Annotated in this window: 46 protein-coding genes and 1 riboswitch (2 of these 47 cut by a window edge); of the genes, 15 read left to right on the forward strand and 31 right to left on the reverse strand. The window is 56.3% G+C overall.

The window, feature by feature from the left end; translation table 11 throughout:
* The 3 genes in view from CRO08_RS07890 to CRO08_RS07900 are tightly spaced (at most 39 nt apart) and all read left to right on the forward strand, a layout consistent with a single transcriptional unit that may run on beyond the window.
* On the forward strand, window positions 1-55 hold the 3' portion of the coding sequence (locus CRO08_RS07890) for a TIGR02147 family protein (protein WP_097036311.1). 812 nt of this gene lie to the left of the window's left edge; 55 of the gene's 867 nt are visible here — the last part of the coding sequence; the start codon falls outside the window, past its left edge; its stop codon occupies window positions 53-55.
* 39 nt (window positions 56-94) lie between these two features.
* On the forward strand, window positions 95-1,303 hold the full coding sequence (locus CRO08_RS07895; protein ID WP_141398282.1) for a DUF4198 domain-containing protein: 1,209 nt from the start codon (window positions 95-97) through the stop codon (window positions 1,301-1,303).
* Window positions 1,303-2,019: a methyltransferase domain-containing protein gene (locus tag CRO08_RS07900; protein ID WP_097035807.1), complete on the forward strand. Its 717-nt coding sequence runs from the start codon at window positions 1,303-1,305 to the stop codon at window positions 2,017-2,019. The genes CRO08_RS07895 and CRO08_RS07900 overlap by 1 nt, the downstream gene beginning before the upstream one ends.
* A 6-nt stretch (window positions 2,020-2,025) precedes the next feature.
* On the opposite strand, the gene CRO08_RS07905 is transcribed toward CRO08_RS07900, so the two are convergent.
* A complete protein-coding gene (locus CRO08_RS07905; protein ID WP_097035808.1) occupies window positions 2,026-3,225 on the reverse strand; it encodes a hypothetical protein in 1,200 nt (399 codons plus the stop codon).
* 26 nt (window positions 3,226-3,251) lie between these two features.
* Entirely contained in the window at window positions 3,252-3,452 is a 201-nt protein-coding gene (locus tag CRO08_RS17000; RefSeq protein WP_176495100.1) for a hypothetical protein, read from the reverse strand.
* 22 nt (window positions 3,453-3,474) lie between these two features.
* Here CRO08_RS17000 and CRO08_RS07910 point away from each other — a divergent pair, with 22 nt between their 5' ends.
* Both CRO08_RS07910 and CRO08_RS07920 read left to right on the forward strand, forming a co-directional pair.
* Window positions 3,475-4,083, forward strand: coding sequence for a hypothetical protein (locus CRO08_RS07910; RefSeq protein WP_097035809.1), 609 nt, complete (start codon window positions 3,475-3,477; stop codon window positions 4,081-4,083).
* A gap of 510 nt (window positions 4,084-4,593) precedes the next feature.
* Window positions 4,594-5,196, forward strand: a complete 603-nt coding sequence (locus tag CRO08_RS07920; RefSeq protein ID WP_097035811.1) for a type III toxin-antitoxin system ToxN/AbiQ family toxin — start codon at window positions 4,594-4,596, stop codon at window positions 5,194-5,196.
* Window positions 5,197-5,329: 133 nt separating this feature from the next.
* Here the strand turns inward: CRO08_RS07920 and leuS are convergent, their stop codons facing one another.
* Window positions 5,330-8,017, reverse strand: a complete 2,688-nt coding sequence (leuS, locus tag CRO08_RS07925) for a leucine--tRNA ligase (protein ID WP_097035812.1) — start codon at window positions 8,015-8,017, stop codon at window positions 5,330-5,332.
* A gap of 172 nt (window positions 8,018-8,189) precedes the next feature.
* Window positions 8,190-9,506 carry a hypothetical protein gene (locus CRO08_RS07930; protein WP_141398283.1) on the reverse strand — a complete coding sequence of 439 codons (1,317 nt, stop codon included), beginning with the start codon at window positions 9,504-9,506 and terminating at the stop codon, window positions 8,190-8,192.
* 150 nt (window positions 9,507-9,656) lie between these two features.
* Between CRO08_RS07930 and CRO08_RS07935 the strand changes: the two genes are divergently transcribed.
* Both CRO08_RS07935 and CRO08_RS07940 read left to right on the forward strand, forming a co-directional pair.
* A complete protein-coding gene (locus tag CRO08_RS07935) occupies window positions 9,657-10,670 on the forward strand; it encodes an outer membrane beta-barrel protein (protein ID WP_097035814.1) in 1,014 nt (337 codons plus the stop codon).
* A 138-nt stretch (window positions 10,671-10,808) separates the two neighbouring features.
* Window positions 10,809-11,651, forward strand: coding sequence for an outer membrane beta-barrel protein (locus CRO08_RS07940; RefSeq protein WP_097035815.1), 843 nt, complete (start codon window positions 10,809-10,811; stop codon window positions 11,649-11,651).
* 202 nt (window positions 11,652-11,853) lie between these two features.
* Here CRO08_RS07940 and CRO08_RS07945 read toward each other — a convergent pair whose 3' ends face one another.
* The 7 genes from CRO08_RS07945 to CRO08_RS07975 all read right to left on the reverse strand — a co-directional run bounded on the left by CRO08_RS07945 (window position 11,854) and on the right by CRO08_RS07975 (window position 20,670).
* Window positions 11,854-14,856 carry a fused MFS/spermidine synthase gene (locus CRO08_RS07945; RefSeq protein WP_097035816.1) on the reverse strand — a complete coding sequence of 1,001 codons (3,003 nt, stop codon included), beginning with the start codon at window positions 14,854-14,856 and terminating at the stop codon, window positions 11,854-11,856.
* Between the two features lie 45 nt (window positions 14,857-14,901).
* Complete coding sequence (locus tag CRO08_RS07950; protein WP_097035817.1) at window positions 14,902-16,104, reverse strand: hypothetical protein; 1,203 nt, start codon at window positions 16,102-16,104, stop codon at window positions 14,902-14,904.
* A gap of 3 nt (window positions 16,105-16,107) precedes the next feature.
* Window positions 16,108-16,788, reverse strand: coding sequence for a serine protease (locus CRO08_RS07955; protein WP_097035818.1), 681 nt, complete (start codon window positions 16,786-16,788; stop codon window positions 16,108-16,110).
* Window positions 16,789-16,960: 172 nt separating this feature from the next.
* A complete protein-coding gene (locus CRO08_RS07960) occupies window positions 16,961-17,356 on the reverse strand; it encodes a P-II family nitrogen regulator (RefSeq protein ID WP_141398284.1) in 396 nt (131 codons plus the stop codon).
* Window positions 17,353-17,778 (reverse strand): hypothetical protein, encoded by a 426-nt coding sequence (locus CRO08_RS07965; RefSeq protein WP_097035819.1) that lies wholly within the window; start codon window positions 17,776-17,778, stop codon window positions 17,353-17,355. Before CRO08_RS07965 ends, CRO08_RS07960 begins: the two co-directional genes overlap by 4 nt.
* A gap of 7 nt (window positions 17,779-17,785) precedes the next feature.
* Window positions 17,786-19,318: a DUF1538 domain-containing protein gene (locus CRO08_RS07970; RefSeq protein WP_097035820.1), complete on the reverse strand. Its 1,533-nt coding sequence runs from the start codon at window positions 19,316-19,318 to the stop codon at window positions 17,786-17,788.
* Complete coding sequence (locus CRO08_RS07975) at window positions 19,318-20,670, reverse strand: FKBP-type peptidyl-prolyl cis-trans isomerase (RefSeq protein ID WP_255252294.1); 1,353 nt, start codon at window positions 20,668-20,670, stop codon at window positions 19,318-19,320. The genes CRO08_RS07970 and CRO08_RS07975 overlap by 1 nt, the downstream gene beginning before the upstream one ends.
* 77 nt (window positions 20,671-20,747) lie before the next feature.
* Between CRO08_RS07975 and CRO08_RS07980 the strand changes: the two genes are divergently transcribed.
* Window positions 20,748-21,314 carry a hypothetical protein gene (locus CRO08_RS07980; RefSeq protein ID WP_072809504.1) on the forward strand — a complete coding sequence of 189 codons (567 nt, stop codon included), beginning with the start codon at window positions 20,748-20,750 and terminating at the stop codon, window positions 21,312-21,314.
* Window positions 21,307-23,502 carry a PorV/PorQ family protein gene (locus CRO08_RS07985; RefSeq protein ID WP_097035821.1) on the forward strand — a complete coding sequence of 732 codons (2,196 nt, stop codon included), beginning with the start codon at window positions 21,307-21,309 and terminating at the stop codon, window positions 23,500-23,502. The genes CRO08_RS07980 and CRO08_RS07985 overlap by 8 nt, the downstream gene beginning before the upstream one ends.
* A 71-nt stretch (window positions 23,503-23,573) precedes the next feature.
* Here CRO08_RS07985 and CRO08_RS07990 read toward each other — a convergent pair whose 3' ends face one another.
* From CRO08_RS07990 to CRO08_RS08000, 3 genes are all read right to left on the reverse strand, one after another.
* Window positions 23,574-24,416, reverse strand: coding sequence for a 50S ribosomal protein L11 methyltransferase (locus CRO08_RS07990; protein WP_097035822.1), 843 nt, complete (start codon window positions 24,414-24,416; stop codon window positions 23,574-23,576).
* Between the two features lie 70 nt (window positions 24,417-24,486).
* Complete coding sequence (locus CRO08_RS07995; protein WP_141398285.1) at window positions 24,487-25,641, reverse strand: hypothetical protein; 1,155 nt, start codon at window positions 25,639-25,641, stop codon at window positions 24,487-24,489.
* Between the two features lie 40 nt (window positions 25,642-25,681).
* On the reverse strand, window positions 25,682-27,586 hold the full coding sequence (locus CRO08_RS08000; RefSeq protein WP_255252339.1) for a TonB-dependent receptor: 1,905 nt from the start codon (window positions 27,584-27,586) through the stop codon (window positions 25,682-25,684).
* Window positions 27,587-27,731: 145 nt separating this feature from the next.
* Window positions 27,732-27,927, reverse strand: a riboswitch (cobalamin riboswitch).
* A 70-nt stretch (window positions 27,928-27,997) separates the two neighbouring features.
* Between CRO08_RS08000 and CRO08_RS08005 the strand changes: the two genes are divergently transcribed.
* Window positions 27,998-29,014 carry a Fic family protein gene (locus CRO08_RS08005; protein WP_097035825.1) on the forward strand — a complete coding sequence of 339 codons (1,017 nt, stop codon included), beginning with the start codon at window positions 27,998-28,000 and terminating at the stop codon, window positions 29,012-29,014.
* A gap of 53 nt (window positions 29,015-29,067) precedes the next feature.
* Here the strand turns inward: CRO08_RS08005 and CRO08_RS08010 are convergent, their stop codons facing one another.
* The 5 genes from CRO08_RS08010 to CRO08_RS08030 form a co-directional block, all read right to left on the reverse strand.
* A complete protein-coding gene (locus CRO08_RS08010) occupies window positions 29,068-30,561 on the reverse strand; it encodes a DEAD/DEAH box helicase (RefSeq protein WP_097035826.1) in 1,494 nt (497 codons plus the stop codon).
* A gap of 43 nt (window positions 30,562-30,604) precedes the next feature.
* Window positions 30,605-31,585 (reverse strand): BatD family protein, encoded by a 981-nt coding sequence (locus tag CRO08_RS08015; protein WP_097035827.1) that lies wholly within the window; start codon window positions 31,583-31,585, stop codon window positions 30,605-30,607.
* A gap of 123 nt (window positions 31,586-31,708) precedes the next feature.
* Window positions 31,709-33,100 (reverse strand): glycosyl hydrolase family 8, encoded by a 1,392-nt coding sequence (locus tag CRO08_RS08020; protein WP_097035828.1) that lies wholly within the window; start codon window positions 33,098-33,100, stop codon window positions 31,709-31,711.
* A 180-nt stretch (window positions 33,101-33,280) separates the two neighbouring features.
* Window positions 33,281-34,189 (reverse strand): T9SS type A sorting domain-containing protein, encoded by a 909-nt coding sequence (locus tag CRO08_RS08025; RefSeq protein WP_141398286.1) that lies wholly within the window; start codon window positions 34,187-34,189, stop codon window positions 33,281-33,283.
* Window positions 34,190-34,448: 259 nt separating this feature from the next.
* On the reverse strand, window positions 34,449-35,363 hold the full coding sequence (locus CRO08_RS08030; RefSeq protein ID WP_097035830.1) for a T9SS type A sorting domain-containing protein: 915 nt from the start codon (window positions 35,361-35,363) through the stop codon (window positions 34,449-34,451).
* Between the two features lie 374 nt (window positions 35,364-35,737).
* Here CRO08_RS08030 and CRO08_RS08035 point away from each other — a divergent pair, with 374 nt between their 5' ends.
* A complete protein-coding gene (locus tag CRO08_RS08035; RefSeq protein ID WP_176495102.1) occupies window positions 35,738-37,954 on the forward strand; it encodes a glycoside hydrolase family 5 protein in 2,217 nt (738 codons plus the stop codon).
* Window positions 37,955-38,410: 456 nt separating this feature from the next.
* Here CRO08_RS08035 and CRO08_RS08040 read toward each other — a convergent pair whose 3' ends face one another.
* The 7 genes from CRO08_RS08040 to CRO08_RS08070 all read right to left on the reverse strand — a co-directional run bounded on the left by CRO08_RS08040 (window position 38,411) and on the right by CRO08_RS08070 (window position 48,592).
* Entirely contained in the window at window positions 38,411-38,863 is a 453-nt protein-coding gene (locus CRO08_RS08040; RefSeq protein WP_097035832.1) for a hypothetical protein, read from the reverse strand.
* 68 nt (window positions 38,864-38,931) lie between these two features.
* Window positions 38,932-39,990: a glycoside hydrolase family 18 protein gene (locus CRO08_RS08045; RefSeq protein WP_097035833.1), complete on the reverse strand. Its 1,059-nt coding sequence runs from the start codon at window positions 39,988-39,990 to the stop codon at window positions 38,932-38,934.
* Window positions 39,991-40,004: 14 nt separating this feature from the next.
* On the reverse strand, window positions 40,005-40,793 hold the full coding sequence (locus CRO08_RS08050; protein WP_097035834.1) for a hypothetical protein: 789 nt from the start codon (window positions 40,791-40,793) through the stop codon (window positions 40,005-40,007).
* Between the two features lie 11 nt (window positions 40,794-40,804).
* Window positions 40,805-42,934, reverse strand: a complete 2,130-nt coding sequence (locus tag CRO08_RS08055; protein ID WP_097035835.1) for a hypothetical protein — start codon at window positions 42,932-42,934, stop codon at window positions 40,805-40,807.
* Window positions 42,935-42,949: 15 nt separating this feature from the next.
* On the reverse strand, window positions 42,950-45,265 hold the full coding sequence (locus CRO08_RS08060) for a hypothetical protein (protein WP_097035836.1): 2,316 nt from the start codon (window positions 45,263-45,265) through the stop codon (window positions 42,950-42,952).
* Window positions 45,266-45,310: 45 nt separating this feature from the next.
* Window positions 45,311-47,815, reverse strand: a complete 2,505-nt coding sequence (locus CRO08_RS08065; RefSeq protein ID WP_097035837.1) for a hypothetical protein — start codon at window positions 47,813-47,815, stop codon at window positions 45,311-45,313.
* Between the two features lie 39 nt (window positions 47,816-47,854).
* The gene (locus CRO08_RS08070) at window positions 47,855-48,592 is read right to left on the reverse strand and encodes a carbohydrate binding domain-containing protein (protein WP_072809673.1); all 738 of its coding nucleotides are present in this window, start codon (window positions 48,590-48,592) and stop codon (window positions 47,855-47,857) included.
* Between the two features lie 247 nt (window positions 48,593-48,839).
* Here CRO08_RS08070 and CRO08_RS08075 point away from each other — a divergent pair, with 247 nt between their 5' ends.
* On the forward strand, window positions 48,840-50,018 hold the full coding sequence (locus CRO08_RS08075) for a glycoside hydrolase family 5 protein (RefSeq protein ID WP_097035838.1): 1,179 nt from the start codon (window positions 48,840-48,842) through the stop codon (window positions 50,016-50,018).
* A 33-nt stretch (window positions 50,019-50,051) separates the two neighbouring features.
* Here the strand turns inward: CRO08_RS08075 and lpxA are convergent, their stop codons facing one another.
* On the reverse strand, window positions 50,052-50,819 hold the full coding sequence (gene lpxA, locus CRO08_RS08080) for an acyl-ACP--UDP-N-acetylglucosamine O-acyltransferase (protein WP_097035839.1): 768 nt from the start codon (window positions 50,817-50,819) through the stop codon (window positions 50,052-50,054).
* A gap of 34 nt (window positions 50,820-50,853) precedes the next feature.
* Between lpxA and CRO08_RS08085 the strand changes: the two genes are divergently transcribed.
* The gene (locus CRO08_RS08085) at window positions 50,854-51,957 is read left to right on the forward strand and encodes a glycosyltransferase (RefSeq protein WP_097036313.1); all 1,104 of its coding nucleotides are present in this window, start codon (window positions 50,854-50,856) and stop codon (window positions 51,955-51,957) included.
* A gap of 6 nt (window positions 51,958-51,963) precedes the next feature.
* On the opposite strand, the gene CRO08_RS08090 is transcribed toward CRO08_RS08085, so the two are convergent.
* From CRO08_RS08090 to CRO08_RS08105, 4 genes are read right to left on the reverse strand one after another with little or no spacing between them, the layout of a single operon-like run.
* Entirely contained in the window at window positions 51,964-53,319 is a 1,356-nt protein-coding gene (locus tag CRO08_RS08090; RefSeq protein WP_097035840.1) for a CCA tRNA nucleotidyltransferase, read from the reverse strand.
* 13 nt (window positions 53,320-53,332) lie between these two features.
* On the reverse strand, window positions 53,333-53,797 hold the full coding sequence (locus tag CRO08_RS08095) for a hypothetical protein (RefSeq protein WP_176495103.1): 465 nt from the start codon (window positions 53,795-53,797) through the stop codon (window positions 53,333-53,335).
* Between the two features lie 10 nt (window positions 53,798-53,807).
* Window positions 53,808-55,922: a gliding motility-associated C-terminal domain-containing protein gene (locus CRO08_RS08100; protein WP_097035841.1), complete on the reverse strand. Its 2,115-nt coding sequence runs from the start codon at window positions 55,920-55,922 to the stop codon at window positions 53,808-53,810.
* A gap of 49 nt (window positions 55,923-55,971) precedes the next feature.
* Window positions 55,972-56,535 (reverse strand): RNA polymerase sigma factor, encoded by a 564-nt coding sequence (locus tag CRO08_RS08105; protein WP_097035842.1) that lies wholly within the window; start codon window positions 56,533-56,535, stop codon window positions 55,972-55,974.
* 111 nt (window positions 56,536-56,646) lie between these two features.
* Between CRO08_RS08105 and CRO08_RS17350 the strand changes: the two genes are divergently transcribed.
* Together CRO08_RS17350 and CRO08_RS08110 are read left to right on the forward strand one after the other, a co-directional pair.
* Entirely contained in the window at window positions 56,647-57,129 is a 483-nt protein-coding gene (locus tag CRO08_RS17350) for a protein-disulfide reductase DsbD domain-containing protein (RefSeq protein WP_255252295.1), read from the forward strand.
* 97 nt (window positions 57,130-57,226) lie between these two features.
* Window positions 57,227-57,671, forward strand: the 5' end (the start) of a protein-coding gene (locus CRO08_RS08110) for a protein-disulfide reductase DsbD (protein ID WP_255252296.1). It continues 797 nt past the right edge of the window; 445 of the gene's 1,242 nt are visible here — the first part of the coding sequence; its start codon is at window positions 57,227-57,229; its stop codon lies beyond the right edge, outside the window.

Raw genomic sequence — 57,671 nt, forward strand, 5'->3', positions numbered from 1 at the left:
CGATGACCCCGCAACGGCGGAAGATAGCCCGGCCACCCCGAAAAAGGAGGGCTAGGCGATGCGCGGACTTTTCAAAAATATGTATCTTTCGAAGGTGCAGAAAGATTTTTCCACATTCGGCCTGGGACTCATCGCGCTAACAACAGCGGCGATGCTTTCTGCATGTTCCGATAGCGACAAAACCGCAGGCGGAGGCCCGAGCGGCACCGAGGCGGGTAACGCCATCACGGCGCAGATTACCGTCGCGGGCCAGCCGGCCGCATTCGCACGCGTAAAACTCAGCGAAAGCGAAAGCCTTGACGCAAGCGAAAGCGAATTCGCCGAAGCGGATTCCAACGGCAAGATCGTCTTCGAGAACGTGGCCGAAGGCACATACACGCTGGAAGCGAAACTCGACAACAAGGCTCTCCAGAAGGAAGTTTCCGTCGAGGGCGACGACGTGGACCTGGGCAAGGAAACCCTCGAAGAGACGGTTTCCATCGAAGGTTCCGTAGGCAAGGGCATGGAAGGCACGGTGAAGGTCCGCGGCATGTCGCATTCGGCAAAAGTTACGGACGGCAAGTTCTCCATGGACTCCCTGCCCGCAGGGCCCATCAGCCTGGTGTTCATCCCGAACGAGAAGGGCGCCGACACGAGCAGCACCTACCTGAAGGTTGTCGCAGGCGAAAGTTCCACCGCGAGCACGTTCGCCGAAGAAAGTCGCGCACTACTGCTTGACGACTTCCAGGATTCCAACTACCAGAACCGATTCATGCCCGCACGCACCTACGATGGCGGCTGGTGGTATTTCGCCTATTCCGCAGAAAACGTGACCCCCGAATTCATCACCGACACAGTCCAGCACAGGTTCGAACTCGCGGTCGAAGAAGACGGGAACATCGCGGCCCACGTGGCGGCGACATTCGGCGAGACCATCAAGGATTCTACCGGCGAAGCCATCTGGCCCTGGGCAACGGTCGGCATTGAGCTCGGCAAGAGCAACAAGGCACTGTGCAACGACATTTCTTCCGTTGATTCCATAGCGTTCCGAGCGAAGGGCGAAGGCGCCATCGTTTTCGGCCTTGTAGACGAGACGCAGAAGAAAGAGGACCAGCTCATCGCGCAGTACGAAATCACGCTCGGCGAGGACTGGGCCCGCTTCAGCGTGCCCCTGGCAGAAATCATCGACCCGCGTTTCTCGTACACCTGCGTGAACCAGCTCGTGTGGAGATTCAAGCCCAACAACGAAGAAAAGACCGTCATCTTCTGGCTTGACGACATCGAGCTTACCGGCGGCAAGCGCCTGAGCATCTGGAAGCGGTAATGTCCGGGGCTCGCGCAGTCACCACAAACCAACCCGATATATACGACAAACTCGAAGAGGTCGTGCGCAAGTACGCATCGACCGAATACCTGCGCCCGATTGCGGACCATACGCGTACGGCGTTTGCGGAAGCGGAAAAGTTTGTTTTAAACTTTTATAAGAGCGCGGGCCACGAAGGCGGTGCCGTCCGCGGCTCATATAAAGTAATTCTAGATTCGGGATGCGGCACCGGCGAGAGCACGCTCAACATTGCAATAGCAAACCCGGGCATCCCCGTAATCGGCATCGACAAGTCGGCAGCACGCCTCACGAAGGCAGGCGCCGCCCCGCGAAACGCTTTCCTCGTGCGCGCGGAACTGCTCGATTTCTGGCGTCTCGCCCTCGGGAAGGTCAAGGCAGGCATGTGGCACATTCCCTACCACGCGCTCTACTACCCAAACCCCTGGCCCAAGCAGAGCGAAGCCACCCGCAGGTTCCACCTGCACCCGATTTTTCCGACGCTCCTGCAACTCGGGGACGCGATTGAACTGCGCACCAACTGGGAAATATACGCACGCGAATTTGCGGAGGCTGCGCATGTTGCCATGCGGGTCGCGACACCCGACCGTACAATCGCCTGCGAAGCGTTCGAGCCGAAGCAGCCCATTACCGCGTTCGAGCGCAAATACAAGGAAGCCCGCCAGCAGCTGTGGCGGGTTACCATCAATCACGTGTAGGTTGTATTACCGGCGGTCGCCCATCCACCGCACGAATGCCTTCAGGTCCTTCGTCGTCTGGACAGTTACCTGCGATTCCTCGCGCACCAGGAATTCCGAAAGCCCGTACTTGTCGCCACTGGAGCCCCAGTCATACGTGTAGCCCAGGCGAGTCCACGGGTAACCGCCCTCAGACTTGTAGCTTGCGCTCCAGGTATTGTCAAACCAATTGCGCAGCCACATCCCGAGGCTATCCAGCTGGGAATCGTCTTCCTCGTTAAAGCGACAGGTCATCTCGGAACTCGTGACGTCCGGGATATACGCCGGGCGGATCATGTCCTTCGGGGAAACCCAGAACATGGTGAAGTGCGTAATGTTCTCCTCGCGCGGGAGCCCGAGCAGTTGGCGCAGGCGAAGCGGCCAGTTGCGCACACCCTTGCTGTTCATCTTGTACCATTCCAGGAATTCCTTGTCCGAGAATACGCGCATGTCCTTCGTGACCGTATAGGGGGCACCGTTCTCGAACAGGTCCGGAGTGGAATGCACGGCAATCATCAGGGCCTTGTCCTTCTCTGCATTCCACGTTACCTTGTCTGAATTTGTATCCAGCGAGACGAGCGGGCGGATATCTTCGCAGGAACCGTTCTTCGCCGCCTCGACCGCAGCCTTGTAGTTTTCGGCCAGCAGGGAATCGCGGTTCGCAAAACTCACCTTGCTGCCGTCGGTCTTGAGCACCTCGCAATACGGAATCTTGGACGGGTCGAGCGCGATTTCCGCCTTCTTGAATTCTTCCTCGATAAGGGCGTCATTGTGGTCGAACAACCTGTCGCCCTGCACGAACGAAATCACTATCTTGCAGAGGCCGCTTTCAGGAATCACGACGCCCGAAGGCCCCTTGTTTTCGGATGTAGTATCGAGCACGAACTTGTTCTCGTTTTCACCACAATTGTAGCTGTAACTGTAGAGCGTCGCAGGGCCGGACTTGAGTTCCGCAAAGAAGAAGTTATCCTGTTCCTCGCTCCACGTGGGCTTCACGACAATGGTGGAATCGCCAATCTTTGCGTAGTGCGGAGTCGCCTCGCTGCAGTAGAAGGCAGCCTGCCTGAACACGCCGACAACACCAGTCTTGCCCTTGAACGCAGCCTCATTCTTGTACTTGTAACTATGGGCGCACGCCAAAAGCAATAGCACGGCACCCAGCAAGGCCAACGGAACGATTCTTTTCATTGCGACACTTCCTTTTTACGCGTTTGTCATAAATATATAAGTTTTTCGAGAATCACGCCCGTAAAAATTTGGGAATCCCGGCCCTTTTGGGGACCGGCGACGCAGGGGACGCCTGCGCCATCACCTTGCTGTTGAAAGTGCTGCCGTTCCTGATTTTCGTGGGGATTTTTGCGTCTTTGATGTTCTGTGGTGGGTAAAAAGAAACAAAAACTTGTTTTTTCAACCATTTTATTATATATTTAGTTTGAAATGCAAGAAACAAACGAGAAGAAACTGGAAAAAATGCTGAACGCGAACAGCGGCTTTATCACGCGAAAGCAAGTCGACAGCCACAAGATTCCCTCGTGGTTCCTGACGGATTTTGTACGAAGGCAAGGTCTTGTCAAGATAGATAAGGGTTTTTACGCCCAAGAGCAATGGATCCGGGACGATTACCTTGTGTTTCAATACAAGTATCCCAAATTCATCTTTTCACACGTTTCCGCACTATTCTTGCATGGGCTAACAGACCGCCTACCCGATTATTTCGAGGTAACCGGGCCCAAGAATTATAGGCCATTTTCTCCGAACCCTTCCGTCGCAATCCACACGGATTCTCGCGATGAAACCTACAGGCTTGGAATTTGCAAAATCAAGACTTCGCTTGGGCATCTGGTGGAATGCTACGATACGGAACGAACGCTTTGCGACATCATCAAGAACAGCCGAAAGATCGATGCAGAAATTTACGGCAAAGCGCTCAGGCTTTACGCAAAATCAAAAGACAAGAATACCCGCAACCTACTCCATTACGCCCAAATATTGAAAATAGAGAACAAAGTGGCGGAACTTATGACGGTGGTATTGAATGAAGATTAACTACGCGAAAAAATCTTCGTTTGCAAAAGATGTTCCATTTGAAGCGACAATTGAATCTTACAAAGAGATTCTTGATTGTGTTTTCTAACATTTCGGGGCTGGGGACATTTTCCAATAAAATTGCCAAAACCTCTTGACAACCGACTTTAAAATTTATACATTTGAGCAGTAGTTTCTGTTTTTTTCGCCTGTAAGCAGATGGAGTTGATATGATAAAGGAATTGATACGTTGGAAAGTTTCCCCTATTGCGGGATTTTGCCATTTAGTGTATATTCTGGCTATGGCCTGGCAACACGATATTGACTTTCTCAGGAAATTAATGTATATTGGTTATTGTCGAGATATCGGCAACAAGTGCGTGGTCCTGCCTCAGTGGACAGAAACAAAAGGCGAGTGGTCCTACCTTAGTGGACAGACTCAAAAGGTGCGAGGTCCTGCCTTAGTGGACATTTTTAAAAGGTTACAATCCCTATTCGGGGGTTGTAATCTTTTTTGTTAAGGAGGCCTGCATGAAAAGCATGAATCAAACACGCCTAGTTTTCGTCAGAGAAGAATACCTCGATATGCTTCGCTTGGCAGAGCCAAAAGTCAGCACAAAGAAGAGACCCTATGTATTTTTGGCGGTCAAGATTGCAGAGCAGTTCTACTGCATTCCTCTCACCTCGCAGACCAACAACGTTCGACAAAAGAAAGGGCGCAGCAAACGCCCCAACACGTTTACAATGACGATATCCGGCCCTAAAGGGAACGAGATTGCGGTACTTTTGTTTGGCAACATGGTTCCCGTTGACGAGAGCCTAATTAATACATGCGTCATCAACAGCGAAATGCTCAAGGACGAATGGATTTTCGTCCGTAAGAATCTTGACTCCATTGTCGAAAAGGCCCAGAAAGTGTACCGGAGCCGCACTGAAGGCAAGAACGAATTCGCAAACCTCTGGTGTTGCGACTTCAAGAAGTTGGAAGCCCTTTTATCTGAATGGTTACAAGACAATCATTCCGAAGTTCAAGACGCCATAACCGAAGCAAATGAAATCGCCTCAGGCAAACGCGAGACGAAAGCCTACAAGAATGCCGGCGAGATGATTAGGGATATTTTGAAGGGGACATAAAGGCATAGTTTTCTCCGAACTTACAATTCTTTGGTGGCATTTTTGGTGACAAAAAAGGCATTCCGTAAGGAACGCCTTTAATGCTTTTGGATCCTATCGCGTCCTCACGGACGCTCCAGGATGACAGCGGGTTTTATTTCACCACAATATTCACGAGCTTGCCGGGGACCACGATGGACTTCACGACAGTCTTGCCGTTCATGAACTCTTTCACGCGGTCGTTGTCCATGGCGAGCTTTTCGAGGGCGGCCTTGTCCATGTCCTTGGCGACGGATGCCTTGGCGCGGACCTTGCCGTTCACCTGGAACACGACTTCCACGGTGTTTTCCACGGCCTTGGAGTGGTCGGCTTCGGGCCAGGCGACGTTCGTGAGCGATTCGTTGTGACCGAGGATGCTCCACATTTCTTCGGCGATGTGCGGGGCAAACGGGTGCAAGAGTTTCACGAAGGTTTCGCACGGTTCGCGGTAGCGCTTGTCCATCTTCATCATTTCGTTGTTGAAGATCATCAGCTGGCTAATCGCGGTGTTGAAGCTCATGTTTTCGATGTCGCTCGTGACCTTGATGACGGTCTGGTGCATCACCTTCTCGATTGCTTCCGGAGCGGTTTCATCCACAAAGACCGGAGCTTCGTCAGAATCGCCCACCACAGAACGCCAGGCGCGGCCGAGGAAGCGGTTCATACCTTCGATACCCTTGGTCTGCCACGGCTTCACGGCATCCAGCGGACCCATGAACATTTCGTACAAACGAAGGCTATCGGCACCGTAGTCGCGCACGACGTCATCGGGGTTCACCACGTTCTTCAAAGACTTACTCATCTTCGCCACGATCTGCTTGAGCTCGATGTCGGTTCCCTTCTTGAAGAACTTTCCGTTCTTCTCTTCCACTTCGTCGGTGGGGACCTTGGAGCCAGCGGCATCTTCGTATGCAAAGGCAAGAATCATGCCCTGGTTGAAGAGTTTCTGGAACGGTTCGTCGGTAGAGACGAGGCCGAGGTCGAAGAGCACCTTGTGCCAGAAGCGGCTGTAGAGCAGGTGAAGCACGGCGTGTTCGGCTCCGCCCACATAGAGGTCCACAGGCATCCAGTACTTTTCAAGTTCCTTTGCAACAAATGCGTCGCCGTTGCAAGCATCGATGTAGCGGAGGTAATACCAGCAGGAGCCAGCCCACTGCGGCATGGTGTTCGTCTCGCGGATACCCTTGCGGCCGTTCTTGTCCGTGACCTGGAGCCATTCGGTGGCGTTTGCGAGCGGGGACTGTCCGCCGTCACCCGGCTTGTAGTCCTTGAGTTCCGGCAACAGCACCGGAAGTTCGGCGTCATCGACGGTAGAGATTTCGCCATCTTCCCAGTGGATGACCGGGAACGGTTCGCCCCAATAGCGCTGGCGGCTGAAGAGCCAGTCGCGAAGCTTGTAGTTCACGGTGGCCTTGCCGATCTTGTTGGCTTCGAGCCATTCGATGACCTTCGCGATGCCCTGCTTCTTGTTGAGGCCGTTCAGGCAAAGCGTGTCGTTCTGGCTGTTGATGTAGGTGCCGTCGGCAGCCCAGCAGGCTTCGCCGGCGAGGACCTTCGGGCGAACGTCTTCGGGGCAGCTTGCATCCGGTTCCATGATGCAGATAACCGGCAAGTTGAACTTCTTCGCGAAATCGAAGTCGCGGGTATCGTGAGCGGGCACGGCCATGATGGCGCCGGTGCCGTAGCCGGTCAGAACGTAGTCGGCAACCCACACCGGAATCTTGGTGCCGGTGAGCGGGTTCACGGCGTAGCTACCGGTAAACACGCCGGTCTTTTCCTTAGCGAGTTCGGTACGGTCGAGGTCGCTCTTGAGAGCGGCGGCGTGCACGTATTCTTCCACGGCGGCCTTCTGTTCGGCGGTCGTGAGTTCCGGGACCATCGCGTGTTCCGGGGCAACGACCATGTAGGTAGCACCGAACAGCGTATCGCAACGGGTCGTGTAAACGCGGAGCTTCTTTTCGGTCGGCTTGCCGTTAGCGTCGGCAATCGGGAAATCCACTTCGGCACCGTAGCTCTTGCCGATCCAGTTCTTCTGCATGTCCTTCACGCCCTGCGGCCAGTCGAGTTTGTCGAGGCCCTTCAGCAGGCGGTCGCCATACAGCGGGATGCGCATGAGCCACTGCTTGAGGTTACGGCGTTCCACTTCCTTGGTGCCGCACTTTTCGTGAGAGCCGTCGTTCAAGACTTCTTCGTTCGCACAAACGATCTTGCAGTGCTTGCACCACCACACCTGAGCATCGGCGTAGTAAGCGAGACGCTTGGAGTCCTTGAACTTGCGGACTTCGGCAGCACCCTTGGCTTCCACGTCGGCAGGAATCGGGAGTTCTTCAATCGGGCGGCCCTTCTGCTGGTCTTCATCGAACCAGGTGCCGTAAAGGCGCTTGAAAATCCACTGCGTCCACTTGTAATACTTGGGGTCGGTGGTGTTGACTTCCTTGTTCCAGTCGTAGCTGAGGCCGAGGCGCTTGATCTGGCGGCGGAAATTGTCGCAGTTCTTCTTGGTGGTAATGGCCGGGTGCGTACCGGTCTGGATAGCGTACTGTTCGGCAGGGAGGCCGAAAGCGTCCCAACCCATGGGGTGGAGCACGTTGAAACCGCGGCTGCGCTTGTAGCGGCAGATGATATCGGTAGCGGTGTAACCTTCGGGGTGGCCCACATGGAGGCCCGCGCCGCTCGGGTACGGGAACATGTCCAGGCAGTAATACTTGGGCTTGGACTTATCTTCGCCCGTCTTGAAAGTTTGATGTTCTTCCCAGTAGGCTTGCCACTTGGTTTCGATCTCTTGCGGATTATACTTAGCCATAGTCTTATCCTTTTAATTTTTCGGGCTATAATTTAGAAACTTTTGCGTAAGGCGAGTGAAACGGGACTGCTTGCAGGCCCACTTTTGAGCCTAGCAAAATACGCTCGAAGAGCGTCAAGAAAAAGGGATTGCGGCTTGCAATCCCTACGTTTAGTATCTGAAAAAGAGCGGGTTATTCGGCGGTAACCTCTTCATACCTGCCCAAGACATACTCCACAAGCTCTATCTTGCCAGAAACGCATTGGTAAATTCTGTCCGGCTCATAGCCGTCCATATGACTCACGCTCTTCAAGCCTTCAGTTTCTGCACAACACCATGTAGTGGGCCCGCACGGAGTATCGTCTACGTCAACCTGGTCTTCATTCGCTTCATCTATCGTTTCCATTGTCCAGGAGCCATCCTCGCGATACCGATAGTAAGTGTGCGGAACACAATAGTTGAATGTTCCCTGTTTAGGGCCTTCTTCATCATCCAGAACCGCACCATATATACAATATTCAAGCAACCCTGCAGCGCGATCCCCTACCGAGGCCTCTTTAGGCAAATCCAGAACATCGTATTCCATAAACGACATACCTTTTGCTCGAGAGTCCGTATACTGGTGCGGAACAATAGTCGTCGAAATCCATTTTCCCGCATTGCAGTAATAGGACTTACCATCCCGTTCATGGAATCCCATTTCAGGATTATATCCTTGAGAGTTCATTCCATTAGGACAACAACCCAAAACAGGGTCGTAGTTGCATTCCCCCCAGCCATAAATCGTTACTGAATCTTCCGCATCCGAGTAGACAAGATAGTAAAGGTAATATACCGAATCACCATATACCGAGAAGGAGCATACATCGCCACTGACTGCATTCTGTGAGTCACAGTAGTATTCGTCTTCATTTATAAATTGCCATCCGTCTTCGGCGCACTCAAGATAATAGGTATTCTCGCGCTTATCACCATAGGAAGATATTTTCTTTTTCCCTACACTATCTTTTACGCATTCTTCATCCAGTTTTATGGGACCTGTCAATATTTCCCACACACCTTCGCCCGCATACGTGTATGTAGCGGTACTCCCAAAGGCACCCATACCGGCATTGAACAAGTTCACCGAAGTGGTTCTCCTGCAAAACGCCCCTATAGGAGCATCCGCAGTATCGCAAGTAAGGGTAATGCCCCCCTTGACCCAAGAGCCCCCTTCACACCTGTAATATTCATAGCCACCGTACTTGGGGTTCCCTTCCCAAATCTCCTTGACCTCGCCTTCATTCTGGGCACTGCATTCCGCATCATCGGAGGACCCGCATTCGTCACCACCTGCCTGCGCCGTATTACATGCCATCTCCGGCGTTGCCGAAGACCCAGGCCCAGCTTCTGAAGACGAAGACAGTTCATCGTTGCCGGCAGAGGTGGAATCGTCACCGCAGGCGACAAGTGCCATGGAAGCGGCAAGCGCAAGCGAAGCCGCAGAAAACAAAGTCGTTATTTTATTCATAGTCATTCTCCTTTATCCCACCAACGTGTAATATACAATTTTGCATTTCTATAGCCTATTTTTTTGTAAAGTTTCGTTTACAACATAAATTTATAAGCAGTTCTCCTTGCTGGCCAAGACCGCCACCGCCACAAAAACTATATTTGGCGCATGAATTTCTTCAAGTCCATACTGGCCTTTGCCGCATTCTCAGCTACGGTAGCCCTCGCGCAGGGCGAATACCCCGCCGAAACCGATTCCGCATGGATTGCCTCGCAGAACGGGGGCAGCACCGAACTGAACGACGGTTCCGAAGAACCCAACCCTGAATGCATCGGGGACGGCTGCGGAGAACAGGCTGCACCCGAGCCGGAAAAAGCGGCCGACGCAACCCGCAAGTCTTGGGAAAAGGAAGACGCCAAGGGCCCGGCCGACGAAGACGAATGCACCCCGGCAGACTCCCTGCTCCCCGAATGCCAGGAAGACAACGTCGCAACCTACGATGACGACGCAGACGATGACACCTACGACCGCTATATAAACGACAACTCCGATATTTCCCGTGCAAGCCGCGAAGGGTTCTCCAGCGGATTCTCGCTCGGATTCAGGGTGGCCGGCGGCCTGAACAAGATTTTCCTGGGCGACGAAATCGATGACTGGGGAATCGGGTACGAGGCCAATGGCGGCATCATCACGTTGACAAAGCTTGGAAACTCCGGGCTGTACGCCTCGGCAGAACTTTCTGTAGGCTACTACCGTTACCGCTACGAGGCCAAACTCGACGAAGAAGACTACAACGAACAGGACGAAGCCACCCTCAACGTGGTGCTGTTCGAGGTTCCCGTAGTGCTCAAGTATGCCATCGGTGGCGGAAACCTCACCCTCGGGCTCGGCGTGGATATCGGCCTCAAGCTCACGGGTTCTTCCAAGTTCAAGCAGACCATCGAGACCAGCACGCTCACCGAGACGGACGAATCCGACGACGACCTTATCCCCTCCGCGGGCGTGGAAGTCGGCGGCATCTTCGAAATCGGATACACCATCAACAGGAACTTCTCCGTTGACCTGCGATTCAACCAGCGTGTGCTGAACCTCCTGAACCAGGACGTGGTCGCCGTTACCTCGATGACCGGAATGAAGCTGCTCGCATCGCACGCGACTCTCGGTTTTTCGCTGTACCTCTAGCCTAAAAGCCTTAAAATCGGTATAAAATGCCCCGGATAGCCCCGGCGGCAGGTAAAAAAAAATTTGCCACACTCCCTTTGGACAAAATAAATTTATAATAAGGGGGGTGTTTAACTTTGCTTTTATTATAATTCTAGCATGAAATCGAGAATTGCTCCATTCCTGGCAGCGACATTCCTTGCTGTTTTCACGCCATCCTTCGCGGATGAGTTCGACGAGTTTGACAATGACAACAGTGCGGTTTCTGCCGGCGGCAGTGGCTCCGCGGAAGGGACCGGCTACGACGGTTCGCAGGCAAGCGAGTTCGCTGACGACGAGGAGTACGCGGCCGAATACGCACAGTACAAGAAAGAAAAGACTTCCAAGGCGGAAATCAACCGCCAGCGTACCGAGGGCTTTGCGAGGTCCATCCTCCTGGGCGTGCATGCGAACCTCGGCGTAAACACGCTTATCGGGCAGGATACCGACGGCTGGGGACTTGGTTTCCAGGGATCGGCGGGCGTCCTTGTCACCCTGCCGCTCGGCGTGAAGAACCTGAACATGGTTCCCGAGTTGGTATTCTCGTACCGCCATTATTCCTACGCGACAGAAACCGACTTCGGCGACGACGAGGCGAGCATCGACATCATGATGTTCGAAATTCCGCTCATTGTTCGCTACACGTTTGCAGACTACAACTTTTTCGTCGGCCTCGGCCTGAACCTGGGCCTGAAGCTCACCGGTTCTTCTGAATTTACCCAGAACCTGGACATGGGCGACGACGAGACCCGAACGAACACCATCCCGACGACAGGATTTGAACTGGGAGCGGCGCTCGACATCGGCTACATGCTGACACGCTGGGTGCAGGTGAACATCCGCGCCGTGCAGGGATTCACGAACCTGCTGAACCCGACCCTGGCCTCCGGTGGCGAGAAGAAATTCGCAGATGCGAACTTCCTGACATCTTACGTGCAGCTCGGCGTGAGCATGCTGTTCTAAAACGGTAAATGGATACACTTGCCTTGCTTCGCAAGGCTGCGGTGTGACGGGTAGGGATGGTTTATTTCCAGTCGACTTTCGCTTATGTGAGCCGGAGGCGACCTTTGACCACTTGGCGCTTTAGCGCCTATGTGGGCATGGCGACCTAGGTGGGAGCGAGCGCAGACCGGAGAAGCGTTTCCCTATTCTAGCGCGAGCGGTCTCATCTCCGGATAGAACTGCGGCGGAGCTTCACGATCTCGCGCTCAATAAGGAACTTCTCCACCGGGAAGAAGCTTTCGTGCTCCTTGATGGCATCGAGGTAGATGGCGTTCGCGAGTTCGGGTTCACCCGCGAGCATCGCGATAAGCAGCACGTTGCGGAGGAAGAACTCGTCCATCGCCTTCATCTCGTACTTCTCGTAGAAGCCCGCAACGAGGCGCGCGGCTGTATGGTAGTCCTTGGTGCGGGCGCATTCCATGATGTTGAACTCGTCCACGAACGATGCCGGGAAGGCACCCTCGTCCACAAGCCTGCGGACCTTCACATAGACCTCGTTCGTATCGCGCGCTTCCAGCGGGACACCGCGAATCCATTCGATGTAGTCGACGCGGAACTTGGTCCACAGGGGCGAACCTTCCGCGGCGGCAGGCAATGCGGGCATCGCAGAAAGTTCCGAAACGGAATCGGGTTCCTTGACCGTGAAGCCCCTCGCGGAATCCATCTTCGCCTGCACGTCGTCAAGGTAGGCGTTCAGCGCGAGCTGCTTGTACGGGTCTGCCGCATTCAGCATCATCTGCTTCACGCGAGCGGGGCGACGCAGCGCATTCTCCGCAGAATCGAGATACTCGGGCCAGCACACTTCGCAGCTGTCGAACACCTGCACGACATGCGCCTGCGAGTGCACGAAGCGGGCTTCCTCCGCCTTGTTGTCAACCATCGGGGTGAATATGCTGTTCGGGGCCACACCATCCATGAGCGACTGCACCATCTTGGAGGTAAACAGGAAGTTCTGTTCGCCGAAGAATTCCGGGTCGCGATGAATGCGCTTGAATTCCTTCACGAGCGTTGAATCGGTGCTGAAGCGCGATATCGCCTTCTGGTAAACGGGCTCGTCGCTTGCAATAATGATGATATCGGGTTCTTCCGGCGCCTTGTACAGGCTCACGTACGGGAACGCGACATCGAGCGCCTTCAAGATGTTCAGGAACAGCTGGTCATTGAACTCGTAGGTCTGAATCCACTGCACCCACAGGCCACCCGGCTTGATGTAGCGGCGCATCTTGGTGTAGAACTCGTGGCTGAAGAGGCTTGCCACGCCGGAGACCCACGGGTTAGAGGGCACGCTGATCATCAGGTCGTACTTGCGGCGGTTCGTGAGGAAGAACGTCTGCGCATCGTCGATGTAGATGTGTATGCGCGGGTCATCGTAACCGCGGGCATTCCACGGGTAGAACCCCTTCGCGAGGTCCATCATCTCCTGCTCGATTTCCACGCAGTCGAAATCCTTCAGGAGCGGGTCGGCAAGCAGGTAGTGTGCGCCCATGCCGCTCCCGAAACCGACCATCGCAGCATCGTAGGGCTTATCCTTCACCGCCATGGGCATGAACGCGGTCGCGGCCTGGGTCAGTTCGTCACCCTCGATGGGGCGCGAGCGGTCCTTGCCGAGACTCGCATCCGCCTTGCCGTTCGTCTTGATGTAGTAATGCACGTTGGATTCGTGGAAACTGATGGTAGCCGTCTTGCCATCGCGCACAATGATTTTCTCGTCCGGATGGAGATTCTTGTAGGCACGGAACGCGCCCGAGGTAATCAAGTGCGGGTCAAAGTTCACGAAGATGGAGGGCAACACCATGAAGGCGCAAATCACGTAGAACGCCACGCTGTAGCGGAAACGCTTGCGATAAACGACAAGCAACGCGAAGCCTATCGCGAAGTCAAGAACCGCGGCAAGCACGAGGGCGCCCTTAAGCTGCAGCAGCGGGAGCAGCATGAGCCCGCCACCCGCAGAACCGAGAATCGAGCCGACCGTATTCCAGCCGTAGACCTTCCCGATGGGGGCTTCGCTCTTGAAGGCGCGCGTGAGGATAATCGTAATGAGCGGGAGCGTCATGCCCGCAAAGAAGCTCGTGGGCACCATCCACAGCACGGAGAGCGCATACTTGAAGAGGCTCCAGCAAACGTAACCGTCGTTCGTGGGGTTGAATATCTGGTTTGCCTCGTTCATCATCTCCCAGAACGGCTTGTGGAAGTAGAGCGTGCAGAGCGCGAAGAAGGCCATCAGGATTTGCGCCATCGAGAGCACGACGAGGGAATCCTTCTTCAAGAGCTTGCCCGAGACGGCACTGCCTATGGCAAGCCCGAGGATGAACGCCGAAAGCATCTGGTCAAAACTGTGGCTCGACGACCCCATCAACAGGCTGAGCAGGCGAATCCACACGATTTCATAGACAAACGAAGTGAGGCCGGTGATGCCCGCAATCCAGAACCAGGTGGACTTCGGGGGCATCGCAAGGCGATGTTCCGCCGCGTAGTCCTCGTTCAGGGGCTCGCGGGCAGCACTTGCCCCCTCGGCGGCATCGCCTGGAAGTTCATCCTCGTCATCCTCGTGGTTCGGCGACGTTGTAAACCCAATATACCCGAAAATAGCGGCAAGCAGGAAGTTTATGGACGCGGCTACACACAAGGTAACGTGGTTCCCGAGAACAGGAATGAGCATGTAGCTCGTAAAAAGGATGCCAATAGCGGAACCGAAACTGTTCGTGAAGTAGAGCATCGGGAGCGAAACCTCCGCGCCGCTCTTGCGCATGAGACCCGCCGCAATGAACGGGAAGGTCATGCCCACCGCAATCGCAATCGGGAGGGTCGAACCCGTAGCAAGCACAATCTTTGCAATTTCCGCGCCCGTGAACCCGAGGCCCGCCACCCATTCGCTATCGAAGAAGAATCCCGTGAGCGCATTGTACAGCGGGTGATACGCCACACCGCCAATCCCGATGGCAAGTTCCACCGCGGCATACCCGAGCAGCGGGCGCCTCACCTTCTCGACCATCTTGCCCGCGACAAAGCTGCCTATGGCAAGCCCGCCCATGTAGATGCAGAGCGTGAGCACCTGGCCGTAGCTGGAATGCCCGAGAAAGAGTTTGAGGTACCGCGCCCACGAACCTTCGTAAATGAGGCCAGCGAACCCGGAAAGGGCAAACAGAAAATAAATGAGAACGTTCATGGCGTAAATTTATATAAAAAAGACGCCGTTCTATGTAAAAGAATTTTATGGACCTCCACCTTCAGTAAGACCGAATTCCCGGCGGGCCCAAGTTTGCATATGGGGCAGAATTTCTTCGTAAGGCACCACAATCATCACGCTGCCGTGGGTGTGCTCGCCGATTTCGAAAGAGGAACCGTCAAAACCGATACCGTCCTTCAAGAAAGAAGGCTCCAGCTTGAAATCCATGCCGATGGCATTGGGACGGGCATCGTATTTTTCCGCATATTTGCGAAGAAGCGATACAATCTTTTCCTTTTCATCCGGGTTGAAAATAGTGGAATCAACCAGCGCCCCATCTCTCTTCGAGAATGTCCGATGATACTCGTAAAAGTATCCTCCGGCGGCACCGGCATCATAGCCGGCATTCGAAATATAATAAGTCGTCCACAGCAGTGAATCAAACGCGACATCTATGCTGTCCTCGCGCTCGTATTTGAGGGTGGCGGCGACTTCCGTATGGGCGCTGTCATAGTACCAGTCATTGGGATAATTCCTGAGTTCGAATTCAATGTTCCTCTTGTATTCTTCCGCCTGACGGTAAAGTGCCCTTTTATGAATTTTTTCTATATGTCTGGCATCAAGGACCGTGTCGGCATCGGTCAAGTCCTCGCCCAACAATCCCTTGATGATTTTCCAGTGGACCCGTTTAGGATAAACCTGGAACCTCGGCAACGTCCAATGCAAGGAAACCGTGTAAAACCTGTTGCTGTCGCTTTCCGTCCCGTAATTGGTGAATTCCATACAGCCCTTCATTTTTGTGGGGTCGCATTCAATCAATTCGTCATCATGTATGGCGATTTCCGCCTTGACTCGCTCCAGATCGCTTTTTCCAATCAGGCTGTATTCAACTTTCATGTCGGCAAGCATGGAATAGATTTTATCCACCTTTTCCTCTATACCGGACAAATCCTTGTCATCCGGAGCCCGCAATGCAACTGTCGGCTCCTTTTTGGGGGCATCGTCCGATTTTTGGGAACCGCTTTGGAAAAAAGCAAGCGGGCAGGCAATTACCGCGACAAGGTATGCTGCCGACAAAATCGAACTCACGATTTTCTTTGCCCTGGAACCCGTTGGATTCGGCCTGTTCATAATAGCGAGCACGAACGCCACTACGGCAAGCGGAAGCAAGAATAAGTACATTCCTCCCCGCGACGTAAGGCCCACAAGAAGCCCAGTCAAGATAAAAAGCGTTTCAAAAACAGCCATATTCTATACCCCCCATTCATCATGAGCAGACTTGAACACTTTAATGCTGTTCACGATGCTGATAACACATTTTTTTACGTTCCTGGTGTTCGGATATTCCCTTACACCGTTTTGACGAAGCAGACGAACCACTTCAGTAGACTTCACAAGGTTGCTAGTATTCCTTTCCATATTCGATATAGACTTACTCATTCCACCAATTCGGCCATCCCTCGTGAAATTAGGTCCGCCAGACATGCCAAGCTGCAGAGTCCCAGTCATGCGATAATAACTATAATCACCGTCGTAACGATATTGAACACGGATGTTCATCGGGATAACAGTCAAATCATGGTCAATGAACGGTTCAATGTAACCATAAGACATCAACCTTTCCCCGACAGGCAATTCTGTGTGTGCGATATGACACACCCTAGGCATTTCGACAGGTTCCTCATCCAACTTCAACAGAACGATGTCTGTCTCAGCATCGTAATCCACGATATGCACCTTGTAGCACGAATCGTTCTGGATATCGTAATAACAATTGTGGTCGTAATCTTCGACGACATGATACGCAGTCACGATGTACTCTGAGTTGACAAAGAACCCCGTGCCGTTGCGAAACCCTTCCGCGAAAGTCATGGCGGCGAAAGAAAGGGCGAGTATGACGAAGTGTTTCATGACATTACCGTTTTTATCCATAAGGATTCCTCCTTGTGAAACAGGTCCTGTCTATTTATCGTCAGAAAGAAAACCGTTGTAAAATGATCTTTCAAAAAAAATGCATAAAGTGAAAAGCAAGTGAAAAGCCTTGTGCAAATCCGCATCAAGGCTTTGAGTGTTTAGAAGGAATGCCCTACAAAGGCTGGGCGTTTTATTTAGTTTCTTCGGTAGTTTCGCTGGGCTTCTTGAATATGGGCATCTTGATGGTCTTGCCGTCCTTGTCGACCGCCTTCCACGGGGTAAGCCCGACCACGTCTTCCACGGGGAGCGAGAACGCGATTCCCTGCCCCATCGTGTCGAGGCCCGCCTTCTGGTAAAGCGCATGCAGCACCGCGTCCTTGATTTTCGAATCCACGAGAATCATCACGATTTCCTTTTCGGGCTGTATCGCAATGTGGAAGAACGATTCGGCCTCCTTGTTCGCCGTACCGCGGGCGTTCAGGATAGTGCCACCGCGGGCGCCGGCATCCTTCGCCGCTTCCATCACGGTTTCCGAGAATCCGGTATTCACAATGCAGAAGATGACTTCGTGGTTGAATGCGCTCATGCTTCGTTCCTCCGTACCGCATCGCGGTTATCGCTCAGGAAGTTGAAAATGGACTTGCCGATGATGCTCGACATCGGGATAGTGTAGGCAATTCCCTTGCCCCCCGCAATCGTATTGAATTTTTCGTCCAAACTATCGAGGGCGGCGCGCAGGTTGTTCTCGCCAATGACGCTGAAGATGACCGCGCGTTCGGAATCCGCAAGGCCCATCGCAGTCGCAATCTCGCGCGGGGCGGTCCCGTGCCCGAACACGAGCATCTGCATGTTCACGCCAAAGGACTGGATGTGGTCCATGTAGAAATCTGCCTTTGCGCGGTTCACGACGGTCACGAGAATCTTGAGGCGGTTCATGGACACGCGCGAACGCCCGTTCGCCCGCCCGTAAAGCCTTCTCGCAATGCTTGACTTCTTAACCTCTGCCATGGCCTACCTACACAAAATCGATAATCTGTTCGTCGTCGGCATCCTGGATGCGGCGCATCATCAGGCGGTTCTTGATTTTCTTGGATGCAATCGCCCTGAAGCCCATCACCTGGATGGTAATGAGCGGGGTCATCGCGACCATCGCGACAATCCCGAAGGCGTAACTCAGTATGGAATCGCCACCATCGTGAATCACGGAGCACGCGCCGATAGAAAGCGGGAGAATAAAGCTCGAGGTAAGCGGGCCGCTCGCGACACCGCCCGAGTCAAACGCGATGGCGGTATAGAGCTTGGGCACAAAGAACGATAGCGCAAGCGAGATGAAGTAGCCGGGAATGAGGTAGTAGATAATCGGGAAACCCACGATAATCCGGATCATCGAGAGCCCGATGGAAAGCCCGACACCCACCGAGAGGGCGATGAGCATGGAACGCTTGCTCACGAGGCCGCCGGTGATGTCTTCGACCTGCTTGTTGAGCACGTGGACCGCGGGTTCCGCGAGCACGACCACCATTCCGATGACAAAGCCAGAAACAACAAGCGCGCGGGGCATCTTCGCGAGGTTACACCCGAGCTCGAAACCCACGGGCATGAACCCGACCGTCACCGCCGTAAGGAACACGACAAGCCCCACGAAGGTGTAGCAGATGCCGAACGACATCTGCACGAGCTTGGAGCGCGAAAGCCGGAGCGCCACGAACTGGAGGGCGAGGAAAAATACCACGATGAGCCCGAGGGCCACAAGCACCTCGTGGGCGACCGCGGCGACCGTCGGGATAAAGTTCTCGCCGAGGCTTGCGTCAATGGAATAGCTCTCGGGCGAAAGCTTGTAGGTAAGGTCGCCCTTCGAGAAAATCACGAGACCCATGAGCGCGATGATAGGCCCGATGGAGCACAGCGCGATAAGCCCGAAGCTATTCTCGTTCGCGTTCTTGCCGCCGATGGCGCCGGCGACACCTACGCCGAGCGCCATGATGAACGGCACCGTGATGGGGCCGGTCGTCACGCCGCCGGAATCGAAGGCGAGCGGCACGAACTGCTCCTTGCCGAAGGTGAGCATGAGCATGCCCAGCATGAACAGCGCCATGTAGAAGAAAATGATGATGGTCGAGAGGTCCTTCTTCCAGACCACCTTCACGATGGCAAGGAGCAGGAAGAACCCGACTCCGATACCCACGGTAACGATAAGCAACATCGGTTCGACCGCGTTCTTCACCTGCTCGGCAAGCACGGAGAGGTCGGGCTCCGCGACCGTAATGAGCACGCCCATCACGAAGCACACCGAAAGGAGCAAAAGGAGTTTGCGCGACTTGGTAAGGCCCGAACCCACGTGTTCGCCCATCGGCGTCATGGCAAGGTCCGCCCCCAGGTTAAACAACCCGATTCCCACCACAAGGAACACCGCGCTCACCGCAAACACGAGCAGTTCCTTCGTAGAGAAACTCACCAGCGGGGTGAACGAAAGCACGAGGACTATGAGCGTAACGGGAAGTACCGACGCGAAGGATTCCTTCAGCTTTTCGGACAGGATTTTAAGCATTACTCGCCCAGGTACTCCACAGCGAAGATAAGCGTCGCGCCGCCTGGAATGGGGCCCGCGCCGCGACTGCCGTAGCCGAGTCCCGGAGGAATCACGAGAATGCGCTTTTCACCCGGAAGCATGCCCGCGACACCCAGGTCCCAACCGCGAATCACACGGCCCTGCCCGAGCGGGAACACGAAGGGCTGCCCGCGGTCGCGGGAACTGTCGAACTTGTAGCCGTTGGTCATCCAGCCGGTGTAATGCACCTTCACCGCGGCCCCCACCTTGGCGGGTTCGCCCTCGCCCTGCTGGATTACCGCATAGCGCAGGCCCTCGGAACCGTTCTCGAACGTGAGCGACGCCGTATCGGGGAAGAAATCCATATTGGCCGCCACCTCGGGGTCCACCATGGATTCCACGAGCTCGACGCGGAACACAAGCGTAGAGTTCGGCGGGATCATCGTGAACGCGCTCGCGCCGTACCCCATGGAAGGGGGAACGCGAAGCCAGCGGACACCGCCCTCGCGCATGCCGTCAAGGCCTGCTTCCCAGCCCTTGATCATCTTGCCCACGCCGAGCACCACCTCGAAAGGCTTGCCCAAATCCTTGGAACTGCCGAACTTGCGGCCCGACACGAGCCATCCCGTGTAATGCACCTTCAGGGTAGAACCCGCCATCGCAGGCTTGCCCGTACCCGCCTTCTCGTCATAAATCTTGAGGCCCTTGTCCTTCGCCTTCCACGCGAGCTTGTTCACATCCTTCGGGAACACGTCGGGTTCCATCGGCTTTTCGGCAGAGACAAGTTCCACCTCGAAATACAGGTCGGAATACGGGGGAATGCCCTCGAGAGAATTCTCGCCATATGCCAGCACGTAAGGGATCGTAAGCTTGCGGACCTCGCCCACCTTCATTCCCACAATACCCTTGTCCCAGCCGGCAATCACCTGGCCCACGCCAATCGTGAACTCGAGCGGTTCGCCGCTTGCATACGTATCGGCAAAGGGAGTAAGCGTATCTGCCGAGGCCTCGTCCACGAGCGCGCTATCTACCGCGGCACTGTCCGCGACTGCAACCGTATCGACCGGAACCTTAGCCTTCTTGTCCTTCGCCTTCGATTTCGAGTCCTTCTTCGCCGTAGCGGCAGCGACGGAATCCGCCTGCGCCTTCGCGATAGAATCCTGGGCCGCAGCGACCTTCAGGCTGTCATAGTGAAGCATGTCGGCATACAGGTAGCCCCTGTAGTGCACCTTGATGAGCTGTCCTGCGCGAATCTCGTCGCCTTCACCGGTTTTTACCACATCAATATTGAACGGAACCGCCCATACAACGCTAGAAAACAACAGAACAATAAAAATCTTGAATTTTGACATAAAAACTCCTACTCCACAAGATAGAAAAATGCTAGTTTTTGAAAAAAGAGGAATTGCAATATAGAACGGGAAAGATTATGCTCTCTGTCGTCATTGTCATTGTTATCGTACTCCTGTCCATAATCCTCGCAGGGATCGGCGCCTACGTGGTCATCCACAGCGCCGACGAAAAAGAGGAAATCAAGCCGGTCATTGACGTATCCGGCAAGTACGCCGTGGTGGTCCGCCCGGCAAGGGAATCCATCACCGCGGTAAAGCCCTCCGAAAATTCCATACGCGCCTGGCTCGAGACACAGATAAACCTCACGCCCGAACAGAGGAAGGAATACCTCGACAAGTGGAACGAGAGCATCGAGGAAACCATCAGGACCATCGACGAGGGCGACCAGAACGGCACCGTCACCTACCGCATAGAACTTGGCCCCAAGGGCAAGGAATACGTGAAGTTCGTCCACGAGGAAAACTTCATTACCCGCGAACAGATTAGAAACCACGCCGAAATCCTGCCACCCTACGTACTCGGATGCGACTGCAAGCTCTTGCCCAAGCAGCCCTGGGAAAACCCGAGCAAGTCCGGCTGGAAGGCGGTACTCCCCACGCACGGAAGCAGCTACGACGTTCCGGACTGGAGGCAACTTGTTTAACACGCCACGCAACCTACTTTCCGCGCTCCTTTTTGCACCAGCACTCTCGCTTGCCGCAGGTTCGGCAATCATCACGCTCGAAATGCCCGTTGGCGCACGCCAGCTCGGTATGGGCGAAGTGGGTGCAGCGCTGGCCGACGACGCAACCGCCATGTACTACAACCCCGCAGGCCTAGCCTTCGGGCCGCTTGCCGACGAATGGAAGGTTTCGTTCCCCGCCGACGCAAAGACAACCCCGCACTTTACCAACATGGCAAGCCGTGCCAAGAACGGGTTCTTCTCCAAGAGCGAACTCTGGGCGGGGACCGTGAACGGAATCCTCAAGTACGACAGCGAGCAGTGGGTGGACTACCACACCGTGACGCTGCAGGGCAACGCGAAGGTGAAAGACGTCGTGCGCGTTTTCGCGGGTACCGAACGCGGGCTCGACGAATACACCCGCCAGGTCAAGAAGTTCAACGACATCAAGAACGCCGACGACGAATCGCACGTGGTGGAAGTGAAAATCCCGTGGAACCTCATCGTGAAGGACACCATCACGGCGCTCCTCTACGAGAGCCGCACCGAAAAGCTCTGGGTAGGCACCCCGAAGACGCTCTACCGCTTTGACGGCAAGGCATGGAAGAACTACGAAGACGAAATCGGCAGCCACCGCATCACGGCACTCGTGAACCAGGGAGCATCGCTCTGGATAGGCACCGACAACGGGCTGTTCCTCTACCGCAACGGCCAGTTCGAGCAGAAGGGCAAGGTGCTCCCGAGCCAGAAGATTAACGCGCTCGCGTGGTCCGAAAGCCGCAAGGAACTGTTTGTCGCCGTCGATGGCGCAGGCATCGCAAGGCTCGTGCCCAAGAAGAGCGTGAACGACAAGGACCGCTGGAGCCTCTTCAACGAAGAGGACGGCATCATGGACCTGCACCCGACCGCACTCGCCGTCGACAGTTCCGCACACGTATGGGCGGCACACAAGGGCGGCCTCAGCCATTTCAACCTGCGCAAGTGGGAACAGGTGCAGTTCGACGGCAACGTGGTGAACGACATCTCGGTGGACCAGAAGGGCCACATCTGGATCGCGACCGACAAGGGCGTGTGGCGCCACCTCCCCGACTACGCAACCGCAAGCGGACGCAAGGCGGAACTTGAACGCGGAGTCGCCGAACAGGAAGGCAGCGTCAAGAAGGATGACGAATGGCTCCACTTCCATTCGGGCAACGGACTTTCCACGAACAAGGTATGGAAGGTTCTGCCGCAGGGCAACGACGTGTGGTTCAGCACCGCAAGCGGCATGGAAATCTACAAGGACGCCGACTACCAGCTGAGCGCCTTCTACGAAAAGCTCCTGCCTGTCCTGAACATTCCCGACCTCTACCACCTCTTCGGCGGCATGACCGTCCCCGTTGCGGAATGGGGAACGCTCGGGTTCTTTGTGAACTTCGTGAGCTTCGGTTCCACGGTCGTCTCGGGCGATGTTGACGCCGATGACCTGGTGGCCTACAACAGTTCCGAAATCGTGGGCGGCGTAAGCTACGGTACTCGCTTCCCGAACAACTGGGGTCTGGGCCTCAGCATCAAGCTATTCTATTCCGACCTGAGTTCCGGTGCAGGCGCCGGCGAAGAGGAAGCGACCACCTTCGGTTACGCGTTCGACATCGGCGTGCTCAAGAAGGACCTGTTTATAGACAAACTAAACTTTGCCCTCGTGCTCGCGAACATCGGCCCGAGCGTGTACTACGTGGACAAGACCATCGAAGACCCGATTCCGCTCACCTGGCGCGTCGGGCTCTCTTACGAAATCCTTTCGCTCGCCGACTACAGGCTCACCATCGCCGCCGACTACAACCGTGAAGTCGTGTACGACGACGACAAGGGCGACCCGGAACCGTTCTACATCGCCTGCTGGAAATCCATCGGGCATCCGGAACGCGGCGGACACGGGTTTACCGCATTCAAGAACTCCCTGCTGCAGGGCGTGTTCAATACGGGCCTGGAATTCATCTACGCGAATACGGTGGCGCTCCGCGTCGGTTACCTCTACGACCAGACGGGCAAGCGCAACGAGGCCGACTTCGGCATCGGATTCATGATTTCGGACATGCTCCAGTTCGACCTCGCGACCATCATGGACGTGGGCGACAACGACGGCGTGCGCGACGGACAGATGCGCTTCGGCGCACTGTTCAAGTTCTAGCAGACTCCCAATCCTGTAAAAGCAAAACGCGGGCAACCGACCCGCGTTTCTTTTTTAGACACATATCGATTTTAGGATTGTGCAAGCACACTCCACCACTCTGTACTTATGCGTTCTTCCTTTACCTTGAAGCCGGCTTCTTCGAACCACTTGAGAATGTAGTCCTTCTCGGTCAGGAGCTGGCCAGAAATGATGAGTTCTCCGCCCGGTGCAAGCAGGTCCTCGATATCGTCGCGCAGGGGCCAGAGTTCGCTCCGGATCATGTTGCAGAGGATTACATCGAACTTCGCGCCATCCCGGAAGGCATCCAGGAATCCGAGCACGCAGTCGCTCTCGCCAAAACCGTTGCGTTCGAAGTTTTCCGCGATGCAGGGAACCGTGAGCGGGTCAATCTCGGTACCTACTGCAAGTTTCGCTCCCAGGCGGCGCGCGAACATCGCGAGGATTCCAGTACCCGTCCCGATATCGAGCACCGACTTGCCGTCAAAATCCACCGACTCCATCAGGGCGGCGCAACTGCTCGTGGTATCGTGCTCGCCCGTCCCGAACGCGGTCTTCGCCTCGAGTTCGAGCACTACGGCCTTCGGGTCGTCGGGAGTGAATTCCACCCAGGGCGGGCGCACCCACAGACGTTCCGACACATGGACCGGCTGCGCACGGTCGCGCCACCACTTGTCCCAATCCTTCGCAGGCTCCTCGCTCAGCGTAAAATGGTACTGCGGGAACTCCGCCACAATGCGGTCACGCTCGGCCTTGTCGCCGGTATAAAAACAGAAGTCCGTACGGCCTTCCGCCTTCGGGTCCAGTTCCTCGAGCGTCGCCACTCCCGCCTCAAAGAGCAGGTAGCTTGTAAGTTCAAATTCTTCTTCGGGGCAGTAACCCTCGGCCTTGTACCATGTGTCAATTTTCTGCATGTGGTGAAATTTAATAAAAGGCGCATCGGAAAAACCGACGCGCCTGTTTCTTGAGGTGTAATGATTAATGCTAGAACAGAGCGACGCTGTACGGAGCGAGCGCGCCTTCGGGCTGTTCAAGGGCATTGGCCTTGCCATCCTTGATCAGGTATGCCTTTTCGGCTTCGAAGCTGCGGTCACCCACCAGCACAACGCCGTCCTTGGCGGCGATGAACCCTTCAGCATCGGCAATGCCTTCCACCTTTTCCACCTTCTTGGCAGACAGGTCAATCTTGGCCAGAGGAACATCGCCATAACCCTTATAGACAGCGGCATAGGCGGTACCCTTGTCTGCAACGAACGCATAGACGCCGCCGCCGAGCTTTTCGCCAGAAACCACCAATTCGGACTTTTTATCCTTGAGGTTCACCTTTTCGATACCGCGCTTGTCATCGGCATCGGTTCCGTAAGAATCGTTGTATTCACCCTGGCTTGCCACATAAATGTCCCCATCAAAGAAAACCATGGCAGTCGGGTTTTGCTTGAGCAACTGCACGGTATCCTTCAGGTCGCCCGTAGATGCGTCGTAAATGGCAAGGAGGCCCTTGGGGTATGTGGTCGCCCAGGTTTCAGGGTCCATCGTGTAGCGCTGCATCAGCACATAAAGCTTACCGTCGTTCAGTTCAATGTCGGCGACGTACGGAGAGGTTTCGCCCTCATAAGCGAACTTGCCCGTCTTCACAGACTTGACCACCTTGCCGTCAACCGTAGAAATCTTGACCAGGGAGTCAGCATTCTGGAGAGCGACCCAGGCATTCTCGCCGTCAAAAACCATGTCGACCGGATTTGCGCCGTCATCCAGGGAAGCCTGCCACACCACGGCCTTTTCGCCTTCGGCTTCAAGCTTTTCAGGGTCAACCAGCGAAATGTTGTCGGCTCCCATACGTTCCATCACGTACAGGTCGGCGCCGTTCACGACAACCTTGGAATCTTGGAAGAACGAGACGCCCTTCTTGGAAACCTTGCCGTCCTTGTCAATCCAGCGGAGTTCGCCGGTCTTGTAGTCAGAACCGAAAACCACGCCCGTCAGGGACACTTCCACTTTTTCGGGATCGTCCTGCGGACCCGTGCTGGAACTGGAGTCATCACCACAAGCGGAGAGGCCGAAAGCGAGGGCTACTGCAGCCACGGCAGCGAAGGACTGCTTCGCCACGCCCGCAACGATGTTATTCATTTTCTTATTCATGTTTTTTCCTTTTCTGGCTTTACGCTTTTAAGCGCGGGGGCTAGAACCCCTGTATGATAGTGAACTTGTATTCCCTCCCCGGCATAGGGAAGGGCGTGTAAAAATTCCGGTATTTCTCGTCGGTAATGTTATCCACAGAGAAGGTGAGGCGTGTCTTGTCGAAGGGCCGGTAACTCAGGCTTGCGCGATGGTTGTCCACGGCGGGCTGGTCCATACGGTTCGCACGGTCGCTGTAGATGACACTGCGCCATTCCGAAGCCCATGTCAAATCCAGGCGCAGCGGCAGGTGGAGCGTCGCCTCGGCATAGTACGAACGTTCCGGTTCGCCGGGAAGCATGTTGCCCCTATAGGTACTGGAGTTGGAGCGGTCCTCCGTCTTCTGGAACGTGGCGCGCAGTACCACATCCAAGAACCGCGAGGGGCTGCTGTTCAGTTCCAGTTCGGCGCCGCGTACAAGCGACCGCGCGACATTCTCGGCCCGCAGGAGCTCTACCGAAATTACCCAGCATATGCCATCTTCTATATGCGATTCAAAATACGACGCCCTGAACGTGGTCCTATTCCCCGGGAACCTGTAGAGCCCCGACGCCTCGAACTTGGTGGCCTTTTCACGCTTCAGGTCCGGATTCGAAAGAGCCCCGGGGAACGTCCCGTAAAGTTCCATCAGGGCGGGCTGCTGGTAAAAGCGCCCCAGCGAAACCTCGCCCGTCAGCGGGGAACCGCCCGCCCCCAGCCGCGTAAAGAGGCGACCCGCAAAAGTCAAATCGCGGTCAGACGCGTACTGCAGATGGTGCGAGCCCGAAGGCTGTACAAAGTAACCGTCGTCCAGGTGGTCCTTCAGGTACTGCGCCGATCCCTCGCCGCCAAGCCCTCCGTACTTGAACATCTGGTAATAAAGTTCACCGGAACCCATTCCCGTCCAGCGGGTCAGTTCCCAGTCCTTGGAATCGCCGCGGGCCGCCGCATTCTCCCATTCCAGCGCCAGCCGGGCAGAACCCTTCAGCCGCTCCACGGGCGCCCACTCCGCCGAAACTTCGGGAACCACCTTGTAGGTGGCCGCCCCGTATTCCATAAAGCGGTTGTTGCCGTAGCCCACGTGGTCCAGCGGGTAGTAGGTGCTGGAAAGGTTCTTGTCGAACCGGGCCGAAACCCCTCCATAAAGGAAGAGCCTGTCGTCAAAATACCCCACGGATTCTATCCCGTAGCGGATCAGTGCCGACTCCCCCACGAATTTTGCGACCTTCGTCTGCTGCTCTTCCTTGCCGGGGTTTCCGCCCTCGTAGCGGGACGCTGTTACAGACAACGTAGAAAAGTAGCCGTTCCCGTGCAGCATGCGGAACTGCACGTTGCCCGAGACGTCGGTGTACTTCGCGTTCTCGCGGGTCGCCGTGTAGTCGTCATCGTCGTTGTACTGCGTCCCGTTCCGGTTGGTGTATTCGTAATCGTTGTCGGAATGCCTTGTGGCAAATGACGAAGCGAACATGAGGCTATCGGTCACGGGAGTCGCCACCTGGAACGAGCCCTCCCACAGGTTATGGTTCCCGTAGGCGCCAAGCACGCGGCCGCCCTTCTTTACCGCATTCTTCGTGACAAAGTTGACCGCACCGCCCAGGCCCGAAACCCCGAACCTTGCAGGCACATTGCTCTTGTACACCTCGACCTTTTCCATCTGGTTCAGGTCTATCGAGCCGAGGTTCACCGCACCCCCGCTCGCATCGTTCAGCGGAACGCCATCCACGCAAATCAGTATATTCCGTGCGGCAATCCCGCGGATAGATACCGTCTGGAAACTCCCGTGGCCTCCCTGCCTGTACGACTGGATTCCCGGGAGAGTCGCAAGCAGGTCCGCCGCCGAAAGCATCTTGCCTTCCCATGCGGCCGAGGTAATTTCGGTGTAGTTCGCGTCTTCTGCAGGCAGGTATTCTTCGACACCTGCAACCTCCATCACTCCCAAATCCTGCGCGGGTGCGGATTCTTCAACGGCGATATCTTTGGACGATTGCGAAACTTGCGCGTGGGCGCTAACCCATGCACAGCAAAAAAACACCGCAGGTACAGCGGCTTTGCAGAATGACGTCGTTCGCATCGTTCCTCAACATCACGCTTCCCGCAGTTCTTCTGGCTCGGGGATCAACCTACTCCCGGCTCCTTCACACGCGGGTCACGCGCATTGGTTCATGCCGGTTTCGTCCTCCCTTACAGCGGCGCGACCGCCCCCGGCTTTCACGGGGTTCTCTCCTTGCAAACTGCCCGGCTGGGCCACCTGCAAGAGCTTTTCAGGGCACAGGAAACTTTTTGCAAAATATAGCATCTTTTTCTACGCATACAATGCGTCAAAAAAATTTATATTCTTACCATGCTGTTCATCCACCAATTCCCCGACTGGACTCACTTCCGATTCGATTCAAAGAAAGTGCTCGACGCACTCGGCAGGGCCCGTTTTGCCGAAGGGAAACTCGCCGGCATCTACGACATCTGCGGCAAACGCGAACTCGAAAACAGGCTCCTCGCCGAAGACATCGTGGCAAACTTCGCAATTGATTCGCACCCGCTCGACACGGAACCGGTTCTCACGAACATACTGCTGAAGGCACAGGGGAACGAACCGCACGTCAAGAACTACCTGGGCGCCATCGCGAACTCCCAGAACCCGCTCACGCCCGAACGCCTCCAAGGCTGGCACCAGGCACTATCCCGCACAGGCAGTTCCAGCCTCCGCGACACAGGAAGCACCGTAACCGAAAACGCACTGGGCATCCAGTTCAGCGGACCCGGTCCCGAAAGGTTGCAGGGCGAACTTGAAAACTTCCTAAACTGGTTCGAGACCACCCCGCAAGAAGGCATGATAAAGGCTGCGATTGCGCACTTCTGGTTCCTTACGCTCAGGCCGTTCCGTGAAGGGAACGGAAGGCTCGCCCGCACCATTACCGCGATGCAGCTCTGCAGGGCACGGAACTCCACGCACCTGATTTACGCACTGAACACGCAGATACTAAAGAACCGCGACGAGTACCTCAGCATAATAAACAAGACACAGTGCGGGAACGGAGACATTACGGGGTGGATACTCTGGTTTTTGAACCAGGTCGAAAGCGCAGTACATACAAGCGAAAACATGCTTGAACCCGGGCTAAAACGTTTCCAATTCCAGGCAAGGCACTCGGGCACGCCTACGGGCGAACGCGAGCAGGCGCTTCTGAACGCCGTGCTCTCAGGGAAAATTCCGCGGGATTTTACGGCAAAGGATGCCGCCGCCCTTTTCGGGACAAGCCACGATACCGCACTGCGCGAAATCCAGAGCCTTATGGAAAAAGGGCTTGTCGCCGCAAGCAAGAAGGGCGGGCGCAGCAAGACCTACAGCGTGGTGGAATAACCACCCGCACGTTTATCGCAGTTATTAAGCCGCTCTCGCGTTTATTGCAGTTATTAAACGGCGCCGCCGTTCTCGCGCATGCGCCTGCGGGCACGGCTACCCGGCCTGTTGCGGCGATGGCGCCTGCGAGCGTCACCATCCTGGCCGTTGCTTCTGGGCTTTCCGCCGTTTGTTTGTCCGTTACGCGACTCGTCACCCTCGTGCAGACGAGGGTCTTTGCGCATCTGCTCAAATTTTGAGCCGCGCGCATTCTCCTGTTTTAAACCGCGCGCATCATCAGCCCGTTGTTTCTTCCCGCGGGCGGGTTTCTCGCGGGACTTATCCGCGCGGGCCTGCGCTTCCCCGCGGTTCATGCGACCGCGTGCATTGCGCATCTCGCTCTCGGCGGTCTCCTTCTGCGGGGGCGGCAACTTCTCGTAAATCGCCTGGTCGCCTTCCGGAATCTTCGCGCGGGTCAGCTTCTCGATGGCGCGCAAATCGACTTCCTCGTCGGGCGAGCAGAAAGAAATCGCGATGCCGTCCTTGCCCGCACGCGCCGTGCGGCCAATGCGGTGCACGAACGTCTCGGGCACATCGGGCAGGTCGTAGTTGAACACGTGCGAAACGTCGTCCACGTCAATCCCGCGGGCGGCAATGTCTGTCGCCACGAGCACGCGAATCTTTTCGCTCTTGAAGTTCCCGAGGGCTTCCTGCCTGCGGTTCTGGCTCTTGTTCCCGTGAATCGCTGCGCACTTGATTCCCGCCTTCTCGAGCACGCGCGTAATCTTGTCGGCCCCGTGCTTGGTGCGGCTGAACACGAGCACCTTCTTCATCTCGGGGTGGGCCAGCAAAAGTTCCTTCAAAAGCGCTCCCTTGCGGCGCTTGTCGATGCGGTAGAGTTCCTGGCGGATGCGTTCAATCGGGGTGCTCTGCGGTGCCACTTCCACGCGCACCGGATCCGGCCGCAGAATCGTCGCCGCAAGCTTCGTGATGTCGTCGGGCATGGTCGCGCTAAAGAACAGGTTCTGCCTCACCTGCGGCAGCAAGGCCACCACCTTGCGGATATCGTGAATGAATCCCATGTCGAGCATGCGGTCCGCCTCGTCGAGCACAAAGAACTCGAGCGCCTTCAGGGATACCGCCTTCTGGCCAATCAAGTCGAGCAGCCTTCCCGGAGTCGCCACTAGCACGTCAACGCCGCGCACCAGGTTCCTCTTCTGCGAGGCATCGTTCACCCCGCCAAAGATGCACGCCGTCGAAATCGCGGTAAACTGCGCGTACTGTTTGAAGCATTCCTCCACCTGGATAGCGAGCTCGCGGGTCGGCAGCAGAATCAGTGCACGGCAGGTCTTGGGCGCACGGAACTTCCCGGAATCGAGCAGGCGCTGCAGTATCGGGAGCGCGAACGCGGCCGTCTTCCCGGTACCCGTCTGGGCAATTCCCAGCAGGTCGCGGCCCTCCAGCAGGCTCGGGATAGAGCGTTCCTGAATCGGGGTCGGTGTCTCGTAGCCCACGGCGCGCACGGCACGCTGCAGGGGATTTGCAAGGGGAAGTTCCGAAAATAGCATAACGCGCCCAAAGATAGAAAAGCACGCCCGCTTTTCCTAGAGTCTATTCCTCGATGCCCATGAGCCGCATCGCGGCCTTCCAGGTTTCCCTATTCTCGAACCCGTCACGCTTTCCGCCGCCATAGCGGGCATGTGCGAACTCCTCTACAATCGTTTCCCAGCCTTCGAGCCTGCCTTCCTTCACGAGGGCATCCAGGTTCACCGCGGCGACACTTTCAAAACCCGCAGAAGAACCGCCCGCGCCGTCCTTGCCCGAATTCAATCCCGAGCCGCCGTCCTTACCCGAACCGGCATCCGCGCCGAACTTCTCGAAAACGAACTCCTTCGCGATACTTTCCAGCTCCAGGAGCCATTCGCGGCTGTCCGCCACGTTCACGCGCTGCTTGAGCACCATCATGCGTTCGCGCAGGGCCTCCTGGGCGGCATTTTTCGTGGCAACGGCCTCCCGTGCCGCCGCCCGCCTTTTCGCGCGCCACAGGCCCGCAAAAAGCACGCAGAGGGCCACCACTGCACCCACCGCAATCGGGAGCGGGTTAAAGGGTTCCTCTACGCGAATATCCACGCTCTCGCTCCGCAGGTCAATCGGCTGCCCCATCTGGGTCGGAATCTCGAAGCGCAGCGCCGGTATATGCAGGTTTCCCGTATCCTGTGCCGCAATCCTGTAGGTAAAGGTAATCGAGGCGATTTCCTTGCCGTCCTTCACGGACCGCGAGGATTCCTGCGACAGGCCCACCTGCGTAAGCCCCTTCGCGTTCGCGGAGCCTGCAGGCACCACCAGGAGGGCGCTACCCTGCACGCTCCAGCTCACCGTCACCGGGAACTCGAACGTATCTCCCACGGTAATCGCGGGCATACCGTCCGCCGGCCCCGCCGTAACCGAAATCCCGAGCTGTTCGGGCGTCGGCATCGCCGGCGCAACATTACCCGAGTCAAGAGAAGCACCCGAATCTGGCGCGCTACCCGCACCAGCATTCAACGCGGAATCCGCCGCAACATTTTCCACATTCAAAGAATCATTTTCCATGGTACCTAATATACAAAAACGGTCCCCAACCCGCACCTTTCATCATCCATCATCAATTATCAATCATCAATTAAAAAACGGCCCCCCGAAGGGCAGCCGTCTTTTCCACAATTTTCGTTTATCCTAAAGCGGGAGCGTCGCGGGCTTCACGAACAGGCCGTTCAGAAGTTCGCTGTACATCGTCATCAGGATATGCGGGAAGTAGTTGAACCCACTGAAGGTCTTCGTGTTGAAGCTCGCCGTGCAGGCATCGAGCCAGGCCTGGTTGCCGCCCATGCCGGTAAGGCACCAAGCACCGTGCCAGTTCGGCAGCAGCGAGTTCGTAGAACCGTCAGGCTGGCCAGCCACCGCAGAATACATCACCTTGCCGGTCGTCTCGAGGTTCGCCGGGTCGCCGCCCGACTTGGTCGAGATGAAGGTGTTCAGGGTGTTCAGCACCTGCTGGGCGCGCGGATCCTGCGTCCAGTAGTAGTCCCACGCGATACGCCACGGAATGCGCACAGATTCGTGGTAGAACATCCAGTAGGTCTTGTCGGCACTGCCGTTCTTCGGGTTCACCGCGACACCCGCCGTATTCGTCCAGTCGGGGAACACGCCCGTGCCCGCCGCCTGCACTCTCAGCATGTAGTCGTACATCGTGTTGAGCACGCCGGTCCAGTCGTGGTTCTTGTCCACCAGGGCAAAGAGCCTGATGGCAACCGGGGAGAAGTAGCTCAGGTTGAAAATCGGGTCCGCGGTCTTCCAGGTCGCCATGTTGCCGGAATAAATCATGAGCGACGGGCTGATTTCCTCGGTCCAGATAGAGTTCGCAATGGCAAGAGCATCTTCCAGGTACGGAGCCAGGCCCGTCTGGTAGTACGCAATGATAAGCGCGGTTGCAATATCCAGGTCGGCATCCGTCGCCGAAGAGGAATTCGCCGGAGCGCCGAGGGATTCGTACGAGAACGTACCCGTCTTCCACGGGGTCAGCTGCGGGCCACCCTGGTATTCACGGTAGCCCTTGCTGTAGTACCACAGGGAATTGAACGCATCCAGGTCACCCGCAAACAGCGTAATGAGCATGCCGTAGCCGATACCTTCCGAAACAGTGCAGCCACGCTTCTTGTAGCTGTTGGTGCATTCGTCAATCACGCAGTAGGAGTCGCTACTCGTATCCCAGATGATTCGGGCAGGGAACATTCCCGCAGCCGTATAGGCACCGAAAACCACGCCCCAGTCCTGTGCAAGTACCGGATATGCAGCCGCTTCCTCGATATAGGACTTGTAGTAGGTACCCTTCCACGAGGCGTACCAGGTGAGCGAAGCCGCAGGATTCGCGGTCGTGGGCAAAATACCGTAGGTCTGCGTGGTAGGCGTGGTGGGCGTCGTACCAGGATCAGGCGTAGGAGTCGACGGGGTGGACGGGGTACCCGGAGTCACAACCGGCGTCGACGACGTAGAAGAATCGTCGCCACAGGCCGAAAACATCATAGCGGCGCTAACAGCGAGCGCCGGCAAGAACCAATTGCGTTTCATTCAAAAAACCTCTCTGTTTTGCCTATAATATACTTTAGAATTTGCATTTTATCTACAAAATAAACAAAAAAACAGCCCGATGCCAGCATTGCAGGCTGCTTTTGTGAATCTTATCACTTATTGCTGAAACGAAAGGCCCCGGACTTTCATCCGGGGCCTTTAGAGATTCTACACAAAAGACTATTCAAGGATAATCTTCTGGGCGAACTTGACGTTCCTGCCCGCAACGCGGAGCATGTAGACACCGGCGTCGAGGCTGGAGAGGTCCAGCGTGCTGCCCACGGTCGCGCTCTTCACCACCTGGCCCTGCAGGTTAATCACTTCGGCCTTGGCAGAAGAGATGCCCGAGAACGAGACGGTGCGGCCAGAGAGCATGGCCTTGGCAGAACCGGCAGCGGCGATAGACTTGATGGCCACGGTACCGCAGTTGGCATTGGAACCGACCTTCTGGATGAGGAAGTCGCCAGAGGTACCGGCGGTGCCTTCGAACTTCAGCTTGATGGCCGCAGTCTTCGCAAGCACGGTAGCCTGATCAACAGTCTTGCCCCAGTTAGCGCCCTGCTTGAACTTGCTCCACGGGAAGTCGGAAACAGTCAGAGCGGCAGCCTTGGCAACGGTAGCCTTGTAGTTGTTGTATTCCGTCACGGTAGCTTCGTCTTCAACACCGAGTTCGATGCCGAAACCAATCGTAGACTGGTACGCAAGGCATATGCCTCCCCAAGCCGTGATATCGACACCTTCCTGGCCTTCGCTCCAGATGTTGAAGCCGATTCCGGCATACGGATAGTCGTAACCAGCGCCGAGGTTGATGGTGGCCTTGATGCCCTGGTAGGCCTCGACGAGCGGGCCGTAGAAGTTGTCGTAAGCGTTGGCTTCGACGTCGGCCGGGAACGTAAAGGCAGAAGAACCGCCATCGTTCGCGTCGTTGTAATCGTACCAGTAGCCGGACGTTTCTTCGTCGGAACCGGTTTCGACCTTACCTTCGGTATCGGTGGTGCCGTCCCAGAGGAAGGTCGGAGAGACTGCGCCCTGGGCAAAAGCCATGGTCGCAGCGCCAGCAATGGCTGCAAGAGTTTTTACCTTGTTCATAATAGCCTCCTTGTGGTTACCCACGTGCTTGTACCCCTTTAATCTATACAAAAAATCTCGTGCGGGTAAAAAAAATGTGCACACCCGTAAAAAAATGTGCTCCGTTTGTGACTCCGGTCAAGCAAGGCCCTGTAAAAGAGCATACAAATTATTCCAACTTGGAATACAGATAACTTAAAAATAATCTTTTGCAAGCATAAAAAAAACAGGAAACCCCGGACTCGCATCCGGGGTTCCCTTAGACATCCAATTCAGGAGATTATTCGAGAACGATCTTCTGAGAAAGCTTGACGTTCTTGCCAGCAACGCGGAGCATGTAGACACCGGCGTCGAGGCTAGAGAGGTCCATAGCGGAGCTGACGGTAGCAGACTTCACAACCTGGCCCTGGAGGTTGATCACTTCAGCCTTGGCGGAAGAGATGCCAGAGAAGGAGAGGGTGCGACCAGAGAGCATGGCCTTGGCAGAACCGGCAGCGGCGATAGCCTTGATGCCGACACCGCTAGCGGTGCACATACCAAGGGAGCCGACCTTCTGGATGAGGAAGTCGCCAGAGGTACCGGCGGTACCTTCGAACTTCAGCTTGATAGCAGCAGTCTTGGCGAGGACGGTAGCCTGGTCGACAGTCTTGCCCCAGTTGGCGCCCTGCTTGAACTTGCTCCACGCGAAGTCGGAAGCGGTCACAGTGGTAGCCTTGGCAACGGTAGCCTTGTAGTTGTTGTATTCCGTCACGGTAGCTTCGTCTTCAACACCGAGTTCGATGCCGAAACCGAGCGTAGACTGGTAGGAAAGGCAAATGCCGCCCCAAGCGGTAATGTCAACACCTTCCTGGCCTTCGCTCCAGATGTTGAAGCCGATACCGGCATACGGATAGTCGTAACCAGCGCCGAGGGTGATGGTGGCCTTGATGCCGCCGTAGGCTTCAACGAGCGGGCCGTAGAAGTTGTCGTAAGCGTTGGCTTCGACGTCGGCCGGGAACGTAAAGGCAGAAGCACCGCCATCGTTCGCGTCGTTGTAATCGTACCAGTAGCCGGACGTTTCTTCGTCGGAACCGGTTTCAACCTTACCTTCGGTATCGGTGGTGCCGTCCCAGAGGAAGGTAGAAGAAACTGCGCCCTGAGCGAAAGCCATAGCGGCAGCGCCAGCAACGGCTGCGAGTGTCATTTTCTTGTTCATAGTATCTCTCTCTTTTTTTTTGTGAACGCCCCCCGAAGGGAGCAAGGTTTAACGCAAATATATCTTTTTTTTTTGAATGTGCAAGAACAAAAATCAAAAAATAAGCATTTTCCGAAAATGAGTTCATTTCGTCACACTTTTGCCCACAATCGTAGAAAATAGGAACTAACTACCCCGAACCGGCATACGCGGTCCGACTTTGGTGCGACCTGCGTCACTGTAAAAAGAATTTTACTAGTAATTGTGGTTCTATTAAATATTTTTAAGGCGGGAAACGGGTGTAGTGTTTAGGACACGAAAGTAAACAAGGAAAACGACATTTTACATCAGAAATAAAGACATAAAATTTATCTTTGATGCAAAAGGAGTCTTTTATGACGATGTTCAGCAAAACTGTCAAGGCGATCGCAGCAGGCGCTATCCTCCTCGGGGCGGTAGAAGCCAACGCCGCAGCCGCAAACGCAAAACCCCTCCGCATAGGTCCCGTGCAGGTGCATGGCGTCCTGGGAACCAGCGGCAACAAAATCGTCGGCCAGAAGAGCGGCAAAGAAGCCATGCTCCGCGGCATGAGCATGTTCTGGTCCGATGCTACCGGCATCCAGTACTACAACAAGGAAGTCATCAAGTGGGCCGTCAACAATCTGAAAATCGACGTGTTCCGCTATGCCATGGGTGTTCAGTACTACGATAGCGATGGCGGCACAAGCAACAAGCTTGACGACAAATATTCCTACATGAAGGCAGAGGACACGCAGAAGAGCAAGATCGACCAAATGGTCGAAGCCGCTATCGAGAACGACATCTATATCATCATCGACTGGCACAGCCACCGCGCCGACAGCGAAAAAAGCCAGGCCGCTTCGTTCTTTAAGGAAATGGCCCAAAAATACAATAACGTCCCGAACATCATTTGGGAAGTGTTCAACGAGCCTGTCAACCAAGGCTCAGGCGCTATCGCAAGCTATGCGAACGACGTCATCAGCGGCATCCGTGGCACAGGCAACAACAACCTCGCCCTCGTAGGTACCCCGAGCTGGTCCCAGATGCCAAATGGGTCCTGCGGTACCGTAAACCAAAAGAACGTCGGCTACGTGTTCCACTTCTACGCAGGCACGCACTCCGTGGGTCAATTCAGCGGCAACATCAATAGCTGCAGGAACAACAACGCCGTGTTCATTACCGAATGGGGCACCACCACCGCCGACGGTAAGGGCGATGCCAACACTAGCGCATCTTCCAGCTGGACCGACTTCATGGAACAGAACAAGATTAGCAACTGCAACTGGAGCTTGCGCCAGAAGGTGACCACAGTCGGTAACCAGTCCGAAGAAGGTTCCGCCATGTTCGCCGGCGACAAACCGCTCATTACGCAGGCGGCCCTCTCCGCAGCAAGCTACACCAACTCCGGCAACTTCGTGAAGAACTACCTCACCAAGAACGCTACCGACTGGGCTAGCCAATTTGCGGCGACCCTCAAGAGCGGCAGCTGTTCGTTCACAGCAACGACCGTCAAGGAATCCGCGGGCAGCATCACAAGTTCGCTGAAGTCGGGCTGTACCTACACCTCCAGCAACGAAAGCGTCGTAACGAACGCAGGCGCGATTATCGGACCGGGCTTTGTCATCATGACCGGCAATGACGGTTCCCAGTCGGTCGTCACCGTGACCGAAGAACCCAAGCAGACTATCGCCGGCTTCGAGGACTTCAACTGCTACATCAGCGGTTCCTGCACCAAGAGCCACACCATGGATGACATGGATGGCGACGGCAAGATGGAAGTCGTGGTCAACGCCACCGGCAAGACTGACCAGGGCGCCACCTACACCCTCAAGTCCCTGAACGAAAGCATCGTGAAGGTCAACAAGGCCACCTGCAGCGGCAAGAAGTGCTATGGTAGCCTCAAGGGCTCGTCGGTGAACATGTTCGAATTCACGGGTACCATCGGTGAAGCCAAGATCGTGGCTACGGCACCTGCCGTCACGGGCTACATCGCCATGAACGACACCATTACCATCCAGTACACCAAGACCGGCGACAAGGTCGGCGGTGACTTCAAGAACATGAAGGTTGCGAAGGGCTCCACCACGGCAGTTACCTTCCCCACCGAAACCACCTACGGCAAGGCAGCCATCACCTACACCTTCGATGGCCAGGCTGCCTCGCCCTACATAGAATACATCCCCGGCGCCCCGGGCTACCTCATCGCGGGTAACGAAGACGCCATCGTGACGGTGACGGCAACCGCTCCCGAAACCGCGGAACGCGCCGCAACCGAACTCTCGATTACCATCATCGTGGGCGACAGCGCCACTGCGGCAAGCAAGGGCAACGTGCCTATACCGTTCGTCGCGAAGGCTGCGGGCAAGTTCTCCGCGCAGTTCGTCAACGGTGGCATGGTCCTGAAGGCGACCCGTAGCGGAAGCGCCTCCGTCGAGGTGATTACTAGCCTCGGCCAGGTGGCAAAGAGCATGCAGGTGAACCTCGCTGCGGGCCACAACTGGATTCCGGTTGCAGGCATCAGCACGGGCAAGTACATCGTCCGCGTAAAGCAGGGAAGCAACATCCAGAGCTTCATCCTCGAAAAGAAGTAAGCCGGATTCCCTTACGCTAAGGCATTTAATCCCCGGGCAACACACCCGGGGATTTTTGTTATGCGACCGTCAGCGCTTCTCTCCCGTCACAATACTCCGGTTTGCGCTCACTTCCACCTCCGGCTCACGGGCAACCATTCAATTATCGTCTCGGGAGAGAACTCCCTCTTGTTTTTGCGGAGAGACGGATTTTCACAAAGTGAACACCGGAACGAAGTGTGAGCCTAAAGCGACTCGTATCAACGAGTCGTGATGGCGATAGCGAGTGAGGAACCGGAGGTTCTTTACTTGAGATGACGAACGAGCGGTCGTGTTAGAGTGAGTGTGAACGTGCTTCCCGTGAGCCCTAAACGACCGATATTAATCGGTCGTGTGGGCGAAAGCGAGTGAGAAACCGGAGGTTCCTCACCCGAGACGACGAACGAGCGGTCGCAAAAGCCGCTCGTAGCAAACAAACTATTTAACAGGCCATGGGAAGAGGAGTTCGCGCTTATCCCCCGTCTTTTTCCAGCGCCTGACAGCCTTCACGCAGGCTATCACAACAAGGCCTTCTATCCAGGCCGCCGTCATGGTCACGTCCGCGAGAGTCTTAAGCAAGTCCCCGTCCCGGAAAATACACAAGACACTGTGGAGAACAAGCGCGACTGCATATATAATAAGCACATAATACAGCACGTACTCCGTAAAGAACCCCGGCCTGCAAGATATCTTTTGCAGTTCGGGCATAAAGAACGGCTGTTTCAGCTTGTTTATGATGCCCTTGCTTACGGCAAGCCAGATTCCCGTCAAGATGGTTATGGCAACGAACTTGAACAGATCCACCCCCCTGCCCAAGACAATGCTATCGACAACAAGCATCTCTATCAAGGCGAAAAGGGAAACTGCGGTAAACAGGATTCTTTTGTTCATAACTCTAAAGTGAAATGTACAAAAAAGGCTCCCGGAGGGAGCCTTTTAAAACATTCTAATTGCGAGAATTACTTCTTCTTCGCGGGCTTGTAGTTCACGTCCGGGCGGAGTTCCAGGCCAATCGTCACCAGGATGGAAACGATGGGTTCGTGGTGGTCCTGCGAGAGGTCGTAAACGGCCACGCCGGCGTAGCCATTGTTCTTCACGTTCTCGGCAACCGCCTTCACGGAAGGAATGCCCATGAACACGATGGCTTCTTCCTTGCTCACGGCAATTTCGGACTGGGAGTCGGAATCGTAAGAAACCTTGTAGTCCGGAGTATCGAACTTGCCCATGAGTTCCTTGTACGGCAGGTAACCTTCGTTACCGCTACCCGTACCGTTGTGCGAAGAACCGAAGCCCGACGCACCGAGGAAGGACTTTCCGTAGAAGTACACGACCGGGTTCAGGAGATCCTTCTGGATGCCCGCGCCGGCGGCCTTCTCGAGCGTCTCTGCAATGAACTTTCCGCCCTGGTTCGGAACGAGCGAGGAGTTGTCCTCGTTCATCTGGTCAGGCATGAACACGTTGATGTAGCTCAGCTTGTTCATCACTTCGGCGGTATAGGGTTCCATCGCCACATAGGGATACATGGTAGAAGCCACGATAGAGCCGGAGAAGGCATCCACGAGGGCATTCACCATCTTGGCATACCCTTCGGCATCTTCTGCCGTGAGATTCTGCCAGTCGAGTTCCACACCCTTTGCATTGTGGCTACCGACCCATTCCTTCACGTTCGAAACGAAGGTGGAGAGGAGTTCGTCGGAACCGGCGATAGCCTTCAGGGCGCCCTCGGCTTCCATGCCGCCCACAGAGACCACGAGGTTCACGTTGTTCGCCGCGCACATGACAGCGAGCGAATCGTAGTTGGGGGCATCGTTCTCGTCGGGGAAGGCAAGCGAGCCGTCTTCACCCGGAGTAAGGGACGAGTAGTGAACGTGGGTAACCGTGTTGTAGCGGATATCCTTCGGGTAGAACTGGGAATACTGGCTCCAGTACGGGAAATAGCCAATCACCTTGTCGGCTGCGGCCTGGGACATTGCCACGCAAGCAACCGCGACTGTCGTTACAATAAGCTTGAGATTCATGATATTTCCCACCTTTATTCAGCTGAACTTGAACTTTCTGCGGAGGCTTCTTCGCTGCTGGAACTATCGGCAACGGGTTCACCTCCTTCGCTGCTGGAGCTATCGGCAGCGGGTTCGCCACCTTCGCTCGAACTGGATTCGTCACCTGCGGCATCGGAGGATTCCGGCTTGGCAGCAGAGCTCGAGCTTTCGGGCTCGTCGACAATCGCTTCGGGACAATCATCCTCGACCGGGTCGCAATCCATGCAGTAGGTCACGCCTTCGCTTGCGCAGTACACGTGCTTGGAATAACCAATCGCGGAATTTTCGTCCTGCTGGCATTCACCCTTCTTCACGAGGTTTGCATCCGTCGTGGCGCAAGTGCGGTACGGACGGCCACCAATGACACCATAAGCAACGTACTGCCTTTCGATGGCGGCCGTATCGAGCGTAAGCGTATCAAAGATGGCGGCTTCGTTGTCGACACCATAGATGTTGTACGCCCTGACGACCTTCATCTTGTTCTTGTCGGTCCAGAAGTCCGTCTTGGTAAATCCCATATAGTTCGTTGCAAGCAATTCCACCGTCGGCGTATCCGCGAGGAAGGCAGCATCGTCGTTTGCGGCACCCGAAAGGGTGTTCATGATGAGCACCTGGTCCTTGAGCTGCAGGCTACGCAGATCCGGGTTCACCTTGATATACTCGGCAGCCGACCAATCCTTCGGGAAGTTTTCCTCGATCGGGTTATCCACTTCCAAGGAGGAGCAAGCCAGGAGCACCAGGGTGGCGCCGGCTGCTAAAAGAGAAATCTTCACATTCTTCATCTACGACCTCACTAGAAATTGACCGTAACTTCGGCGGTGATAAGGTTCTTGTCGATAGAAAGTTCTTTCTTCTCGAATTCGCCGGCGGCATTGATCGTCTGGTAGTCGACGCTGTTCTTGAGCATGCCGTAACGGACGGTGATGTAGGATTCGGGAGCGATGCGGACCTTGGGGCCTGCGAGCAGGAGCATCTCGTCGACTGCCTGCACGAAGGACATCCCGACCGGAAGGCCGGTCACGCCGACGCCGAACCCGTCGCCTTCGAACTTCTTGTTAAGCATCTGCACGCCTGCCTGCAAGGCAACCGGGCCCCAGATATCGGCGGTAAGGCCGGCAACGATTCTCTGGGCGGAGCGCTTGAAGTAGGAATCCTCGGTAGTCTTCTCGAAGGAGCCCTGAACCTCGAGCTTGCGGGCGAGCGAAGGAACGAGACGGCCCACGTTCACGCCGAGGCCTGCGCCGATGGTCGTGAACTTGTTGTCGCCTTCCACTTCGCTGTACTGCGAAAAGCGGCCGTTCAGAGTGATGGCGTCGTTCCAGTCGGCATCGAGAGATACCGCGAAGCCCTTGCGGTTAGGAGTTGCACGGCCAAGCGGCATCGCGAGATTCACGGACGGGTCCATCATGAGGAGGGCCTGGGCCACTTCCATCTTCTTCATGGTGTTCGCGTCGAAACCATTGCGGTAGAAATGCGCGAGCTTGAAGTTGTTGTAGAGGCGCCAGTACATGTTTTCCGAAACGGAGTTGCCCGAAAGCACGGTAGCCGTTCCCGAACTCATGAGGGTCGAAGCCGTCAGGAGGTCGGTATTGTAGACCATGAAGTAGAGGTTCTCGAGGTTACCCGAGGCGAAGCTCGATACGAGAGCCTGGTCGACATCGCCGTACAGGGCGTTCGCATTGAAGATTACGCCGTTGTTCGTGTAGTTGGGCGTGGAGGCGAGTTCGGACCAGAACTTTTCGTCGTTCTGGAGGTAAGAGGCATTCAGGTTGAAGCCAATGCCGGAGAAGTCACCCTTCGCGAAGAGTTCTGCGTAGAAGGCGGAACCCTTCTCGTCCATGAAATCAACCGTACCGCGCTCGTTGTTGGTCGCGTCCACGGTCGTCGCCACGTAGATGACGGAGTCCATCAGGTCGCCGTACGGGGCTTCCGTAACCTTGGTACCGAACTTGGGGCTCGGGGACATGGTTTCGGCATCGATATCCCACCAGGACATCGCGTATTCGCCGTTAATCCCGAAGGTAATCGGCAGAGACGCAAGCATCTTCTTGGAATCGAAGCCCAACTGGAACGAAAGCACGTGGTTGTCATCGTACATGATCGTATCGTTCAATTCCATGTCGCGGGAACGCGTGGAAAGACGGCGGTCAAACACGCTCACGTAGTTCGCACCGACATTCGCGCCGAACAGTTCGACACCGCCACGGAGACCGTAGGCATAGCGGTCGGACCAGTCGAAGTCGAAGAACACCTGGTCGTTCTTCTTCGCGGTGTTGCGCAGACGCGTACCGGTTACCTGTGCGTAGATGTTGTCGATAGAGCCCAGGGCACCGCTATGGTAGGCGGCGTTCAAGCCCTGCATCAGGCGGCGAGACGTAGTATCGAGGTTACGTGCCGCAAGAGCCTCCGCACGGTTCTGCGCGAAGATTTCGGGTTCCTGGAGGATTTCCATCTGCGGGGTAAAGATGGTGAGCGGGGAGTACGCAACACGCATGTAGCCCAAGTTGAAATCCACGTGGTTGTTCAGGATATTGCCATCGTAGCTAAACCAGTGGCCAATCGCGGGGTTGTTGTTTTCGTCAACGCCGCTCTGCCAATCCTTGTGCAGGCGGAGCTGCACGTCGAGGCGGGTCTCGGAAGAAGGCTGGGCGAGGAACCTGAGGTTCACGTCGGTATAGCCCTGGTTTTCCTGAGTCGCGGACTGGTCGAGGAACTGGTCAGAAGAAGCCATGGAAGTGAGAGCCCCCGCCTTGGCGGTTCCGCTCAAGCGGAGTCCGAGAATGGACTGGTTCAGAGAATCCAGCTTCTGCAAGAGGGACGTCTGCTTTTCGGCAACCGCGGCATCGCCTTCAGCGAATGCGGCGACCGCAGAGAACATCAAGGCAGATGCAAAAATGATCGAGGTCTTTTTAGTATTCATCATTTTTCATTCCTCCCATTAAAATTCCACGTTAATGGAGGCTTCAACAATAGTTTGTGAGAACTTGCTGGTGAACTCGGTCGGCCAACCGGCATCCCCCTTCACGTTCTCCGCATAAACAGGCAGGTTCACAGCAGCATCCGGGTCACCGAGGGCGGTATTGTAGGTATTCTCAACCGTAACCATACCGAAATTCAGGGAGAGCCAAGCGTTCTTGTCGAGCGTGTAGTCGAGACCGACCATCCACTGCATCTGCTTGCCCTTGACCATCGGGGCCGTCATAGCGATAGGAGCGTATTCAACCTGGGACTGTTTCTGCTGGCCATCGTTCAGTTCCATGTTGATCATCTGGAAGCCGGCGGTAATGCCCAGGCGCGGCAGGTACTGCACGTAGATGCCGGCGTTGATGAAGTCCGTCTTCATTTCGGCAGTGCCGTCAAGCACGGCGGGCGTAATGCCATCGGCGGAGAGGTCCATGCGGCCGACCGTCGGGTCGAAATCCATCGTACGTTCGGTATGCTTGAAGGAGCCCGAGATTTCGAGCGGCTTCGAGAAACCGAGAACCTTGAACACGTCCACCTTCAGGCCGCCACCGTATTCCATGTAAGAAACATCGGTAAACCCGAAGAGCGGGGACACCTGCGTGTAGATGCCGAACAGGCCCTGGGCTTCGAGCCAGTCACCTGCGTTGGCAATCACTGTTGCACGGCCACCTTCACGGTTGGCGGTCGCCTTGCCGTTCGGGAGCACCATCTGGATTGCAGGGTCGGCCATCGCATTCAGGAGGGCAATCTGGGCCTTCGAGTAAACGTTACCCGTCCAGGAGTTCTTGTTGTACGGGGCGATGTTGTAGCTGTCGGACTGGCCCTTGTTCTTGAACGCGTTGTCGTCCGTCTTGAGGGAGCGGGCAACCGGGGCGAACTTCGGGGCAAAGTTGTAGAGAGCATCGAACGTGGTGTAAAGCGGGGAGTTCACGCTGTACTTCACAGTCTCGCCGTCGTAGTCGGAGTTCTGCACGCGCTGCGCGAAGAACTTGGGCGACTGGGCAAGGTTGTTGAACCAGAGGCTGTCGTTGAACACCACATCGCCCACCAGGCGCACGCCCCAGGAGTCGGTCTTGTAACCGGCATTGAGGGTGGCGTTGAGGGCCATGCCGCTCTTGGTTTCCTTCTCGGAAACATTCTTGACTACCGCATTGCCCGTCTCATCGACCACGATGTATTCGAGATCGCCGTCAGCATCCATGTCAATTCCGAGAGCCGCCGGATCGTCGGCTGTCGTGTAGACAAAGCTCAGTTCTCTCTTGTAGTTGTCGTCCATCGACATGGCGAATTCAGCCGTAGCGTCCAAGATGAGGTTCTTGTTGTTCATCATGCCGGCAACGTCGCCACCCACGCGGCCCGCGAGGATAAGCGTCTTCTGCGGGTCGAGCTCGAACGGGTTGATATCAGAGATAAGGAGATCCTTCGTCGGGTCGGTCGTAAGCTGGCCGTCCTGATCGGGGTCGAAGTAGCGGTAGGTGTACGTGTAGGAATCCTCGTTGTCGAAGATGTACATCATGGTACCGCCCAAGTAGGCGTTCTTCTTCAGCGGGAGGAGTTCCAGGTTACCTGCCAAGAGGAACTTGTCGGTGTTGGCGGCCTGCGTAGCACCCGGCACCGAGTCGTTCGGGAGGATGTTGCCTTCCGCACCGGAAAGGTCGAGCATCTGCGCACGGTTCACTCGGGCGAAGAGGCCTTCCACACGCACCTGGCCGAAGATATCGTTCAGGTCGGCGCGGAACTGCAGGTTCACACCCTGGAGGTTACGCTGGTTGCCCTCGAGCAGCTGCTGCTTTTCGGCCATGTGGCGCTTGCGGGCGAACACCTGGGGTTCGTACAGGATGTCCACATCCGGGGCGAACAACGTAAGCGGAGAGTACTGCTGGCGGAAGTCACCCACGACCCAGTAGAAGTTGTTGCCAATCTGGCCTTCGACATTGAGCCAGGGCACCTCGATAATCTTTGCCGCAGAAGCGAAGTAGTCCTGCATGCCAGCATAGAGGCGCAGCATCGCATTCGCACGGACGCTTTCCCAGGGGCGGAAGCCGAAGTTGAAGTCGGCGTTCACGAACTCGTCCCTTTCGGTATCGGGCATGATGTTCTTGCCGTACGTATCCTGGTCGGTATTGAAGTAAGATGCCTGCGCGACACCGCGAACGGCACCGGTCACTTCGAGCCCGCGATGGGCGTTGGCGGAATCCACCTTGCTTGCGAGCATTTCCTGGTTGTCGGCCACGGATGCGGCGGCGACTCCGGTCGAAAGCGCAAGGGCTGTCAAAGTTCTAGTAATCATTTTTGAAGCACTTTTATTGAAATTCATACTCTTATCGCGCCTCCATTAGAACCATACTTTAGTTTCGGCGGTAATGTAATGACCGGTCCAGTCATTATCAGGTTCCGTCTCGTCGGAGTGTGTAGCCCACTTGTAACGGAAGTGGATACCGGCACGATCAGCAAAGTTCCAGTCGAAACCGAGACCGAGGGCCGTTTCGAGGTAGTTAATCGGGGCCTTGCGGAAGTACATCGTAGAGACGTCGTTGAAGTAGGGCTTCGTCTTCGCGATGGTGTTCGTCGCGTAGTCGATGATGTAGCCGTATTCAGAACGGAACGTTTCGAGGCCGAGGATACCCACGAGGTGGAAGGTCGGCGTGAGGGCGATGGCCGGTTCAATCTGGCCGTAGAAACTCCACAGGAGCATGTCGCTCTGGGATTCGCTGTAGGCAAGCGGGGCAATCGTCTTCGAGACACCGGAGATGGAGGCGTAGCCGCTCATCACGATGTTCTTTTCGGTACCGAACCAGTGGCCGATATCGTAGCCGCCCGCGAGGGAGAGGTAGCTGGACCACTTGGTGTGGCTCGGGATAACCGTATCCTGAATCTGCTTCGCGTCTTCGTAGGCGACGAAGGTTTCCCACATTTCCCACGTACCGCCGCGGAGACCACCCTGCTGACGGGTCATCTTGACGCCGACACCCGGAGTGAGCACACCGGCACGTTCGATATAGCCGTTGGCGCGGGCGCCCGCGTTACCGGAGTCCGCCCAGAAGAGCGGCTTGTGCTTGGTCCAGGAGTTCGTGGATTCCCAGAGGTTACGGCCGTTCAGGCGGTAGTTGAAGAGGAGCACGTCGTCGCCGTCTTCGATCTGGCTGTGCAGGCCGTACTGGATATCCAGGTGACCGCGGTTGAATTCGGGTTCGATCTTCAGGTTGATGCCCGCCATGTTAGGAGCATAGCGCATAGAACCGGAGTTGAGGGCGAATTCATCCTTGCGCCAGGCGAGGAAGCGGGAGGGGTTCGTCATGGAGAACGGAGAGTAGAAATCCTTCGGGAGGAAGATGGCTTCGAGAGTCATCGGCCAGCCTTCGAGGTACTTGCTCTGGGCCTTCACGTACACACCGACCTGCGGGGTGCTCCATTCGGTATCGAAGGAGCCCTTCTCGTAGCCGGAAATATCCTTTGCGCCGGTAGCCTTGTAGAACTTGAGCGAGTCGGTCATGCTCAAGGCCACATCGGCCATCAAGTAAAACTTCGGAGTGATGTTGCCCTTGAAGTCAATGGAAGCAACGTGCGTATTCATAATGTACGGGTCGACGCTCAGGGCGTTGTACTGGCCGTAGAATTCAGGCTCGTAGATAACGGCCTCATCGAACACGACGCCCATGTAGTTGAGGCCGATCGTGAGGTTGTCCGCAATCTTGTTCTTGGCGAGGCGGCCATGGTAAACGGCACCGCGCAGGTCGTAGTCACCGGACATTTCAAGTTCGCCCGGCTGGCCACCGTACATACGCAGACCGTCGCGGGTACCCACGTCCATGTCGGCAGGCTGGGACACGAGCGCTTGGGCGGTCATGTCGAAGGGCAGCTGGTAGGCGCTCACGAACACGCCACCGAAGGAGCGGTTGGTCCAGAAGGCGCGGCCGCCTTCCTTCACCGGCTTGAAGACCTTTTCCTTGTAGTAGGTGCTCACAGTCTTTTCGTCTTCGAAGGTTTCGTACACCCAGGCGAAGCGCGGCATGGTTTCGCGTTCCCACATGGTAAGGGGAGACGAGTTCGCCCAGATAACGCCACCCGCCGTAACGTAGGCGCCAAAGACGCCCGCGCGGATGTCGATACCGAAGTTCATTTCTTCATCGACAGTGGAGGAGTAGTAGTCGGTGGAGTGGTCGAACAGCACGCGCTCGTTAGAGGTGGGCACGGCGGTCGGCTGGGAACCCAGGTTGTTGCTGAACAGGCCCGAGAGGTCGAACGGGAAGGTGAAGTTCGTCCAGAGGGTCATGTAGGAGTTCGGCATGGCAACGACGTTCGCCTTGAAGATAGCGTCGACAGCGAGGCGCGCCTTGTCGGAGGCAAGGAGGGCCGGAGCGTCGGGATAGCTGAAATTCTTGAGGCGGAAGGCCATGAAGCCCGAAACCGCGAGGGGCGCGTCATCCTTGCCCATCATGGTGGATTCGAGGTTCTCGGCGATGCCATCCAGGTTGTTCTCGATAGTGTTCATCTGCTCGTCGGCAGAAAGCGTCGCCGGAGCGCCGACCACGGGAGAAGGACCGGCCACCGGAGCGGCAGATGCAAATTCCTTCTTGGGGGCTTCCTCGGGTGCCGGTTCGGCTGCAGCAGTCTCTTCGGCAGCGGGTTCCGCGGCCGCAGGTTCCTCGGCGGCGGCCTCCTCTACAGGGGCCTCCTCGGCGGGAGCGGCTTCTTCGGCAGGGGCAGATTCCTCAGCGGCGGCTTCCTCTACAGGAGCGGCCTCTTCGGCAGGGGCGGATTCTTCCACGGCCTCAGTTTCAGGTGCGCTTGCCTCGGGGGATTCCTCCTCCTGGGCAAAGGCAAGGGAAGTGCAAAGCAAAGTCGTAAAGAGTAACGGTAATTTGCGCATGGGGACCTCTTAAATTGCGTTGCGGAACGGGTAGTTGGACGGGCCTTCGTAGGCCTTGCCCTGCTTCTTGATTACGATATCATCAATCCAGACCTTGAAGGCCTCGTTCTCGTCCTTGCGGACTTCAAGACGGAAACCCTTGAAGTTCGACCAGGCGAACGGGAGCATGACTTCACGCGTGTTCTTCGCATCCCAGTACACACCCGTCATGCCGAACAGCTTGAGCGGGATGCTGAAATGCTTCCATTCCGTGGTAATTTCACCAAGGCTCTTGGAGCGGAGCTTCACCTGCAGGGATTCGCCGTTGCTCTTCACGCCGTCATCGACGAGCACGAACAGGGCGTTTTCGCCACCCTTGTCGCCCTTGATCCAGAACTCGAGGACACCTTCTTCCAAGTACGGGGTCAGGTCCACGGAACCGGCGATACAGATGGCCACGCCGGAGTAGTCGCTCGCGATAAGCTCAATTTCCATGGAAAGAGCGCCTTCCATGGCGTACTTGTCGGTGAGAATCGGTTCGGGGTTCTCGCGCGGGTACTGGTAGGTGTATCCACCGCCGCGGGGAATGGCTTCGCGCATAACGACGCTTACCACGTCCTTGTCCGGACGGAAGGGTTTGGCCTCGCGCGTGACGAAGCGGGAATTGTCCCTATCCCTGTAATCGCTGAAAGAAGCAAAGGAGAAAGACGCAAGAAGGAGTGAGCCCACGGCACACTTCCAGATGATGGTCTGCAGATGTGATTTCATAAGATACAAGATCTCCAAATTCAATGGCAACAATATAACTTGTTTTTAGGGGGTTGTTTTTCGAAAAAAAACAAAATGGGTTTACAGATGTACCCAAACGGGGCAAAATGTACCCAAAATCGCTAATTTTCGCATTTTTGAGGAAAATCACACGTTTACCCAAGTAACCGAATTATTTAAAAAAAAGCAATCTTTGGCTATAAATATGTCTAAATTATCCATGTAAACAGCAACCGGAAGGATTCCCATGAAGATTTTCAAGTTTCTAGCCCCCATTACCGCAGCGTTCCTCCTGGCCAGCTGTTCTTCCGGCGACAGCGGATTGAACAAGGCCGACGAAGATGGCAACGGAAGCGGGCTCAACCGCACGAAGGTCGACTACTCCAAGGGTCGCGCCATGAACCAGAGGCTCGGGCGCGGCATCAACATGGGCAACTCGTGGGAATCCACGGGTACCGGAGCAAACGCCGACTGCGGGTGGGGCAACTGCCTCAAGGACGAGGACCTCCAGATAGTGAAGGCCGCCGGATTCAACTCCGTGCGCATTCCCGTACGCTGGGAAAGCGACGTCGACATCGCGAACACCATCGACCCGCAGCGCCTCGCCGGAGTCAAGGAAGACATCCAGCTTGCGAACAGCCTCGGCATGCCCGTTATCGTCAACTTCCACCACCACCAGGACATGAACAACGCCGCGGCAAACGTCGAGAACGACCCGGAATCGTTCCAGGCGGAACTGCAGAAGTTCGTCACCATGTGGACGCAGGTGGCGGCAGCCCTGAACAGCATCCCGGACGACATGATTGTGTTCGAAATCATGAACGAACCGCACGATATCAAGAAGAGCTCCACGGTGAACGAAATCATGACGGCATCCTACAACGCCATCCGCGCGGTGGCCCCGACAAAGACCATCATGTTCGAGGGGAACGGCTACTCCAAGTTCGCCGAAATCAAGAAACTCGACCTTCCCAAGGACGACGGCAACATCATCGTGAGCGGGCACTACTACGAGCCCTACGGATACACGCACCAGGGCACCGCTACCATGTACCCCTGCGGAACCGGAATTACTGGATCGGACCTGAGCAAGATTGCGAAGGACTTCAAGGCATACGTGGATAGCGCCATCGCATACTTCCCCGACGTGGACGGAGTGCACGGGGTTCCCATGAACCTGGGCGAGTTCGGCGCCATCGGCCGTACCGGGTCGAAATGCGCAGCCGAAGCGCCGAGCGAAGCCTCCCGCGCGCAGTGGACCGACTACGTCATCAAGGCAGCCGAGAAATACGGCATCAGCTGGCACTACTGGGCCTACGGAAAGACGAGCGGGTTCCAGGCATACGACCAGGATGCAGGCGACTGGTTCCCCGAGATGAAGAAGGTGTTTGACGCCTATACCGTAAAGGCCTTCCCGACCATCTAGATTGCACGGGGCACCAACACCCCACTTGTGAGCCTACGGCCGGACGAGAGAACCGCCCCAGTGCTCATCGAAAAAGGCTTGGAACAGAGGTTCCGGGCCTTTTTTCAATTCCTCGATCACCTCGGCGACCGGACGGCCGCTGCGGTAGAGTTCGCGGTAGGCGCGGGAAAGCGCTTCAACGCGGGTCTCGGGGAACAAATCGGGATGCAGGCGGAGCGCATGCAGGTTGAGCCCGCCGTAGCGGATGGGGTTCCCGCACGCCTTGGTGCAGGGAGGAACATCGCGGTCCACCTTGTGCGTGCCGCCCACGAACGCGTAGGAGCCCACCTGGTTACGCTGCTGGATCCCTGTAACGCCCCCGAGCGTCGCGTACTCGCCGATGCGCACGTGGCCACCTATCTGGCAGCCGTTCGCGATGACGACACCTTCGCGGATGTCGCAGTCGTGGGCGATGTGCGAATACGCCATGACAAGAACTTTGTCTGCAATACGCGTGCAGCCGCCACCCTGAGCCGTGCCGCGATTGACCGTCACGTATTCGCGCAGCGTGCAGCCTTCGCCGATGCTCACGCGAGTCGGTTCGCCCGCATATTTCAAATCCTGCGGGGGCGCGCCGAGGATGGCCCCGTCAAACACGTGCGTGTTCTTACCGACGGTAACCCCGCCGTAAACGTGCACGCGAGATTCCAAGACAACGTTCTCCCCGATTTCCACACCGGAATCCACAATGCACCACGGGCCGATGACGGCGGTTTCACGGACTTTTGCCTGCGGGCTCACAAATGCGGACGGGTGAATCATGGCGCTAAAGATAGTTTTTTCTACATTTGCGCGCATGGGCGGTATCATTGTCGCATGTCTCACGGCACTTTACGTGCTGCTGTTCCTATTCTTCATAATAGGTGTTACCCGTACACACCGTTACAGGGGGCCAAAGGCGACCCCGAGTGTTTCGGTGGTTGTCCCGATGCGCAACGAGGAAGAGTTTGCCGAGCGTACACTGGAAGCCCTCGCCGCGCAGGACTACGTAGGCGAATGGGAAGTCATCTGCGTGGACGACCGCTCGACGGACCGTACCCGCGAGATTCTCGAGAAGTTCGCCGCGACGCACCCGAAGTTCCGCGTGCTCAGCCTTTCGCCCGACCTGCCCGTAATCGCAAGCCCCAAGAAGCGCGCCCTCGAGAGCGCGTTCAAGATTGCAAAATACGATGTGCTATTGACGATTGACGCCGACTGCATACCGCGCAAGAGCTGGATTACCTCGATGGCGGGCCGGTTCACGGACGGGATATGCATTGTGCAGGGGCCAAAGCAGAACAGCGGGAACCATTCCCTGCTGCACCTGTACCAGAAACTGGAGACGCTCGGGTACACCGCGATGGAAGCGGCCGGATTCAGCATGGGGCACCCGATTATCGCCTCGGCCACGTGCCTTGCCTACAAGAAGGAGCTGTTCTTCGCGGCAGGAGGGTTCGGCGAACTCATCAACCTTTCGAGCGGCGACGACGACATGCTCATCCACAAGATGATGAAGATCCCGGGTACGAAGGTCTGCTACAACCTGGACAAGGATGCCGTCATAGAGACCGCACCGGTCAACACGTGGAAGCAACTATTCAACCAGCGCGCCCGCTGGAGCAGCAACGGCACGAACTACGAGAGCAAGGCTTACGTTCTGCTGCTCACGCTCATCTACACTTACTACATCTGGATGTTCATCAGCCCCTGGTGCGTGGCATTCCTGGATTGCCCGTGGCAATGGTGCGTATTCAGCATCGCGGCCAAAATTCTCGTGGATTTCGTGTTCCTGATGACCGCCTCGTGGAAACTGCATACCAAGCGGCGCATGATCGCGTTTATCCCGACCGAATTCATCCAGATTCCGCTGATCGTGTTCGCCGTGCCGGCAGGTATCGCCGGAATGTTCCGGTGGAAATAGCGTAGGCTAGATAATGCCACGCGCCCAGGCAACCGCCTCTTCGGCGCTCGTAATCTTCCCGTCGAGTTGCAGTTCGAAACTCGCCTTGATAATCTCGCCCAGCTGCTTGCCGGGTTTTAGCCCCAAATCCAGGAGCATCTTGCCCGTGAGGTAGGGCTGTGGGGCCGATTCGAGCAGGCCGTATTTGGCGGCGGAATCCCACAGGGCAGCCGCAAAATCCGAGTTCTGCGCGGTTGCGAAATTTGAGTTCTGCGTGGTTGCAAAATCCGTGCCACCGGTACTTTCGCAGGCGAAAAACCCATGCGGGGCGCACTTTACCAGCAGGCAAAGCAGCTTGAGGCCGCCGAGTTTCACGGCGAGGCGGCGAAGTGCGGGGGCTTCGTGCACGATAGCCGGGTCAAGCGTGCGGAACGTTTCCAGGAGCGGCGGCACGACCTTCAGCAGGTGAACCTCGTTCGTGATGCGTTCCAGGAACTTGAGTGAAGTCCCTGCACTGCCGGCCAGGAGCGCGGCAAACGCGAATTCCATTTTCTGGGCATCGGTAAGCGGTGCGGAGCCACCCTCATTCGAGTCCCGCAGTTCCGCCATCTTGTCGAGAATGCCGCCCAAAGCTTCCCAGGAGCCCTCGAACGGGCGGATTTCGGGGAAATACTCATCGAGCCTTATGTCCAGGAAGGCGCGGAGCCCGAGCGAGGGCCTGCCCGGTTTGAGGAGCCACTTCTTGAATTCCTCGAACAGGCGTTCCACGCTCAGGTCGTCGAGCGAGAGCGTGCGGCAGAGTTCAACAGTCTCGGGCGCGAGCGTGCACTCGAAGCGGCTCGCGAACTGCACCCCGCGCAATATGCGCAGGGAATCTTCCGCAAATGCCGGGCCCACATGGCGCAGCGTATGCGTTTTCAGGTCGCCGATGCCGTCATACGGGTCGCAGAGCGTAAGTTCGGGCAGCTCCATGCCCATCGCGTTGATGGTGAAGTCGCGCCGGAGGGCCGCCTCCCTGAAACTGAGTTTCTCGTCTGTATGCACCACGAATCCGCGGTGCCCGTAACCCACCTTGCTCTCGGTGCGCGGGAACGAGAAATCGAGCGACAGCCCCTTCATGGCGAGGTGAATCACCCCGAACGCCTTCCCGACCAAATTGGTGCGGCCATACTTCGAAAGAATCGGCACCAGAGCGTCCTGCGCCATGTCGTAGACCTCGATATCGTAGTCCCTGCAGGCCTTGCCCAGGAGGGCATCGCGGACCCAACCGCCTACCAGGAAGGCACGGCCACCCGCGGCGCGGATATCGCCCGCGATTTTCAATAAACGGTTCGGCAGTTCCGGCTCGAACCACTCCCCCGCTAGCGTCTGGATGCGTGCCATCTACGGGACCGCCTTACTGGAAACTGCCCGCATCGGCAGCGGACGTGTCCGGGGCAACCTGCGCAGCGTCTTCGCGAACTGCCGTGGATGCGCCCGCAGTAGAATCAACCGCCTTGTAGCGGTCGTATATGCTCAGCGTCTCCTGGCCCGAGGAATCCTTCAGCGCCTCCGAAACGGAGATGTTATTCCTCGCAGAATCGGCAGAAGCGCTGTCCGCCTGCCCGCTCGCCGCATAGCGTTCGTAAATGCCCTGCCTTGTCTGCGCATCGGCACCGCGCTTCTTCGCTTCTTCTTCGCGGCAGACCCGCAATTCTTCTTCAATATAAGCGCGCTGGTCGGGGGAATACGTCTGCGTATCGAGCCTGTACTGGATTTCGGAACACACGAGCCCCTGGCGCTCGCCCGCGCAGGCATACAGGCACAATGCGACAAGAGCCATCCCGCAAACCACAGACAAATTAAATGCAACCGACTTCATACATTCTCCGTCAGCGAATCACGAGGAACTTTCCCCGCTCCTTTTTCGACGAGGTCCTGACCACGTAGTAGTACACGCCGGGAGCGACATACCTGCCGTTTTTCCCCTGCCCGGTCCACTCGACCTTCCCGCCGGCGACCTCGTCACCGACAAAGGAGCGAATCAGCGAGCCGCCCCGGTTATAGATATCCACGCGCGCATTCTCGGCAATATTGTCAATGGTCAGGAACACGTGCTGCCCCGGGCGGAACGGGACCGGGTAAGCCTTCACCTTGGCCACTGCGGAATCCGTCATGAACGTCGTTGTTTCGCGCAAGTCGTTACGCCTATAGCGGGTAATTCCGTTCTCGTGACCGAACCACGCCATTCCCAGGCCCTTGTCTATAGCCACGTCGAGAATCCCGTCCGAAAGGAGGCCGTTCTTTGTCGTGTAGTGAGATACAGACAAAGTATCAAAAGATTCGCCCTTGCGCTCTAGGCGGTACGCACCTTGGTTGGTGGAGCCTACCCAGACATTCCCATGCGGGTCAACGTCTATGGCGGAATACTCCGCGCCCGACAGCCCGTTCGTGGAACTGGGCTTGCGTATCGTATCCTGGTCAAGTTCCATGTAGCCGATATCCGTCGTCGAAACCATCCAGAGCACGTTGTTCTTTTCGTCCAGCGCAAAATCGACCGGAGTCCTCTGCTCGATATTCTGGATCGTCTTGAGCGTGGCCCCGACAATGCGCCCACCGTTCATCGACGGCGAGGGGAAGCGGATTACATCGAGCGCGCCAGTAGAGAACGCGTCGAAGGATTCACGTGCCGACACGTACACTACCCAGTCCGAACCTTCCTGCCTTGCCACGAGCGGCCCGACATGGTGCGAGCTGCCTATCCCGGTAGCGCAACTGGCATCGCCTTCCTTGGTCACGTAGATAAGGCTGTACGTGCCATCGCGCCTTGCCGTCGCCGAAAGGAACCCGGACTTGTCCGGAGCAACGGCAGTCCCGACCGCAACCGTGTAGTTCTCGACATACTGGTCCATGCACGTCTCTTTCCAGGGAGCAAGGAAGTAATAAGGGAGACGGCCCAGTTCCTTAAGAATCATCATCCCCTGCCCCCAGGCATGGTACATCATCAGGTCCGCGTCCAAGATGGAGAGCGCCTTCATGCGGTAGCTGAATGCCTCAGAATGGTTCCCGAACCCGCTAAAGAGGAGCATCGCGTCGGTCCAGAAAGTTCCCTCGCTTATGGCGCCAAAACCCTCGGGAGTAACGGCATACACGCCACCGCCAGGAATCGCCTGGATTTCGTAAACAGTCCCGAGCTTATAGAGCGAATAGTTCGTGACATCTTCCAGCGCTCCGTTTTCGTACCGGAGTATGATATCGGAACCGACCAGGTACGTGAAATTCGCTCCCTCGAGAATCCAGTTGATGCGGCTTTCCCCGGACTTGAACAGGAGCGTATCCGTAAGGGACACTCCCCCGACAATCACGTGCTTCGAATCCCTCGCGAACACGTCGGATTCGACATGCACCCAGGTGGACGGATCCACCAGGCGGAAATCCCGAGAAAGGTCACTCCAGTCCATCTTGCGGGCGTATGTCCCGTGTATGGTCTGGATGAACAGGGAATCGTTACGGCCCGCAATATCCTGCGGCGGGTAAATAGAGAGGGAAACATCGCCCACGCGGTCGACCAGGAGGAGCGACGAGCCGGATTCCGTATCGAAAAAGGCGAGCCCGTCCTCGAACAGTATCGCGATGTACTTGTTTGCAGAAAAGACCTTGCCGGGAACGACGCGGGCCTTGCGCGAAAGATAGGAACGGTTGACGACTTTCCAGCGTTCGCCCTCGTAACGCGCGACAAGCCCATATTCCGAAACGGCAAACAGGCTACCCTTCACGTTGGCCACTGCAGAAAAGGCCGATGTTTCCAGCCCCTTCTCGGAAGTATAGAGCACATCGACTTGCGGGCCCTTGAGACGCATGCCGCCATCGGTAGCGAGCATCAGGTCATCGCCGATGCGGACCACATGCCTAATGGGGAAAGGCTCCGAAAAGCCCTGCCATTCCTCGTTGGCGAAAACGGGAAACAGGCACCCGACAAGGGCAAGGATCGCAAGGAAATTCTTCACAGTACAAAATTACGAATTTATCGCAGGCAAGAAAAGCGATAGACTCGGTTTATTCCGCAATTTTTGTCAAGATGTCGTTTTCCGTGTAGAATCTGCGGAGCTTGGTAAACGCGTAGAGGCGCCTTTTGCGGATGGCGTTTTCGGACAGGCCCAGGATGCAGCTCAGTTCGTGAATCGAAAATCCGCCGAGGTAGCGCATCTCCAGAATCATCCGCTCGAGCGGGCCCAGCAACCCGAGCGTCTTGTAGAGGAACATGCGCTGCTCCACCGTCGCCGGTCGAGAATAAAACGCGGCGTCCTCCTCGCTGAACGGCATGTATTCCGGAGAATCCTCGAGTACCGCCGACATGGTCCTTGTGCGGTAGTGCTCCCACGCCTCGTCCAGATGCGAATTCTTCAGGACGGTGATAATCCAGGGCATGACGTCTTCCCGTTCCAGGAGTCGCCCCAGATTTTCGCAAAACTTGAGCGCCACCGTCTGGAAAAGGTCCCTCGCCTCCTCCGCGGTAGCGCATTTTTGCTCACATAAAGTGTAGATTTCTTCCGAATGCCGGTTCCAGAGCTTTTCTGCCGTTTCGCGAAATTCTATTTTTTCCTGTAAGTGATTAACCATATGACCAAACCCATAACTGAAAGCAGCAAATTTATGAATATCGATACTTTTTTCAAGGCAAAAAAAAATTATGCATCAATCCGTTGCTTTTTTGCCATCATTTTCGGGGTTTTGTCAACAGTTGTTACCAAAACGCAGGCTCAAGAGTTCAACATGAACGCGATGGAGCCCCCGGAAGCGTCGATGGCGTTCTCCGCGGGCAAGCTTTCTGACAAGTCAGAAGTCACTGTTGACATCGTAGTTCCCGACAACTGGCACGTAAACGCGAACGTCGCAGCCGACGAATTCCTGAAGCCCTCGTCCATCGAGATCGCTGCCCGCGGGATTGAATTTGGCGAACCCAAGTGGCCCGAGCCCATCAAGGAATACAACGAAGTGCTCGAATTCGAGAACCTCGTGTTCAAGGGACACTTCCAGATAAAGATTCCCGTGAAGGCGGTGGCCGACGGCTACGACAGCCTCACCACGAACGCCACCTTCCACTACCAGGCTTGCGACAACTCCATCTGTCTTGCACCCGCGAGTGTGGACATTCGCATCGGAAGGAATGCAGGCAGCTTAAAAAAAACGATAAAGGGAACGGGGCGGGATTAAACGGCTCCGCGGGGACGCGCAGGCGTTAAACAACGCCGCGGGTAACGACGGCTCTGCGGGTCAGGGCGGCCTTGCGGGTAAGGAAGGTGCCGCCGCCGTGGCGCTCCTGCTGTTCTTCGCGTTCATTGGCGGTATAATCCTGAACCTCATGCCGTGCGTACTGCCGGTACTTTCGCTCAAGCTGTTCAGCCTTATAAAGCAGGCAGGGCAATCACGAAGCAGGCTCGTCGCCCTCGGGATTTCGACGACCGCAGGCATCCTCGCGAGTTTCTGGGCGCTCGCCGGAATCGTAGCCGCCATCAAGGCCGGCGGCGGCGCTGCGGGCTGGGGAATGCAGTTCCAGAGCGCAGGGTTTATCGCCTTCATGGTCGTCATCCTCACCGCATTCGCGATGAGCTTCTTCGGGGTGTTCGAAGTCTGGCTCCCGGGTAGCGCCACCACGAAGATGGATGCCGCAGGCCACAAGGCCGGGCTTGTCGGCGCATTCTTTACCGGAGCGCTACTCGTGCTGCTGAGCACGCCGTGCTCGGCACCCTTCCTCG

Origin of the sequence: Fibrobacter sp. UWT3, assembly GCF_900230125.1 — a bacterium.
Lineage (GTDB): Bacteria > Fibrobacterota > Fibrobacteria > Fibrobacterales > Fibrobacteraceae > Fibrobacter.

Coding starts and splice junctions, on each gene's coding strand:
- CRO08_RS17000 (WP_176495100.1), bottom strand. CDS start 3,452: ATGGTTGAAAAAACAAGTTTTTGTTTCTTTTTACCCACCACAGAACAT.
- CRO08_RS07955 (WP_097035818.1), bottom strand. CDS start 16,788: ATGGATAAAAACGGTAATGTCATGAAACACTTCGTCATACTCGCCCTT.
- CRO08_RS07960 (WP_141398284.1), bottom strand. CDS start 17,356: ATGAGCGCATTCAACCACGAAGTCATCTTCTGCATTGTGAATACCGGA.
- CRO08_RS07900 (WP_097035807.1), top strand. CDS start 1,303: ATGTCCGGGGCTCGCGCAGTCACCACAAACCAACCCGATATATACGAC.
- CRO08_RS07910 (WP_097035809.1), top strand. CDS start 3,475: ATGCAAGAAACAAACGAGAAGAAACTGGAAAAAATGCTGAACGCGAAC.
- lpxA (WP_097035839.1), bottom strand. CDS start 50,819: ATGATTCACCCGTCCGCATTTGTGAGCCCGCAGGCAAAAGTCCGTGAA.
- CRO08_RS07970 (WP_097035820.1), bottom strand. CDS start 19,318: ATGCTTAAAATCCTGTCCGAAAAGCTGAAGGAATCCTTCGCGTCGGTA.
- CRO08_RS08045 (WP_097035833.1), bottom strand. CDS start 39,990: ATGAATCTCAAGCTTATTGTAACGACAGTCGCGGTTGCTTGCGTGGCA.
- CRO08_RS08000 (WP_255252339.1), bottom strand. CDS start 27,586: ATGGAGGTTGCAGGTGTCGAAGAATACCTGCCTGCAGAAGACGCGAAC.
- CRO08_RS07995 (WP_141398285.1), bottom strand. CDS start 25,641: ATGAATAAGAAAATGAATAACATCGTTGCGGGCGTGGCGAAGCAGTCC.
- CRO08_RS08030 (WP_097035830.1), bottom strand. CDS start 35,363: ATGAACAAGAAAATGACACTCGCAGCCGTTGCTGGCGCTGCCGCTATG.
- CRO08_RS07935 (WP_097035814.1), top strand. CDS start 9,657: ATGAATTTCTTCAAGTCCATACTGGCCTTTGCCGCATTCTCAGCTACG.
- CRO08_RS08025 (WP_141398286.1), bottom strand. CDS start 34,189: ATGAACAAGGTAAAAACTCTTGCAGCCATTGCTGGCGCTGCGACCATG.
- CRO08_RS07945 (WP_097035816.1), bottom strand. CDS start 14,856: ATGAACGTTCTCATTTATTTTCTGTTTGCCCTTTCCGGGTTCGCTGGC.
- CRO08_RS07905 (WP_097035808.1), bottom strand. CDS start 3,225: ATGAAAAGAATCGTTCCGTTGGCCTTGCTGGGTGCCGTGCTATTGCTT.
- CRO08_RS08015 (WP_097035827.1), bottom strand. CDS start 31,585: ATGGAAAATGATTCTTTGAATGTGGAAAATGTTGCGGCGGATTCCGCG.
- CRO08_RS08035 (WP_176495102.1), top strand. CDS start 35,738: ATGACGATGTTCAGCAAAACTGTCAAGGCGATCGCAGCAGGCGCTATC.
- CRO08_RS08020 (WP_097035828.1), bottom strand. CDS start 33,100: ATGAAACGCAATTGGTTCTTGCCGGCGCTCGCTGTTAGCGCCGCTATG.
- CRO08_RS08040 (WP_097035832.1), bottom strand. CDS start 38,863: ATGAACAAAAGAATCCTGTTTACCGCAGTTTCCCTTTTCGCCTTGATA.
- CRO08_RS08005 (WP_097035825.1), top strand. CDS start 27,998: ATGCTGTTCATCCACCAATTCCCCGACTGGACTCACTTCCGATTCGAT.
- CRO08_RS08070 (WP_072809673.1), bottom strand. CDS start 48,592: ATGAAATCACATCTGCAGACCATCATCTGGAAGTGTGCCGTGGGCTCA.
- CRO08_RS08055 (WP_097035835.1), bottom strand. CDS start 42,934: ATGATGAATACTAAAAAGACCTCGATCATTTTTGCATCTGCCTTGATG.
- CRO08_RS07980 (WP_072809504.1), top strand. CDS start 20,748: ATGCTCTCTGTCGTCATTGTCATTGTTATCGTACTCCTGTCCATAATC.
- CRO08_RS08085 (WP_097036313.1), top strand. CDS start 50,854: ATGGGCGGTATCATTGTCGCATGTCTCACGGCACTTTACGTGCTGCTG.
- CRO08_RS07940 (WP_097035815.1), top strand. CDS start 10,809: ATGAAATCGAGAATTGCTCCATTCCTGGCAGCGACATTCCTTGCTGTT.
- CRO08_RS08095 (WP_176495103.1), bottom strand. CDS start 53,797: ATGAAGTCGGTTGCATTTAATTTGTCTGTGGTTTGCGGGATGGCTCTT.
- CRO08_RS07990 (WP_097035822.1), bottom strand. CDS start 24,416: ATGCAGAAAATTGACACATGGTACAAGGCCGAGGGTTACTGCCCCGAA.
- CRO08_RS08075 (WP_097035838.1), top strand. CDS start 48,840: ATGAAGATTTTCAAGTTTCTAGCCCCCATTACCGCAGCGTTCCTCCTG.
- CRO08_RS08050 (WP_097035834.1), bottom strand. CDS start 40,793: ATGAAGAATGTGAAGATTTCTCTTTTAGCAGCCGGCGCCACCCTGGTG.
- CRO08_RS07920 (WP_097035811.1), top strand. CDS start 4,594: ATGAAAAGCATGAATCAAACACGCCTAGTTTTCGTCAGAGAAGAATAC.
- CRO08_RS08010 (WP_097035826.1), bottom strand. CDS start 30,561: ATGCTATTTTCGGAACTTCCCCTTGCAAATCCCCTGCAGCGTGCCGTG.
- CRO08_RS07930 (WP_141398283.1), bottom strand. CDS start 9,506: ATGAATAAAATAACGACTTTGTTTTCTGCGGCTTCGCTTGCGCTTGCC.
- CRO08_RS08090 (WP_097035840.1), bottom strand. CDS start 53,319: ATGGCACGCATCCAGACGCTAGCGGGGGAGTGGTTCGAGCCGGAACTG.
- CRO08_RS07965 (WP_097035819.1), bottom strand. CDS start 17,778: ATGGCAGAGGTTAAGAAGTCAAGCATTGCGAGAAGGCTTTACGGGCGG.
- leuS (WP_097035812.1), bottom strand. CDS start 8,017: ATGGCTAAGTATAATCCGCAAGAGATCGAAACCAAGTGGCAAGCCTAC.
- CRO08_RS07975 (WP_255252294.1), bottom strand. CDS start 20,670: ATGTCAAAATTCAAGATTTTTATTGTTCTGTTGTTTTCTAGCGTTGTA.
- CRO08_RS07950 (WP_097035817.1), bottom strand. CDS start 16,104: ATGGCTGTTTTTGAAACGCTTTTTATCTTGACTGGGCTTCTTGTGGGC.
- CRO08_RS08105 (WP_097035842.1), bottom strand. CDS start 56,535: ATGGTTAATCACTTACAGGAAAAAATAGAATTTCGCGAAACGGCAGAA.
- CRO08_RS08060 (WP_097035836.1), bottom strand. CDS start 45,265: ATGATTACTAGAACTTTGACAGCCCTTGCGCTTTCGACCGGAGTCGCC.